This window comes from Candidatus Omnitrophota bacterium (assembly GCA_016929445.1).
GTDB lineage: Bacteria > Omnitrophota > Gorgyraeia > JAFGIU01 > JAFGIU01 > JAFGIU01.
Genome location: JAFGIU010000011.1, coordinates 1 through 57,671 on the forward strand (window position 1 = coordinate 1; position 57,671 = coordinate 57,671).

45 protein-coding genes, 1 tRNA gene, 1 other RNA gene and 2 pseudogenes (1 of these 49 running past the window's edge) are annotated in these 57,671 nt (G+C 52.6%); 43 read left to right on the plus strand and 6 right to left on the minus strand.

All coding sequences use genetic code 11. From position 1 onward, the window contains the following. The coding region (locus tag JW937_01110; GenBank protein MBN1586012.1) for an RNB domain-containing ribonuclease at nt 1-1,223 on the plus strand (1,223 nt) is incomplete at its 5' end. 201 nt (nt 1,224-1,424) lie between these two features. On the opposite strand, the gene JW937_01115 is transcribed toward JW937_01110, so the two are convergent. Beyond that, nucleotides 1,425-1,511: transfer RNA gene (locus JW937_01115), tRNA-Leu, on the minus strand. Between the two features lie 209 nt (nt 1,512-1,720). On the opposite strand from JW937_01115, the gene JW937_01120 reads away from it, so the two are divergent. The 4 genes from JW937_01120 (at nt 1,721) to smpB (ending at nt 6,176) form a co-directional block, all read left to right on the plus strand. Then, nucleotides 1,721-2,512, plus strand: coding sequence for a hypothetical protein (locus JW937_01120; GenBank protein MBN1586013.1), 792 nt, complete (start codon nt 1,721-1,723; stop codon nt 2,510-2,512). Nucleotides 2,513-2,547: 35 nt separating this feature from the next. Continuing rightward, on the plus strand, nt 2,548-4,554 hold the full coding sequence (locus JW937_01125; GenBank protein ID MBN1586014.1) for a hypothetical protein: 2,007 nt from the start codon (nt 2,548-2,550) through the stop codon (nt 4,552-4,554). Between the two features lie 170 nt (nt 4,555-4,724). Further along, complete coding sequence (locus JW937_01130; protein ID MBN1586015.1) at nt 4,725-5,726, plus strand: AEC family transporter; 1,002 nt, start codon at nt 4,725-4,727, stop codon at nt 5,724-5,726. Nucleotides 5,727-5,729: 3 nt separating this feature from the next. After that, entirely contained in the window at nt 5,730-6,176 is a 447-nt protein-coding gene (gene smpB / locus JW937_01135) for an SsrA-binding protein SmpB (protein MBN1586016.1), read from the plus strand. On the opposite strand, the gene JW937_01140 is transcribed toward smpB, so the two are convergent. Further along, entirely contained in the window at nt 6,173-6,355 is a 183-nt protein-coding gene (locus JW937_01140) for a hypothetical protein (GenBank protein ID MBN1586017.1), read from the minus strand. The genes smpB and JW937_01140 overlap by 4 nt on opposite strands. 128 nt (nt 6,356-6,483) lie before the next feature. Between JW937_01140 and ssrA the strand changes: the two genes are divergently transcribed. The 17 genes from ssrA (at nt 6,484) to JW937_01225 (ending at nt 24,452) form a co-directional block, all read left to right on the plus strand. Beyond that, nucleotides 6,484-6,900: a transfer-messenger RNA gene (gene ssrA, locus JW937_01145) on the plus strand. Nucleotides 6,901-7,087: 187 nt separating this feature from the next. After that, nucleotides 7,088-8,275: a tyrosine-type recombinase/integrase gene (locus JW937_01150; GenBank protein MBN1586018.1), complete on the plus strand. Its 1,188-nt coding sequence runs from the start codon at nt 7,088-7,090 to the stop codon at nt 8,273-8,275. Between the two features lie 42 nt (nt 8,276-8,317). Next, nucleotides 8,318-8,686 (plus strand): type II toxin-antitoxin system RelE/ParE family toxin, encoded by a 369-nt coding sequence (locus tag JW937_01155; GenBank protein ID MBN1586019.1) that lies wholly within the window; start codon nt 8,318-8,320, stop codon nt 8,684-8,686. A gap of 12 nt (nt 8,687-8,698) precedes the next feature. Further along, the gene (locus JW937_01160) at nt 8,699-9,031 is read left to right on the plus strand and encodes an XRE family transcriptional regulator (GenBank protein ID MBN1586020.1); all 333 of its coding nucleotides are present in this window, start codon (nt 8,699-8,701) and stop codon (nt 9,029-9,031) included. A gap of 176 nt (nt 9,032-9,207) precedes the next feature. Further along, nucleotides 9,208-10,809, plus strand: a complete 1,602-nt coding sequence (locus tag JW937_01165; GenBank protein MBN1586021.1) for an SAM-dependent DNA methyltransferase — start codon at nt 9,208-9,210, stop codon at nt 10,807-10,809. Then, nucleotides 10,799-11,941: a restriction endonuclease subunit S gene (locus tag JW937_01170; protein ID MBN1586022.1), complete on the plus strand. Its 1,143-nt coding sequence runs from the start codon at nt 10,799-10,801 to the stop codon at nt 11,939-11,941. The genes JW937_01165 and JW937_01170 overlap by 11 nt, the downstream gene beginning before the upstream one ends. Before the next feature lie 122 nt (nt 11,942-12,063). Continuing rightward, nucleotides 12,064-12,510, plus strand: coding sequence for a hypothetical protein (locus tag JW937_01175; protein ID MBN1586023.1), 447 nt, complete (start codon nt 12,064-12,066; stop codon nt 12,508-12,510). Further along, complete coding sequence (locus tag JW937_01180; GenBank protein ID MBN1586024.1) at nt 12,510-13,277, plus strand: DUF1829 domain-containing protein; 768 nt, start codon at nt 12,510-12,512, stop codon at nt 13,275-13,277. Before JW937_01175 ends, JW937_01180 begins: the two co-directional genes overlap by 1 nt. Nucleotides 13,278-13,301: 24 nt before the next feature. Continuing rightward, on the plus strand, nt 13,302-15,068 hold the full coding sequence (locus JW937_01185) for a DUF262 domain-containing protein (protein ID MBN1586025.1): 1,767 nt from the start codon (nt 13,302-13,304) through the stop codon (nt 15,066-15,068). Nucleotides 15,069-15,071: 3 nt separating this feature from the next. Next, complete coding sequence (locus JW937_01190) at nt 15,072-18,227, plus strand: type I restriction endonuclease subunit R (GenBank protein MBN1586026.1); 3,156 nt, start codon at nt 15,072-15,074, stop codon at nt 18,225-18,227. A 15-nt stretch (nt 18,228-18,242) separates the two neighbouring features. After that, nucleotides 18,243-19,124: a hypothetical protein gene (locus tag JW937_01195; protein ID MBN1586027.1), complete on the plus strand. Its 882-nt coding sequence runs from the start codon at nt 18,243-18,245 to the stop codon at nt 19,122-19,124. 101 nt (nt 19,125-19,225) lie between these two features. Then, nucleotides 19,226-19,438 carry an AlpA family transcriptional regulator gene (locus tag JW937_01200; protein MBN1586028.1) on the plus strand — a complete coding sequence of 71 codons (213 nt, stop codon included), beginning with the start codon at nt 19,226-19,228 and terminating at the stop codon, nt 19,436-19,438. Nucleotides 19,439-19,569: 131 nt separating this feature from the next. Then, entirely contained in the window at nt 19,570-19,938 is a 369-nt protein-coding gene (locus JW937_01205) for a hypothetical protein (GenBank protein MBN1586029.1), read from the plus strand. Nucleotides 19,939-20,067: 129 nt separating this feature from the next. Beyond that, nucleotides 20,068-21,306 (plus strand): hypothetical protein, encoded by a 1,239-nt coding sequence (locus JW937_01210; protein ID MBN1586030.1) that lies wholly within the window; start codon nt 20,068-20,070, stop codon nt 21,304-21,306. 302 nt (nt 21,307-21,608) lie between these two features. After that, a complete protein-coding gene (locus JW937_01215) occupies nt 21,609-22,844 on the plus strand; it encodes a tyrosine-type recombinase/integrase (protein MBN1586031.1) in 1,236 nt (411 codons plus the stop codon). Nucleotides 22,845-22,935: 91 nt separating this feature from the next. After that, nucleotides 22,936-23,538 (plus strand): transcriptional regulator, encoded by a 603-nt coding sequence (locus JW937_01220; GenBank protein ID MBN1586032.1) that lies wholly within the window; start codon nt 22,936-22,938, stop codon nt 23,536-23,538. Continuing rightward, nucleotides 23,535-24,452 (plus strand): nucleotidyl transferase AbiEii/AbiGii toxin family protein, encoded by a 918-nt coding sequence (locus tag JW937_01225; protein ID MBN1586033.1) that lies wholly within the window; start codon nt 23,535-23,537, stop codon nt 24,450-24,452. The genes JW937_01220 and JW937_01225 overlap by 4 nt, the downstream gene beginning before the upstream one ends. A 212-nt stretch (nt 24,453-24,664) precedes the next feature. Here JW937_01225 and JW937_01230 read toward each other — a convergent pair. Next, nucleotides 24,665-24,808 (minus strand): annotated as a pseudogene (locus JW937_01230) (IS481 family transposase). A 125-nt stretch (nt 24,809-24,933) separates the two neighbouring features. Here JW937_01230 and JW937_01235 point away from each other — a divergent pair. The 5 genes and pseudogenes from JW937_01235 (at nt 24,934) to JW937_01255 (ending at nt 29,214) form a co-directional block, all read left to right on the plus strand. Continuing rightward, the gene (locus JW937_01235) at nt 24,934-25,506 is read left to right on the plus strand and encodes a nicotinamide mononucleotide transporter (GenBank protein MBN1586034.1); all 573 of its coding nucleotides are present in this window, start codon (nt 24,934-24,936) and stop codon (nt 25,504-25,506) included. 4 nt (nt 25,507-25,510) lie between these two features. Further along, on the plus strand, nt 25,511-26,518 hold the full coding sequence (locus JW937_01240; protein MBN1586035.1) for an AAA family ATPase: 1,008 nt from the start codon (nt 25,511-25,513) through the stop codon (nt 26,516-26,518). Between the two features lie 431 nt (nt 26,519-26,949). Further along, nucleotides 26,950-27,699 (plus strand): PD-(D/E)XK nuclease family protein, encoded by a 750-nt coding sequence (locus JW937_01245; protein ID MBN1586036.1) that lies wholly within the window; start codon nt 26,950-26,952, stop codon nt 27,697-27,699. 101 nt (nt 27,700-27,800) lie between these two features. Then, nucleotides 27,801-28,796, plus strand: a pseudogene (locus tag JW937_01250) (hypothetical protein). 43 nt (nt 28,797-28,839) lie between these two features. Continuing rightward, a complete protein-coding gene (locus tag JW937_01255; GenBank protein ID MBN1586037.1) occupies nt 28,840-29,214 on the plus strand; it encodes a hypothetical protein in 375 nt (124 codons plus the stop codon). 57 nt (nt 29,215-29,271) lie between these two features. Here the strand turns inward: JW937_01255 and JW937_01260 are convergent, their stop codons facing one another. Beyond that, nucleotides 29,272-31,134 carry a hypothetical protein gene (locus tag JW937_01260; GenBank protein ID MBN1586038.1) on the minus strand — a complete coding sequence of 621 codons (1,863 nt, stop codon included), beginning with the start codon at nt 31,132-31,134 and terminating at the stop codon, nt 29,272-29,274. 659 nt (nt 31,135-31,793) lie between these two features. Between JW937_01260 and JW937_01265 the strand changes: the two genes are divergently transcribed. The 7 genes from JW937_01265 to JW937_01295 all read left to right on the plus strand — a co-directional run bounded on the left by JW937_01265 (nt 31,794) and on the right by JW937_01295 (nt 48,369). Beyond that, a complete protein-coding gene (locus JW937_01265; GenBank protein ID MBN1586039.1) occupies nt 31,794-32,207 on the plus strand; it encodes a transcriptional repressor in 414 nt (137 codons plus the stop codon). Nucleotides 32,208-32,244: 37 nt separating this feature from the next. Then, nucleotides 32,245-34,422 carry a catalase/peroxidase HPI gene (gene katG / locus JW937_01270; GenBank protein MBN1586040.1) on the plus strand — a complete coding sequence of 726 codons (2,178 nt, stop codon included), beginning with the start codon at nt 32,245-32,247 and terminating at the stop codon, nt 34,420-34,422. A 49-nt stretch (nt 34,423-34,471) separates the two neighbouring features. Next, the gene (locus JW937_01275; protein ID MBN1586041.1) at nt 34,472-35,164 is read left to right on the plus strand and encodes a peroxiredoxin; all 693 of its coding nucleotides are present in this window, start codon (nt 34,472-34,474) and stop codon (nt 35,162-35,164) included. A gap of 319 nt (nt 35,165-35,483) precedes the next feature. Further along, entirely contained in the window at nt 35,484-37,970 is a 2,487-nt protein-coding gene (locus JW937_01280) for a glycosyltransferase (protein ID MBN1586042.1), read from the plus strand. Nucleotides 37,971-38,269: 299 nt separating this feature from the next. After that, on the plus strand, nt 38,270-40,657 hold the full coding sequence (locus JW937_01285) for a hypothetical protein (GenBank protein MBN1586043.1): 2,388 nt from the start codon (nt 38,270-38,272) through the stop codon (nt 40,655-40,657). Between the two features lie 204 nt (nt 40,658-40,861). Further along, nucleotides 40,862-42,064 (plus strand): OFA family MFS transporter, encoded by a 1,203-nt coding sequence (locus JW937_01290; protein MBN1586044.1) that lies wholly within the window; start codon nt 40,862-40,864, stop codon nt 42,062-42,064. 251 nt (nt 42,065-42,315) lie between these two features. Then, nucleotides 42,316-48,369 carry a S8 family serine peptidase gene (locus JW937_01295; GenBank protein MBN1586045.1) on the plus strand — a complete coding sequence of 2,018 codons (6,054 nt, stop codon included), beginning with the start codon at nt 42,316-42,318 and terminating at the stop codon, nt 48,367-48,369. A gap of 62 nt (nt 48,370-48,431) precedes the next feature. Here the strand turns inward: JW937_01295 and JW937_01300 are convergent, their stop codons facing one another. Both JW937_01300 and JW937_01305 read right to left on the minus strand, forming a co-directional pair. After that, nucleotides 48,432-48,788, minus strand: coding sequence for a DsrE family protein (locus JW937_01300; GenBank protein MBN1586046.1), 357 nt, complete (start codon nt 48,786-48,788; stop codon nt 48,432-48,434). A gap of 50 nt (nt 48,789-48,838) precedes the next feature. Further along, complete coding sequence (locus tag JW937_01305) at nt 48,839-49,213, minus strand: response regulator (protein ID MBN1586047.1); 375 nt, start codon at nt 49,211-49,213, stop codon at nt 48,839-48,841. Between the two features lie 217 nt (nt 49,214-49,430). On the opposite strand from JW937_01305, the gene JW937_01310 reads away from it, so the two are divergent. The 9 genes from JW937_01310 to JW937_01350 all read left to right on the plus strand — a co-directional run. Next, nucleotides 49,431-50,732, plus strand: a complete 1,302-nt coding sequence (locus JW937_01310) for a hypothetical protein (protein ID MBN1586048.1) — start codon at nt 49,431-49,433, stop codon at nt 50,730-50,732. Nucleotides 50,733-50,871: 139 nt separating this feature from the next. Then, nucleotides 50,872-51,951, plus strand: a complete 1,080-nt coding sequence (gene fbaA, locus JW937_01315) for a class II fructose-bisphosphate aldolase (GenBank protein ID MBN1586049.1) — start codon at nt 50,872-50,874, stop codon at nt 51,949-51,951. A gap of 128 nt (nt 51,952-52,079) precedes the next feature. Next, nucleotides 52,080-52,913 carry a M48 family metallopeptidase gene (locus JW937_01320; protein ID MBN1586050.1) on the plus strand — a complete coding sequence of 278 codons (834 nt, stop codon included), beginning with the start codon at nt 52,080-52,082 and terminating at the stop codon, nt 52,911-52,913. A 237-nt stretch (nt 52,914-53,150) separates the two neighbouring features. Continuing rightward, the gene (locus JW937_01325) at nt 53,151-54,419 is read left to right on the plus strand and encodes a M48 family metalloprotease (protein ID MBN1586051.1); all 1,269 of its coding nucleotides are present in this window, start codon (nt 53,151-53,153) and stop codon (nt 54,417-54,419) included. Then, the gene (locus JW937_01330) at nt 54,412-55,239 is read left to right on the plus strand and encodes a hypothetical protein (protein ID MBN1586052.1); all 828 of its coding nucleotides are present in this window, start codon (nt 54,412-54,414) and stop codon (nt 55,237-55,239) included. Before JW937_01325 ends, JW937_01330 begins: the two co-directional genes overlap by 8 nt. Nucleotides 55,240-55,267: 28 nt before the next feature. Beyond that, on the plus strand, nt 55,268-56,662 hold the full coding sequence (locus JW937_01335) for an MBL fold metallo-hydrolase (protein ID MBN1586053.1): 1,395 nt from the start codon (nt 55,268-55,270) through the stop codon (nt 56,660-56,662). 72 nt (nt 56,663-56,734) lie between these two features. Then, complete coding sequence (locus JW937_01340; protein MBN1586054.1) at nt 56,735-57,061, plus strand: winged helix-turn-helix transcriptional regulator; 327 nt, start codon at nt 56,735-56,737, stop codon at nt 57,059-57,061. 52 nt (nt 57,062-57,113) lie between these two features. Further along, on the plus strand, nt 57,114-57,491 hold the full coding sequence (locus JW937_01345) for a hypothetical protein (GenBank protein MBN1586055.1): 378 nt from the start codon (nt 57,114-57,116) through the stop codon (nt 57,489-57,491). 3 nt (nt 57,492-57,494) lie between these two features. After that, nucleotides 57,495-57,671, plus strand: partial view of an ATP-grasp domain-containing protein gene (locus tag JW937_01350; GenBank protein ID MBN1586056.1) — the 5' portion only. Its footprint extends 1,140 nt past the window's final position; the window shows 177 of its 1,317 coding nt (coding positions 1-177); its start codon is at nt 57,495-57,497; its stop codon lies off the right edge, out of view.

The following is a 57,671-nucleotide window of genomic DNA, read 5'->3' on the forward strand; positions in this document are numbered from 1 at the left end:
ATGTGGCCCACTATGTTAAAGCGGGTTCGGCCCTGGACAAGGAGGCCCTGGCCCGGAGCTGCAGTGTGTACTTTCCCGGACGTGTTTTGCCGATGCTTCCCGAAAAGATTTCCAACGAGCTCTGCAGTCTGCGTCCACAGGAAGAACATCCCACAATGACGGTGCAGCTGGACTTTGACCGCTTAGGCCGGGTCAAGCGCGAAGAGTTTTATGAAAGCGTGATCTGTTCGCGGGCGCGGCTGACCTACACCGGGGTTCAGGCGGTCATGGACGGCAAGGACGGCGGCCCTGCCAACGCGCACAAGCCCATGCTCCTGCATATGCAGAAGCTCATGGAAAAACTCAAACGCCAACGCAGGCAAAGGGGAGGGATAGATTTTGATCTGCCTGAACCGGAGGTTGTGCTGGACAGCACGACGCGGGAACCGGATGCCATTCTGCGTGCCGAGCGCACGGAGGCCCACTGTATGATCGAGGAATTCATGATTGCGGCCAACGAAGCAGTGGCGCGTTTTCTCATAGAACACCGCCGTCCGGGAATCTACCGCGTGCATCCGGGGCCCGACCCCGAAGACCTGCATGATCTGCTCCTTTTTGTGCGGCACTTCGGAGTCGAACTGAAGCATGCGCCCAAAACATCCAAAGATATTTGCAAACTCATCGAAGACGTGCAGGGCAATGCCGGAGAGCTTGCGGTCAAACGCATGCTCTTGCGCTCCATGGGACGCGCAACCTACGCGGCCAGCCCGGCACTGCATTTCGGTTTGGGCACCCGCACTTACCTGCACTTTACCTCGCCCATCCGGCGTTATCCGGATCTGGTGGTTCACCGGTCCGTCAAAGAACTGCTTCATGATTCCAAAGCCGCCGGCTCGGATAAACAGTTGAGCGCTGTCTGTGAGACCTCAAACCGGGGGGAATACCGGGCTGTGCGCGCGGAATGGGATGTGATGGACATGCTGCGGGCCCGGTTTATGCAGGACAAAATGGGCCAGACCTTTAGCGGCTGTGTGACCGGTTCGGGCAAGAAGGGCGTGTATGTGGAGCTGGACGAGTATTTTGTGGAAGGCCTGGTGCCGGACTCCTCAAGCCGGCATTACCGCATCCCGGGCAAGAAGGACCAGGGTTTGGAAGGCCCCTTGGCCCTGGGCACCAAAGTCAAAGTGCGCATTGAATCGGTGAATGTGCCGGAAGGTGAAATTCTGTTTGCCCTGGCCCGTTAAAGAAGGCAGCCAGAGTCAAAAGGGCAGTGGGGTGCTTGCCAAGAAGAAGAAGACCCCGGCCAGCGCCAGCAACCCGCCTATCAGCACGATGCTGAGCACAAAATCCAATGTCAGGTCCCACCAGCTGTTCATGGTCGTGTCTCCGGGCTGTCTGTGATTTTCCGGTTAATTTGAAGCATACGGGATGCCAAGAGGAATAACTGGTGGCGAAGGGGAGAGTCGAACTCCCACGAGGTTACCCTCACTACGCCCTGAACGTAGCGCGTCTGCCAATTCCGCCACTTCGCCATAAAGTCGCATGAATCGGCACATTATAGCAGAGTGTTGTGCAGTGTCAATCCGGGGGTTGGAGGACCTTTTATTAAGTTCACTCCCAAAGTGCTAAAAAGTACACGAGACTAACATTTACATTGCACAGGAGCTTGATCTGCGGGCCGGAAAATGATATGCTTTTTCTAGGTTTATCTAATTAGTTGTATAACGCGGGGGATTGGCCGATGCACAGACATCTGCGATTCGGGATCTTTGGGATTGGGATTGCCTTGATTCTGGTGGTACCCGGGGCTTTTGCGCAAAGCGGGGCAGCAGCCGGCCCCCAAGACCGGGGCATCCAGAGTTTGCCGCCGCTTCAGAATGCGGGCGAGTTGAGGCCCATTGAAGAGACCCCGTCCCAGGTTCAAACCCAGGCTGAGCAGCATAAGCGATTTTCCCCTCGCAAGAGTTCACCCAAAAGTTTATTGCACCGGGATTATGATTTGCCTCCCGAGGAAGTTGGGGCGGAGCCCGCTGTTGTTCTGCCGGAGCCGGCAGTCACTGAAACAGTAGCCGTTGAAGTTGCCGAACCCGAGCCTCTGGTGCTTGAGACCGTGGATCAGGCAGCAGTTGAAACAGTTGTTGCGGAACCGGCGGAAGAACCGGTCGAAAATGCGGTCGGGGAAGCGGCTGAGGCTCCGGTGAATTCCGAGCCTGTCGAAGAAAAGCCGGCGGAAGTCCAGGCCAAGGTGCAGGCCCGGCTTCAGGCTGCAGAGCGTTTTCAGCGGACGATGAGCCGGGATGAGCGTCCGCTGGCCAAGGCCATGAACGTCATGTATCAGGCCGTTGAAGCGCGCCACGGGGCGCAGCTGGAACAGCTCGGCAAGATGATCGAGAAAGAATTGGATTTAGAAAAGGACGATGATTTTCCCACACCCGGCAAGACCTTAGCCACTGCGCAGCAAATGAGGAAGAGTATCCTCAGAGGCATGATGGAAATGTTCCATCTGCTTCCCGAAGGTGTGCAGCCGGAATAGGGCGGGGGCGGAGGCGCCGGCCCACGAGGTGAATCATGGAACGCTGGTTTTCGCGCTGTCTTTGCAATTTCCTGACAGTTGCGCTTGTCCTCGGCAGTGTTCCCGCAAGTACCGGAGCCCAGGAGGCCCAGCCGGAGAAAGACCGGCAGTTCTCCCAGGTTCAGAAAAGCAATCCCTACACTCCCGCTGATTTTACTTCCATTCAGAATGTAGTTGAGCCCTTGCCCATTCCCGGGACCGTGCCGCGCAGTTCTTCTTATGCCCCGGTAAACACCACGCCCGTGACCCAGAGCCGGAATACCCACAATTTCTTTAACCAGCGCAGTGTGGCCTCTTCTGAAGACAAGTCTGTAAAACCGGAGAAACCGGCGGAATCCGCGGAAGACGCCAAGCAGCAGGAGCCCGCGGAATTGAGTTTGAGCGATCGCCTTGCCGTGCCTGAGGAAAAGACAGAGCCGCGATCCGGAGCAAATGAGCCGGCCCCAATCACGTCGGTCGAAAACCCGAACGCGGTTCCGGCGCAGAAGGTGGACACCATTCAGCTCAAGACCGAAGAGTCCAGCGCCTATCAGGAACAGCCGCAGCAATCCGTGGTCACCGGGGAAGAGCGCGCGGATCTGCAAATCCGGCAGGAACAGAATGCTCCGCTTTCTGAGGAAAAAAGTACGGACGAAGAAGCCCGGGTTGCGGACGGGCAGCAGGCAGTGGACGAGTCCCGCTCGGAGGAGCGCGCTGAACAAGAGCGACAGGACCAGGAGCGCGAGTCTTCGCAGCCGGTGGAAGTGGAGGAAAATCCGGCGCCCGTGAGCTCCGTTGAGCCGGCGGAAAATCTGGAAACGCGCAAAGAGGAAAGCACGCCCGTTGCGGAGCAAACTCAGCCGGAGCCTGCGCCCGGCCAGGGCACACTGGCCGAAGCGCTTCAGTCCGTGCAGCAGAGCCTGGCCGGTGTCGAAGCCCAGGTGGAAGAACTCTTGTTGGATAGCCCGCTCGCGGAACAGGAGCTGGAGCAAGAACCGGAATTACAGGCAGGGGAATACCTCAATATCGTGGATCAGGTGCGCGTTGTGGGCCAACCCACGCAGTTTGGCGCGGAGCTCAGCAATCCCGGGGACCAGGATGTGGAAGTGACTTTGCTCCTGGCCGGAGAAGATCCGAATGCCCCGCGCCGCCAGGTCAAAATCACCCTGGCCGCAGGCGAGACGCGCAAGATTTCTTTGGAGACCGTATTCCGCAAGACAGAGGTGGGCACCTTTAAGATGCGGCTGCTCATTCTCAAGGAAGAGGCCCAAGGCAGGAAGCAGACCGTGGCTATGAGCGAGAGCTTTGTGCTGGAAATCCGCGACAAGGAAAAGCCCGATCAGGTCAAGATCGTGCTCCAGGAATGGGCCTTTAACAACGCGGCCGCTTCCGCATGGACGCCGGAACGCGATATCCGGAATCTGGAGATCTATAACGGGGCTCTGGAAGGCGAAATCACCGGCCCGCGTCCGGCCTTGGTGAGCCCGAAGTTCGAGTTGCCCGCTGCGCAGGTGCAAGTTATTGAAATGCGCATCCGCTACACCCCGCCTGCGGATGTGCGCCTGGACCCGGGCAAAGAAGTGCTGCGTCTGAGCTGGCGCACGCTCGACATGCCTGTGGGCGAGTTCAGCGCGCCGGTGGAAATCCCCTTCAGCCAGTTGAAGAAGGACGGGGACGGCTACTACACCGTGAGCATTGACACGCGCAGCTTGGTACAGCCCCAAGCCGTGCCCGACAGGACGGCTGCGCCGGCGCATGTGCGGGATAATACGCGACAGCCCTTACCCGCGGCCTTGCCCGGGCCTATTGGCAAGCTCGTGTGGCGCGGCGTGATCACCCACATTAAGGTGGAACCCCTTTCCCCGGGCAAAGCCGGCGTGCGCTTCAGCATTGATTCGGTCTCCTTCAAGAGCCGGCACGAACTCCCGCAGGCGCCTGTGCCTGATCTCAACGGCCCGCAATTCAATGCGCCCGTGACCCTGCCCGGCCTCGGCACCCCGCTCTTCATGATCGGTGTTGTGTAGCAGGTGCCAGGCACCGGTGTCAGGCACCAGTGCCGCAATCGTTATTCCGTGCGCAGCGAAGGGATCTGTGTCCCGCAAAGATTGCTTTCCCTTCGACAGGCTCAGGGTCGCAATGACGGACTCTGACACCAGGACTCGCACTCATCCCCCAGCTCATGTAAACTAACCCCATGACCACAATCGCCGTGACCCTGAAGGCCCTTTTGGGCCTGTTTCTTTTGTGCCTCCTGGGCTATCTGGGCCGCCGCCGCGAAATCATCGGCAAAGAAGGCGTTTCTGTCCTGACCAAGCTCGTGATCGGCCTGACGCTCCCGGCCATGATCTTTCACGGCTTTGGGCTGCACTTCAGCGGCGAGATGATGCGCGGCTGGTGGCTGCTGCCTCTGGTGGGCGCGGCCATCTTTGCGTTCAACGCGCTCTTTGGCTGGCTCATTCTGCTGACCGACCGCTCCATGGCGCCCTGGCAGCGCAGGCAATTCATGGCCATGAGCATCTTCCACAACGCCGGGTACATGCCCATTCCCATTGTGGCGGCCGTGCTGCCCGCCGGACAACGCGAGGAGATCTTCCTCTTTATATTCCTGGTCATGCTTGCGTTCGGTCCGCTCATCTGGACCCTGGGTGTGTGGCTCATGAAAGGTCCGGGCCCGGTGGCAGGGGATCGCGCGTCCGGTCAGGGGACCCCGCACCACAGGACCCTGAGCATGATCCTCAACCCGCCCTTTGTCACCACGGTGGCGGCCTTGGCCCTGGCCCTTTTGGGGTGGATCCGCTGGGTGCCTGCCTTTGTGTGGGAGCCGCTCCGGTGGCTGGGGGATTGCACCATCCCGCTGGTGCTGCTGACCCTGGGCGCCATGCTGGCGGACCTGCGCGGCTCCTGGACCCTGAGCCCGGGCAGCCTGCTGCGCCTGGTGGCCGCGCGCCTGATCCTGCCCGGCGCGGTCATGGCGCTGGCGCTGCCCTGGGTGCCGCTGGCCCCGGCAATCAAGTTTCTGCTCCTGATCCAGGTCTGCATGCCCTCGGCCATGACCCTGGCCATCATTGCCCGGGAGTACAGCGAGTCGTATGATTATGTGGCGCAGTCGCTCATGGCCAGCTACCTGATTGCCCTGGCCACGCTGCCCGTGTTCTTGACACTGGCACAGAACATGCTAACCTTTACCAGGAGTTAGACTTTGGGCGTTAAGACCGTCGCCACAAACAGGAAGGCCTTCCGGGACTACCAGATCCTTGAGACCGTGGAGGCCGGCATTATGCTGACCGGCCCGGAGGTCAAAAGCCTGCGCGCCGGGCGTTCGAGTTTGAAGGAGGCCTTTGCCAGGATCATCCAAGGCGAGGTTATTCTCTTCAACTACCACATCAGTCCGTATGTGTTTGCCCGGAACCAGTTGCAGGAGCCCACGCGCGAGCGCAAGCTCCTGCTGCACAGGAAGCAAATTGAAAAGCTGCGCCTGGCCACGCAGGCCAAAGGCCGGGCACTGGTGCCCTTGAAGGTGTATTTCACGCGCGGCATCGCCAAAGTCGAGCTTGGTTTGGGCCAAGGCAAACTCATGCACGACAAGCGCCAGGATATCAAGAAACGCGAAAGCGACCGCGATATCGACAGGGCGCTGAAGCGCTAGCTGGGCAAGGTGTCAGGCACCACAGCCGTTTGATTGTCATCCCCGCGCAGGCGGGGATCTAGTTGCATAACTGACAGTACCGTTCTCTGAAACAAAAGTCCCATTGGGGTGTCGCGCGCCAGACTCAGCAAGGTGAGCAAGGTGTCAGGCACCCGGTTCCGGGCAGAAAGATGCTTCACAGCGGGTGCCTGATACCCGAGTGATAGCAGCCTGCCCCTCCGGATTCTGTAGCACAGAAATGTGGGCACAAATGCAAGGCGTCCTAGCGAAGGAGAACGCAGCAGATGTGCCCAGATTTCTGTGCTATGGGGGCGAATGGACTCGACTATAGCATGTACTGCTAGAGTGGCATGCCGAGGTTGTCGGGAGGCCTCGTTAAACACCTGACAAAAAATCAAACGCCGAAGATACAAACATCGGTGTGGGCGCAAGCCGTCTCGACATCAACATGTTGATGCCGATGCCGGCCTTCGCGCTCAACTAAAAGCACTGCCCCTGTAAAGGGGCAGCCCGTCTACCGGGTCAGCCCGCGGGCTGGGTAGACGAACTCAGCGGGATCGCCGGGAATCCCGTCCTCGGAAACCCGGTTAAACTCCAGGGGACTGGCCGGTCTGCACCGTGTCTGTGCGGGGCAGTGAGGCGAGACTCAAATCGCAGACTAAGCATGTAGAGGCTTTAGTGGGTCATCTGTAGGACGCGGGTTCGATTCCCGCCGCCTCCACCAATTCAACATCCGAGAATGTCCAAGACAATCCAAAGATGTAGCATAACCCCATAGAAATATGGGGTTTTTGCTTTGTATACGTCTAGCCTCGTCCCGAAAAATTCCTTGACAGCCACCCCTAAGTGGGGGTACCAATGGGGGTACAATATGATTTTAGGTCATTTGAATTTGAGGAGGTACCCCCAGAATGAAACTTACCGATACCACCCTTCGCAATGTCAAACCAAACGGGAAGCGATTGAAGCTTAGTGACGGAGGGGGGCTCTATCTTCTTGTGAAGCCGAATGGAAGCAAGCTTTGGCGCTTAAAGTATAGGTTTGGGGGAAAGGAAACCTCAATATCGCTGGGAAGCTACTCTGAAGTTTCGTTGCGAGAGGCCAGAGAGCGGAGAGAGGAAGCCAAGCGGATGCTAGCTCAAGGGCTGAATCCCAGCCAGGAAAGAAGAGTGTCAAAGGAAGCCGCGTTGGAGAGGGCCGAAAATAATTTTGAGTCTGTGGCATCGGAGTGGTATTCAAAAAAGGCTCCCGGATGGACTGAAAGTCACGGCAAGCGGGTCTTTAAAAGCCTGCAGAACGATGTTTTTCCTTGGCTTGGAGCCCGTCCAATTGCAGAGATAACGGCACCCGAGTTGCTGACCGTATTACGACGGATTGAGCAAAGGCAGGCCATTGAAACAGCCCACCGAGTGCTCCAGCGATGCGGTCAAGTGTTTCGGTATGCAGTGGTAACCGGCCGCATTGCAAGTGATCCCACAAGAGACCTGAAGGGAGCGCTCCCACCCTCGAAGGAAAAACACCACCCGACCATCCTAGACCCTGAGGGCATTGGGGGCCTTCTGCGGGCGATGGATACTTACAAGGGTTCCCCGGTTACTCGTGCTGCCCTGAACCTTGCCCCGTTGGTTTTTGTTCGCCCCGGCGAGCTTCGCAAAGCTGAATGGTCAGAGATAGATTTGGAACGGGCCGAATGGCGAATCCCGGCTCAAAAGATGAAGATGAGAGAATTGCACATCGTCCCACTTTCTAGGCAGGCCGTGGCGATCTTACGTGATTTAAAACCATTGACTGGAGGAGGGCGTTACCTTTTTCCAGGAGCCAGGTCTAATGGCCGCCCCATGTCTGAGAATACGGTAAATGGTGCACTGAGGCGTTTGGGATATGACTCAAAGGAAATGACCGGACATGGGTTTCGTTCCATGGCATGTAGTCTTCTGAACGAGCAAGGTTGGCCCGCCGATGCGATCGAGCGACAGCTTGCCCATTCTGAACGGGATACTGTGAGGGCCGCTTATAATCGAGGGCAGTATCTGGAGGAACGTAGAAGGATGATGCAAGCCTGGGCGGATTATCTGGATGGGCTCAAGGACGAAAAATAGAGGGGAAAAGGGATTGACTGATTATACCAAATATGGTATATTATGAATGACTCACACGCTTTGAAACCATTGGATTTTGTTGGATCCTCCTTAAAGGACCTAAGAGCGTTTCCTGAAGAAGTGAAGCAAGACGTAGGTTATGCGCTCTTTTTGGCCCAAAAAGGGGAAAGGGCACAGACGGTTAAGCCGTTAAAGGGTTTCGGCGGTGCGGGTGTTTTGGAGATTATTGAACGCCATGACGGAGACACTTACCGGGCGGTTTACACCGTGAAATTTCGGGAAGTTGTGTATGTGTTGCATTGCTTCCAGAAGAAATCTAAAAGCGGTATCAAAACGCCACAACAGGATATTGATTTGATTAGGCAACGACTCCGTGTGGCGGAAGAAGATTATCGGGCGACATACAAGTAAGGAACACAGTCCATGAGTACAAAGCAAAAAATCCACAGAGGAAGTGGCAATGTTTTTGAAGACCTTAAGGTCTCTCACCCCGAACGCGTTCAGACGCGCGCGCAAGTCATGGCTCGGATCGCGGACATTATCAAAAAGCGGGGTTTGACCCAACTGCAAGCCGCTGAAATACTCGGGATTCCCCAATCCAAGGTGTCTTGCCTGATGAACGGCAAGCTGAGCATGTTTTCTCTAGAACACCTCTTTGAGCTTCTGAACGCCTTGGATAGGGACGTGGAAATCGTCATTAAACCCAAACCCAGAAGAGCCAAGAGCGCCAAAACTCAGGTGTTGGCTTCTCATTAAATCTTCTGCTCTTTAGCATTTTCACCCACAACCTTATCAAACCTTAGCAATACCAACAAATGCTAACAAACCTTAACATTTCTTAGGAGGGGCTTCCTGACAGAATCTTTGACCCCCGGACATCCCTGGACTAAAATGTTGACAACTTTAGACATCACTGGAGGTTATGGGAGATTATGGGCAAACGCAGGACAACAGAGGGATCATCTAGGAAGTCAGGATCAAAAAACAATGGCGCAAATTTAGGGTTTGAAGCCCAACTCTGGGCCTCAGCAGATGCTCTCAGAAATAATATGGATGCGGCCGAGTACAAGCATGTGGTGCTCGGCCTTATTTTTTTGAAGTACATCTCGGACGCTTTTGAAGAACAGCACGCCCGACTGGAAGCTGAAAAGGGACAGGGGGCTGACCCAGAGGATCAAGACGAATATCGGGCGATCAATATTTTTTGGGTTCCTAAGCCCGCTCGCTGGTCAAACCTGAAGGCCAATGCCAAGCAGCCCACCATCGGCAAGATTGTAGATGACGCCATGATTGCGATTGAGAAGGATAATCCCACCCTCAAAGGCGTGTTGCCCAAAGAATATGCCCGCCCCGGTTTGGATAAGCAGCGGTTGGGGCAGCTCATAGACCTGGTCAGCAACATCGGCCTTGGGGATGAGGACAGCCGCTCTAAAGACATTTTGGGCCGGGTCTATGAGTATTTCCTCTCTCAGTTTGCCAGTGCCGAGGGGAAAAAGGGCGGTCAATTTTATACGCCGCGCTCCGTGGTGCAAGTGCTGGTGGAGATGTTGGCGCCCTATAAGGGCCGTGTGTTTGATCCTTGTTGCGGTTCTGGGGGAATGTTCGTGCAATCCGCGAATTTTATCGAACACCATTCCAACGGCAATGGAAACGGAGGCCGGGCCAAGAGCCAAATCAGCGTCTTTGGGCAAGAGTCCAATTACACGACATGGCGGCTGGCCAAAATGAACCTTGCCATCCGGGGGATAGACAGCAACATCACTCATGGAGATAGCTTCCACAATGACCAGCATCCGGATTTGAAGACGGATTATATCTTGGCCAATCCTCCCTTTAACAGCAGTGATTGGCGCGGGGAATTGCTCAAGGAAGATCAGCGATGGAAGTTCGGAGTTCCTCCGACAGGCAACGCCAACTACGCCTGGGTCCAGCATTTTATTTACCATCTTGCGCCAAACGGGATTGCAGGCTTTGTGCTTGCCAACGGCTCCATGTCTTCCAATCAATCTGGGGAAGGAGAAATTCGCAAAGCGATTATTGAGGCGGATCTGGTGGACTGCATGGTGGCTTTACCTGGCCAGTTGTTTTACTCAACCCCGATTCCCGTGTGTCTCTGGTTTATTGCCCGCGACAAGAAAAACGGACGTTTCCGAAATCGCCGAGGGGAGATTTTGTTTATTGATGCACGGAAACTCGGCACTTTGGTTGACCGTACCCATCGGGAGCTTAACGCAGAGGACATGGCCCGTATTACAGACACTTACCATGCCTGGCGCGGCGATAAAGACAGCAAGCAAAAGTACGAAGATGTGCCCGGTTTTTGTAAGGCTGTGGATTTGGAAGCAATCCGTAAGCATGGACATGTTCTTACCCCAGGGCGCTATGTGGGCGCCGAAGCAGTTGAAGATGACGGTGAGCCTTTTGAAGACAAGATGAAGCGGTTGACTGCGCAGTTGAAGGAGCAAATGGAACAAGGGCGAAAACTCGATGATGCGATTGAAGCGAATTTGAGGGAGCTTGGGTATGGAGGATGATTGGAGCTCAACCACACTTGGAAAGGTTTTATCATTTTCAAATGGTAAGACAAGCCCCGATCGTGCTGAGAACTTGCCCCACCCTGTGTATGGTTCTAATGGCGTAATTGGATTTGCTAGCGATACAAATTCTGATTCAGAAACCATTGTAATTGGGCGAGTAGGCACTTATTGTGGCTCACTTTATTTTAGTAAGCAGAAATGCTGGGTGACAGATAATGCAATTCGGGCGAATGCTATTGATGAAAATGGCGCTAGATTCCTTTACTACGTACTCAAAACCATTGATCTAAACCATTGGAGAGCCGGATCAGGACAACCACTGCTCAATCAAACGATTCTTTGTTCCATACCTATAGTAGTACCAAAGCCTGAAGTTCAACGCGCCATTGCCCATATCCTCGGCACCCTGGACGACAAAATCGAACTCAACCGCCGAATGAGCGAAACATTAGAAGCCATTGCGAGGGCTATTTTCAAATCCTGGTTTGTAGATTCTGTTCAAGAAATGGTGCCGCAAAGCTGGAGGGTTGGAAATTTTGATGAACTTGCAGCAATCAGTCGGGAAAGTGTTATTCCGAGACAGTACCCAGAGGAAAGTTTCGACCATTACAGTATTCCCGCCTACGATAATGCACGGATGCCGAAAGCAGAGCTTGGACAACAAATTCAGAGCAATAAATTCCTGGTTCCTCCAAAGACCATCATGCTTTCTAAGCTCAACCCCCGCATTTCGCGTGTTTGGTTTCCTAAGATTAATTTTGCTAAGCGTTCTGTGGCTTCGACAGAGTTTATCGTTTTGTGCCCCCGCAGTGGTTTTAACCAAGAATATCTGTACGGACTTCTCCAATCGGAAGGCTTTCAGCAAACCTTTAAAGGCATGGTCACAGGCACCTCAAGTAGTCATCAGAGGGTGAAACCAGAAGATCTTTTAGCGATGGAGGTGCTAATACCACCAAGTGATTTGGTGGAGCAGTTTAGCAGTATTTCAAAACCACTCTATGATCGTATGGCACGAAATCTTGAAGAATCCAAAATTCTAGGTGAACTGCGTGACACGCTGCTGCCTAAGCTCGTTTCAGGTAAGTTGCGAGTGGTAAATTCAAGAAAGCAACCTGAGGCAGTTGTATGAGGGAGAAACCTGACTTTCTTTTCCGCAAGAACGAGCTGCGGGCCGAGATGCACAATCGAATGGCTTACATGGAGCGTGAGGTGGTGAAAAAGGAAACTGACAAATGATAAAGGGTGTTTTCGGTGGCTGAAATTGATTTGACACAATCAGAAGCAGATGCCCTTATTGCTTTGGAAAAGCATAGGATTTCCGATGACTCCTATGAGTTTCCTTTTGGAGGGGGAGCATTGGCCATACCTCTTCAATCTTCCGATCGGCGTGAAAAATTTTTGCTCGATATTCGCCGTGCGAGGATTGACCTTGCAAAATCTACTTATCAGAATAGAGGCCGACAAGTGGTTGTGTTAGTACGATTGGATTTGGCAGGCGCACCTCATAGAAATCCGGACGATGAGGAAATTCCTTGCCCTCACTTGCATATATACCGGGAGGGATATGGGGACAAATGGGCGATACCAGTTCCTGAAGAAAGGTTTACGAATACCAGTGACCTATGGCAGACGCTGCAGGACTTTATGCGCTATTGTAATATCAGCCAGCCTCCAAATATTGAAAGAGGTCTTTTCTGATGATTGAGGAAATCAGACAGCTTATTCACGATTACATCAATTGGCTCAAAGACAAAACATTGCTTCGAGAGGTAGGCAGTTCTTGGGTAGAAATTACAACGCCATGCCTTGATCGCCATAATGACTATATCCAGATATACGTCAAAAAGGAGGGTCACGGCTATTTGCTTACGGACGATAGATATACCATAACTGATTTAGAACAGTCTGGATGCAATCTCGACTCGCCAAAACGCAAGGATCTCTTGAAAGTAACTCTTAACGGATTTGGTGTTGCCAACAAAGAAGGTGAGTTGCTTGTCCATGCTTCGGCTGATAATTTTGCCTTGAGAAAGCATAATCTTATTCAGGCCATTATGGCTGTTAATGATCTCTTTTATTTGGCTGCCCCCACCATTGCGAGTGTTTTCTATGAAGACGTTCAGGGATGGCTTGATCTAAATGAGGTGCGGTATACCTCTAAGGTCAAGTTTACTGGTAAATCAAGCTTTGATCACTTGTTTGATTTTGTTATCCCTTCTTCTCGAAAACAACCTGAACGGTTGTTGCGTGCTGTTAATCGCCCAAACAAAGAGACTGTCCAATTACTTACCTTTTCGTGGATTGATATTAAGGAAGTGCGCCCGCAAGGCTCTAGAATTTACGCCTTTCTTAATGATCGGGAGCGTGAAATTTCTGAGGGTGTCGTCGATGCTTTGAGAAATTACGATATAAACCCAGTGCTGTGGAGCCAGCGTGAAGATTATCGAGAGCAGCTTGCGGCCTGATTGATATTTTATGAGTGAACAAACTTGAGTGAACTAAAAACCTGCTTCAAACGTGTAGATTACGATCTATCGGCGCTGCTTCACTACATTGACATTGGTGATATTGGCCTGCCGGATATTCAGCGTCCTTTTGTGTGGTCAAACGCTAAGGTGAGGGATTTGTTTGACTCGATGTATCGGGGTTTTCCGGTCGGTTATCTATTGTTTTGGGAAAACGCCCAGACAAATGGGGTCAAGCAGATCGGTTTGGAGAACAAGCGGCACTCCATTCCTTCTCGGCTGATTGTGGACGGCCAGCAGCGTTTGACATCTTTGTACGCGGTGTTTCGAGGCCGAAAGGTTTTGGATCAAGATTACCGGGAACGTGAAATCGAGATCGCCTTTCACCCTCAGGATGGCAAATTTGAAGTCGCAGATGCGGCTATTCGCCGAGATCCTGAATGGATTCCCAATATCTCAGAGCTTTGGGCATCGGGAAAATCCAGCTATCAAATGGTCAAGGGTTTTCTCCAAAAGATTGGGGAAAAGTCCGAATTAAGCGGCGAGGAAGAAGAAATTATCAGCCACAACTTGGATCGCCTTTTCGATCTGCAAAAGTACCCTTTCACAGCCCTTGAAATAGCATCGACAGTTGATGAAGAGCAGGTGGCTGATATTTTCGTTCGTATCAACAGCGAAGGCGTGAAGCTCAACCAGGCTGATTTTATTTTGACACTGCTTTCGGTTTTTTGGGACAAAGGCCGTCATGCTTTGGAGGAATTTTGCCGCAATTCAAGGAAACCGTCCACATCGAATAAGGGCGCCTCGCCGTTTAATCACTTTATTCAGCCAGACCCAGACCAGCTCTTGCGTGTCTCGATTGCTTTTGGATTCAGTCGAGGGCGTCTGAAAAGTGTTTACCAGGTACTCCGGGGGAAGGACTTAGAATCCGGCGAGTTTTCGTCCGAAAGGCGAGAGGCTCAGTTCCAAGTCTTGCAAGAAGCCCAGGCTAAAGTGCTGGATTTAAAAAATTGGCATCAGTTTTTTAGCGCTCTGGTAGGAGCAGGATTTCGCAGTGGAGCCATGGTTTCTTCCAAAAACGCGCTTCTTTATGCCTATGCTTTTTACCTAATCGGCCGGATAAGGTTCTCCGTACCTGAGCATGTCCTCCAGAAGGTGATTGGCCGCTGGTTCTTTTTTACAACTCTGACGGGCCGGTATACAAGCTCGCCGGAAACCATTATGGACGGGGATTTAAACAGGCTTAAAAACATCAAGACAGACACTCAGTTTGTGGAATTACTTCACAATATGATGGCTTCTGATTTGACCAACGATTTCTGGACGATCAACCTTCCGGCAAAGCTTGACTCATCCTCAGCACGCAACCCTGAACTGTTCGCTTATGTTGCAGCGCAAAATCGGTTGGGTGCGCCTGTATTATTTTCACATAAACGGGTGAACGAGTTGATTGATCCCACTGTGCAAACTACGAGAAAAGCTTTAGAGCGCCATCATCTTTTCCCGAGAGCTTGGCTGGAGAGACAGGGGATTGATGATCTCAAGGTGATCAATCAAATGGCAAATTTCGCACTCCTTGAATGGCCGGACAATCTGGCGATTAGCGATATGCCCCCTGCTGAATACGTGCCAGAAATCCAGAGGCGGTTTGCATCTGCAGATTGGCTAGAAATGCAAAGATTCCACGCTCTTCCGGAGGGATGGGAGAATCTAGATTACGCGACTTTCTTGGTTGAACGTCGCAATTTGATGGCAGACATTATCCGCCAAGGATATGAAACACTTGGATAGAGTATGGCGAGGTTTACCGAATCAGAAGTCGAGGAAGCAGCCCTTGAATGGTTTCAGGGGCTAGGGTACGAGTTCAAACATGGTCCTGAGATTGCTTTTGGGGAACCTGAAGCCGAACGAGAGCATCCCAACTATGGAGATGTCGTTCTTGCTGCTCGCCTTCGCCAAGCTCTGACGAATCTGAACCCCAATCTACCCACCGAGGCTCTTGAAGAAGCCTACCGAAAGCTGACTATTCCAGAAAAGTCTTCGCTTTTGGAGAACAACCGAGAATTTCATCGGATGCTTGCCAGAGGTGTAACGGTTGAATACAAGCGGCCAGACGGGACGATCGCTGGCGACCAAGCAAACATTTTTGACTTTGATGATCCTGACAACAATGATTGGCTGGTGGTCAACCAATTCACCGTGTGCGAGAACAAGCATACTCGGCGGCCCGATGTGGTGGTTTTCGTGAATGGGTTGCCGCTGGCTGTGATAGAGCTAAAAAATGCTGCTGATGAAAACACGGATATTTGGTCAGCCTACAAACAGCTCCAAACCTACAAGCAAGAAATCCCATCGTTATTTACCTTCAACGAAACTCTAGTGATCTCCGATGGACTTGAGGCACGACTCGGGACATTAACAGCGGGACGCGAATGGTTCATGCCGTGGAAGACCATTGGGGGCAAGGGATTAGCAGACTCTATGTTGGTGCAGCTTCAGGTGTTGATCCAAGGCGTCTTTGAAAAGCGTCGGTTTTTGGATTTGATCAGGCATTTCATTGTTTTGGAAGACATGGGCGGTGGAAAGCTGGTCAAAAAGATGGCCGGTTACCACCAATATCATGCCGTGAACGTGGCAGTCGAACAGACCCTACGAGCCTCCAATCAACTGGGAGGGGCATCGCTATCTGGAGAGGGTGGTACGTACTACGCAGGTGCGCCGCAAGATTCCAAGCCGGGAGACAAGAAGATTGGAGTTGTGTGGCACACGCAAGGAGCGGGTAAAAGTTTGACTATGGCGTTCTATGCTGGGCGTGTCGTCCTCCACCCAGGCATGGAGAATCCTACCTTAGTAGTGATCACGGATAGAAATGATTTAGATGACCAGTTGTTTGGTACGTTTTCCCGCTGCCAGGATTTACTCCGGCAGCTTCCTGAACAGGCTGAAAGCCGCGAGGACTTACGTGATAGACTGCGGAGAGCTTCCGGTGGGGTGATCTTTACTACGGTACATAAGTTCTTTCCTGATCTGAAGGGTGGGAAGCATCCTCTGCTCTCCGAACGGAGAAACATTGTAGTGCTTGCTGATGAAGCCCACCGGAGCCAATACGATTTTATTGATGGTTTTGCGCGCCACATGCGCGAGGCGCTACCCAATGCGTCGTTTATAGGTTTTACAGGTACGCCGCTTGAAAATGCAGATAAAGATACCCGCAGAGTTTTTGGCGATCACATCAGCATCTATGACATTCAACAAGCGGTTGAAGATGGGGCCACGGTTCCAATCTATTACGAAAGCCGATTAGCGAAATTGGAGTTGGACGAGTCGGAACGTCCGCACATTGACCCTGAGTTTGAAGAAGCCACTGAAGAAGAGGAGGTTGAAGACAAGGAAAAACTCAAGACCAAGTGGGCGCAGTTGGAAGCCCTTGTGGGGGCTGAAAAGCGGGTTGGCCTGATAGCTGAGGATTTAGTGAAGCACTTTGAGAAAAGGTTAGAGGTGATGGATGGCAAGGCCATGATTGTGTGCATGAGCCGACGTATTTGCATGGACCTGTACGATGCCATCGTCAAGCTGCGTCCAGATTGGCACGATGAGGCGGACGAAAAGGGCTTGGTCAAGGTGGTGATGACTGGCAATGCCTCAGAGGGGCCGAGGGTTGCCTTCCATGCGCGCACCAAGGGAAGAAGGGAAGAACTGGCGAATCGGTTCAAAGAAGCGCAGGACCCTTTCAAGATAGTGATTGTGCGCGATATGTGGCTGACGGGTTTTGATGCGCCTTGCCTGCATACGATGTACGTGGATAAGCCGATGAAGGGCCACGGACTCATGCAAGCAATAGCGCGAGTGAACCGGGTGTTTAAGGATAAGCCAGGTGGGCTGGTTGTGGACTATTTGGGTCTGGCACATGATTTGAAGAAAGCTCTGGCCAATTACACAGAGAGCGGAGGAACGGGTAAGACAGCCATTGATCAAGACGAGGCCGTGGCACTGATGCAGGAGAAATATGAAATTTGCTGTGGTCTTTTTCACGGCTTTGATTGGTCTGCTTGGATTACCGGTTCGTCCCAGGTTCGCCTTGGCCTCCTTCCATCTGCCCAGGAGCACATTTTGCAGCAGCAAGATGGAAAGGAGAGGCTCATACAAGCTGTCACAGAACTTTCCCAGGCTTTTGCATTGGCGATTCCCAGAGAAGAGGCACTGGAAATTCAGGATGATGTTGGGTTTTTCCAGGCAGTCCGGGCTGTTTTGCGCAAGCGCGTTACCAACGGTAAGAAGTCCAAAGACGAGCTAGACCATGCCATACGTCAGATTGTCTCCAAAGCTGTAGCTTCCGAAGGAGTGTTGGATATTTTTTCTGCGGCGGGACTAAAGAAGCCGGACATCTCCATATTGTCAGATGAGTTTCTTGCGGAGGTGAGGGATATGCCTCAGCGGAATCTGGCTGTGGAGATGCTACAGAAACTGCTGGATGGAGAGATTAAGGCCCGGAGCCGAAGAAATGTGGTGCAAGCCCGGTCTTTTGCGGAGATGTTGGAGCAATCCATTCGGAAATATCAGATCAGGGCTATTGAGACTGCCCAAGTGATTGAGGAACTGATTGGCTTGGCCAAGGAAATGCGCGAAGCAGGACGCCGGGGTGAGGCGCTTGGGTTAGACGCGGACGAAGTGGCCTTTTATGATGCCTTAGAGACGAATGATAGTGCGGTCAAGGTTCTAGGTGATGAGAACTTACGCCTGATTGCGCGAGAGTTGGTTGAGGCTGTGAAAAACAATATCTCAATTGACTGGACTCTCCGGGAAAACGTGCGCGCGCATCTTCGCGTTCTTGTGAAAAGAATCCTCCGAAAATATGGGTATCCTCCCGACAAACAGGAAAAAGCCACTCAAACAGTTCTGGAGCAAGCTGAGGTGCTGTGTTCAGAGTGGGATGAGGAAGCCAATGCCTAGAATGGTCGGTCCGAAGTGAGTCGTGAAAAATCAGAGAGAGAACATCTGGTCCTTGCAGACCTGTCTTCTTGGGGGCAAAGGGGTCTGCGTGATTATGAGGTGTTGTCAAAAGTGCCTCAGCTTGGTATATGGCATCTGCCCCTGAGAGATGCTGCTCGATTGATTGCTGTGGACAAGTGGATGCAAGGGGAGATCGAAGCCGAAATCCCAGAAGAGGAACTCTATAATCCCAAAGACCCGAAGTTGGTGAGTGCCGTAATTGGGTATAGCGAGAAGTTTGAAAAGGCTCTGGTTGATGCTATTCAGGGGGGCAACCTAAAGCCGGCTTTTTGTAGAAGGAGCCTTGATGGAGCTATTGATGCTGAAAATACCTTTGTCGGCTATGAAGCATTGCGAGAGTGGGTAGGGCAGTTTGGGCATAATCCTGGGCAAGCCTTCGATAAGTATGAGGAGGACGAGGCTGGGATTGTGGCGAGCCTTATAGATGAAGTCCGTTATCTGAGAGAAGTTGGTTATACCGGTTTGGGGCGTGTAATTCTGACTGAGGCCTCAAGGCGAAGCCCACTTTCTGATGATCTCGATAAGCTAAGAGCTGTGGTGAAGGAGCTGTTGGCTGAAAATGCTCACTTGAGGACGACCCTTCAACAAATGAGTGCTGGTCCAAAAGATAAGCTAGATCAACCGCTTGGAAGTCGGCACCGGCGAACGTTGTTGGGAATTATGGCTGCATTTTGCATGAAGGCGGGTGTAGACCCAAGACAAAGGGCATTGGCCCAGCGTGTGCGGAAGTGGACGGAGACTGTGGGTGCAAACGTAAGTTATCAGGCGATCCTTCCAGTTCTCAAAGATGTCGCTGAAGTTATGGAAGCCTACCTCGAAGATAAGCCCCTCGATTGACATTCAATTTTCCAATTAGAATTTTTCTTTTCCAATTAGAAATTCGGCCCTACGCCCCGCGTAATCTGAACCCGTCCACAAACCAACAAGGGGGTTCAGACATGTCGGATACAATTCTTAGGCTTCCTAAGGTTAAAGAGCGTACTGGATTATCCAGGTCAGGCATCTACGAAAGAATCAAGACTGGTGGGTTCCCAAGGCCAGTCCGACTGGGCTTGAGGGCGGTTGGCTGGATCGAAGAGGAGGTGGATGCCTGGGTACAAGGCCGTATCAAGGAGAGTCGAACAAGAACACGGAAGGCAGGGCAGAAATAAATGATGCCTTGTCTCACAAAATATGAGTATTTAATTGTCGGTCAAAAAAATGGACGGACAAGCTCATGGCCAGAATAAGAACCATAAAACCTGAGTTCTGGACAAGCGAACAGATTACGGAGCTTGATCCCATGGCACGACTCTTGTTTATCGGGCTTTGGAATTTTTGTGATGATGCCGGACGGCACAAGGCGCATATTAAACGCCTGAAGATGGAAGTGTTCCCCGGCGACGATTTTGAATCAAAGGACATTCAGAAATGGATCGACCAATTGATCAAAGAAGGCCTGATCGTTCGATACGAAGTTGGAAATGAGCAGTACTGGGAAGTCACGGGCTGGAAGAAACATCAGCGGATTGACCAGCCGACCTACCGACACCCGGACCGCAAGGGGGTTGTGCCGGATTCGCCGAACAAACGCCGAATGCGCACCGCACATTCGCCTTTGGAAGGGAATGGAAGGGAAAGTAAAGAAATGGATTTGGACAAGGACGAGTAAGGGAGGGGAAGAGTCTTAGAGAAGGGGAACCTATTGCAAAACCCAGGTTTAAGCGAAAGTCTTTCCTATGAGAGAGGGCTGGAGTTTGAGGCTGGGCAGAAGATTCACAAGCCTGTAAAATAGTTTGACATGGACGTGGAGGTCTTTGAGGAAGAGAGAATGGAAGAGAAGCAAGCAAGCATAGAATTAACTGTTGAGGTTGGCCCTGAAAATGGGCAAATTGTATTTCATTCCCTGAAGGAAATAGAGGAGTGGCTCCAAAAGGAACGGGAGTTATGGGAGTGGATTCGGCAGCCTCTCAGGAATGTACACAATGGATCTCGGATTATCCAGAAACAACTGGGTGGCCTGGACTCGATTCAAAGCCGCCTTGAACACGCTAAGAAACAGCCCCAGGGTGACCAGCTCCAAAGGTCCCTCAATGAACTTGCTCAAGAGTTTCAAAGAATCTACGTCAACGAGAAAACCGTCTTGGGAAGCTCACCCAAGTGTGAATTGCTAAAACAAATATGTGATTCAACAGAGAGCGAGAGGTACGCCATTGCAGGTACCATGTTAGCGACCTTTTTAGAAGACAACGGAAGCGTCAATTTCAATTCCATTGTTGGCCAAAGGGGAATGTTTAGAGCATTTCTTTACGAAAGCGCCATTAAGGGAAATGCTAAGAGCGAAAATGCGGCTCTTAAGAAAGTCAAGGATGCTTGGCAGGAGTATTTCAACGACACCAAGAAAAATCTCAATTCCTTAAAGGAATCATTTGAAAATTTTTGTGGTTCTGAAGAAACCAAATCTACTGAGAGAGTGAGTCAATTTACTCAGTTTATGGAGCAATCCGGGAAAGAATCTGAGGAACGAGGCAAGGCGATTGATAAGAAGTTTGAGGAATTAGAAAACGTTTACCAAGAGAAGCTTGGACTACACTCAGCGGTCACCTATTGGGGGACGAAAGCAGTAAGACACAAAAATCTCGCAATTGGTTTTGCGGTTGCAACAATAGTTGCGTTCTGTATAGTTGGGCTTTTCCTGTACTTAACAATCACAAAGCTGAAGATCGAGGGGACTATAGCCAACTTGACCTTCACAGAGGTAGGTTTGGTCGCCTTAGTGGCAACGATTGGCGTTTGGATCATAAGAATATTAGTGCGTATTTTGTTGAGCAATATGCATCTTTTCAGTGACGCCAAGGAGCGAGAAACTATGATGCAGACTTACCTTGCCCTTATTAACGAGGGTAAAATGCCCGAGGATGAAGACCGCAGGCTAATTCTTCAAGCACTTTTTCGTCCAAGCTCTACCGGCATTGTAAAAGACGATGCCAGTCCACCTTTCATGGCAGAGTGGGTCAAGAGGATAACTGGTTCAGATTAGATGGGGTATCAAGATAGACGTTTAGAGAGTGCAGCAGAAAAATTTGGGGGTATCTTTGGGGGTACCTACTAAACTAAGAATCAAAGATATGCAGTAACCACGCGGCTTGGTGCGTGATTTTCGATTCCCGCCGCCTCCACCATTCATTAAATCCAGCATCATCCAAGGCAGTTCAAAGAAGTGCTTAAACCCCTGAGAAATCAGGGGTTTTTGCTTTCTACCTATCCAGCGCCTTCCCAAGAAATCCATTGACAGCCAACAATGGTGAGGGTAACTTTTCAACCTGAAGGTAACAGCTCAAAATGCCGCTCACCGACACTGCCATCAGAAACTCCAAATCCAACGGGAAACTCCAGAAACTTACAGACGGGGGTGGCCTCTATCTTCAGGTCAACCCTAACGGGTCCAGGTGGTGGCGGTTCAGGTACCGCTACCAGGGCAAGGAGCAACTACTTTCCTTGGGTATCTATGCGGATGTGTCCCTCAAATTGGCCAGGGAAAAGCGGGATCATGCCCGCCGGCAGCTGGCCGAGGGTGTCAACCCTAGCGCTGCACGAAAGAATCAGCGGGCAGAAGCTCAGAAAGAGGCTACCAGCAGCTTTGAGGCTGTGGCCCGCGAGTGGTTCGGCAAGCACGCGCCCAACTGGGCGCCCACACATGCCAGCCGGATTATTATGAGGCTACAAAACGACGTGTTTCCAATTCTGGGCAAAGTGCCAATAGGCGAGATCATTGCCCCACAATTTCTGGAAGTTCTCCGAAGGATAGAAGCAAGAGGAAAGATCGAAACCGCGCATAGGGTTCGCCAATCCTGCGGGCAGGTTTTTCGGTATGCCATCGCCACGGGCCGTGCAGCGAGGGATGTTTCCGCTGACCTTAAAGGCGCCTTGCCGCCGGTTAAGGAACGCCATCACCCTTCCATCACCGACCCTAAAGAAATCGGTGCCCTTTTGCGTGCTATTGACGGTTATACAGGCTGGGTAGTCGCTAAGGCTGCTTTGAAGCTTGCCCCCTTGGTTTTCGTGAGGCCGGGGGCATTAAGGCGCGTTGAGTGGTCTGAAATCGACTTCAAGGCCCAGGAATGGCGCATCCCCGCTGAAAAGATGAAATTGCGCCGCCTCCATATCGTGCCGCTTTCCCGGCAGTCCCTGAAGATTCTGAGAGAACTTCAGCCGCATACGGGACAGGAGAAATACCTCTTCCCCGGCATCCGCATGAATGGACGCCCCATGAGCGTGAATACGGTCAATGCCGTCCTGAGGCAGATGGGCTATGAACAGGATGAAATGACAGGCCACGGCTTCCGAAGCATGGCAGCCACCCGCCTGAACGAAAAGGGCTACAACCGCGACTGGATCGAGCGCCAGATGGCCCATGCGGAGAAGAACAGCGTCCGGGCTGCCTATAATTTTGCGGAATATTTGAAGGAACGCCGGATAATGATGCAGGAATGGGCGGATCATCTGGATGGGCTTAAAGGGGAATCCATCAAAGCAGTGCCATCCGACACCCTTGAACTACCGAGCAGAGCGTATTGATTCTAATTCTCCGTGACCGGTAAGCCCCTTGACTTAATATCCCTAATACGATACACTTGTTGATAAGTGTAAAGGAATAGGGGATAGCTCTATGAACTCCAGAACTGAGAGCCTTTCAGACTTTTTCAGGAAGAAGAATGGGATCGTCAGCTATGCGGAAGTTCTTGAAGCCGGTTTCAACAAAACCAATCTGAAAGACCTGCTGGACTCCGGTGTTGTACAAAAGGTGGACCGTGCCCTTTATAGGCTGGCCGAGGGCAAGGCTCTTTCCAATCCGGATCTGGTGACGGTCACGATCAAATGCCCTAAGGCGGTCGTCTGCCTCATCTCCGCGCTTTCCTTCCATGAAGCAACGGATGAAATACCCCATGCCGTGGATCTTGCAATCAGACGCGGCGACTATGCCAACAAGATCGGCTACCCGCCTGTCAGGTACTATTTCTTTTCTGCAAAAACCTGGGAAGCGGGGATTGAGGAGCACATCCTGGAGGGCCGCAAGGTAAGAATTTACAGCCTGGCCAAGACCCTTGCCGACTGTTTTAAATTTCGCAACAAGATTGGGGCGGATGTCGCAAGGCAAGCTCTGAAAATCGGGCTGAAAGAAAAACGGGTGTCTCCCAACGAAATCATGCGCTACGCGAAAATCTGCCGGGTCGGGAACGTGATCAAACCTGTGCTGGAATCCCTCCTGTGAAAAACGAAGTCAAGAATGTCGGAGCCTCCGTGCTGGCCAAGCTTCAGAATAAAGCTGAAGGAAGCAAGCAGCCTTTTGCCGAGATTCTTCAATATTACGGCATGGAGCGCTTTCTTTACCGTCTCAGCCAGTCTGAATATGCGGAGCAGTTCATCCTCAAAGGCGCTTTGATGTTTACTGCCTGGGATGTCCCTGAGAGAAGGACGACGCGGGATATTGATTTTCTGGCGCGGCTCGGTAATGAGCTTGCGGTGATCGAGAACGTGGTCAAGGGGATTTGTCAAGTTCAGGTCGTGCCGGACGGAATCACTTTTGACCCAGATACTACCAGGGCAGAGAAGATAAAGGAGGACGCGGATTACGAAGGCATTCGTGTCAAGTTTCGGGGATTTGTCGATCGAGCGCTGATTCCCATGCAGATTGATTTCGGATTCGGAGACATCGTCTACCCGCGACCCCGGGCGATTGATTACCCGGCGATATTGGATTTTCCAAAGCCGCATCTCAAGGGATATACGGCCGAGAGCGTTGTCAGCGAGAAATTTGAATCCATGATTTACCTCGGCTCTGCGAACAGCCGGATGAAAGACTTCTACGACCTTTGGCTTTTGGCAAGGCGCTTTGATTTCAAGGGAGCCGATCTGGCCGGAGCAATCAAAAAGACATTTGATCGCCGGAAAACGCCATTGCCGCAGGGTGCGCCTCTTTTCACAGAAGAGATTTATGACGAACAATCCGACCGGCAGGGGTTGTGGAAGGCATTCTTATCGAAGAGGCAAATCAATCATGCTCCTGAACAGTTGAGTATGGCGGCAAAATCGATAGAAGATTTCTTGGTTAAGCCTCTGGAGGTAATCAGCAAGGATCAAGTCTTTAAGGAAGTCTGGAAAGCCTCAGGGCCTTGGCACCCATAAGTGGAAACCGTCTGATCTCCACAGCTGAAACGAATGAGCTTAAAAGCCAAGAAAGTGAAGAGCGCCAAGACTCAGGTATTGACTTCAAGGTCGGCACTCTAGGGGATTGTGGAGGAATTGAGGTATAACTGGGCGTAAGCTGCTTTAATTTTGACGTGTAGTAGTTCAAACGCGATCTGACAGTTACCGATATTGAGGAAGCGACTGTCAGGTTAGTTTTGGTTTACAAACTTATCCTTCCAGATTTGTTTTCCATCCTCCAGAGTCACTCTGGGAGTTCTGCCGCAGCACATTTTGCCCTGATGGGTGCGGTCATTATTGTAAGAATCAAGCCAGATGTCCAGGTCCGTTTGCAGGGATTTGACCTTGCCCCCAAAAAACTGAACTATTTCAAAGGAGAGGCTTCCGGGGCTAGTATAACTGGATTGACCTTATGTCACGAATTGCGAAAGGCGTTTGGTGATTGGAATGCTGACTAGTGATGTTTTGGATTGAAGCAACCGCGGTCATTTTCGGCTTTATATGTGTCTGGCTCACAATCAGGCAAAACATTTGGTGTTGGCCAACAGGCTTAGTACAAGTCTTCCTCTACATCTTCATCTTTTATCACGTTAAATTATATTCTGACCTAATCCTGCATGTGGTCTATGTGGTTCTTCAAATTTATGGCTGGCATTATTGGCTTCATGGTGGGCATGACCGTGCTGCGGTTCCTGTGGCGCTTCTTTCCAAGATTGCCCGCACAATCTGGTGCCTGACGGTGGTTGCCGGTACTTGCGGTTGGGGCTATGGCATGGCGACTTGGACTGACGCCGCGGTGCCGTATGGCGATGCATTTACAACAGTGGCAAGCCTGGCGGCGCAGTGGCTACTGGCAAGGAAAAAGTTGGAGTCTTGGATCCTTTGGGTTTGTGTGGATGTGGTTGCCATTGGAATTTACCTATATAAAGGCCTGTATCTGACATCAGGCCTATATTGCGCGTTTTTGATACTGGCGGTGCAAGGTTTCTTTGCCTGGAGAAAGGCCTGCCATAACGCGCTGGGGATTGCGTGATCTTATGAAAGTCGGTTTGACATTAGGTAAGTTTGCTCCCTTCCATAAAGGGCATCAACTTTTGGTCGAAAGAGCTCTATCAGAAACAGATCAAGTTCTTGTGATGGTCTATGATGCGCCGAACGTGACAATATGCCCATTGCCGGTACGGGCTGGATGGATACGGCAGCTCTACCCCCAGGTTGAGGTGATCGAAGCTTGGGATGGGCCTTCGGAGATTACCCGTGAGCCTGAAGGCATGAGGCGCCACGAGGAGTATATTTTGTCCAAACTTGGGAGCAGGCAGGTCACACATTTCTATAGCAGCGAATTCTACGGAGATCATGTCAGTAAAGCGCTGGGTGCACAGAATTGCCAGGTCGATCCGGAGCGAAATACGGTACCGGTTTCTGGGACGGCGATCCGTTCTGATCCCTTTACTCATCGTGGATACCTTGACCCGGCCGTCTACCGGGACCTGGTTACTAAGGTCGTGTTTCTGGGTGCTCCGTCAACGGGAAAGACGACTTTGGCACAATCCTTGGCGACGAAGTTCAATACGGTGTGGATGCCTGAGTATGGAAGGCAATATTGGGAGCAGCACCAAGAGGAGCGGCGTTTGACGCCTGAGCAATTAATTGAGATTGCCGAGGGGCACATTAAAAGGGAGGATTCCCTGATGCTGGGAGCCAACCGGTACCTTTTTGTGGATACAGACGCCACGACGACAGCCATGTTTTCACTCTATTACCATGGACAGGTTCATCCGCGCCTGGTTGCCTTGGCGGAAAAAACGCGTGAACGGTACGACCTGTTTGTACTGTGCGAAGATGACATTCCCTACGACAATACGTGGGACCGCAGCGGAGAGATGAACAGGGCGGTATTTCAGGAGCAGATTCGTGCGGATCTTTTCATGCGCCGGATTCCCTATATTCGTGCCACGGGGAGTTTGGATAAGCGAATTGCGCAAGTTGAGAGAATTTTGCACGGATTCGACAAGTTTGTGGGGATAGGGGGATGTGTGTCATGAACACACTAAAGTCGAATTTAGGGTTTCGAGGGGATCAATCAGTCTCGCCTCGAATAATAGATCAATAGCAATTTCCAAACTCTCATTCAGAGCCAAATTTGAAGGCCAGGGCCGCAGCGGCCATTTAGCAGTGTAATTTTCAGGGTAACTCCAAAACGCCGAATCGCGCAGACTCAGTCCTACCGCGCTATCCAGCGCAGTGTTCGATTCCTATAACCTCCACCAATTCAGGCCGCCCAAACGGGCGGCCTTTTTGTTATCCTGTTATTTGCTAGCACTGGGTCCAAACGGGGAGCAGTATACGGGGAGCAGTGTAAAGTCAGCGATATTGAGAAATATAGAGCAAAAGACGGATCTGAGACCGACTATTCGGAAAGTCCGAATAGTGCAACCTGACAGCGATGAAAAGCGATACGAAAGTTGGAAATTAGATGGCGTTACCTCTAAGGCGCAGAATTCGAAACCTTTTTGACCCCGAGTCAAACAAGCCCTACAAGCTCAGTCGCTCCCGCCTTGAGCGATTCTTAAAATGCCCACGCTGCTTTTACCTGGATCGCCGACTTGGAATTGACCAACCCCGGGGCCCTGCATTCACCCTCAACTCTGCTGTGGATCATCTGCTCAAGAAAGAATTCGACCAATACCGTGAGCAGGGGAAGCCACATCCAATCATGCAAAAATATGGCGTGGATGCCATTCCTTACCAGGATCGCAAAATGGATCAATGGCGGGAGAACTTTGTGGGGGCCCAGTACCATCACGAACAGACTAATTTGATTATTACCGGAGCCATTGACGATATCTGGGTAAAGCCGGATGGGGAATTCTTGATTGTGGACTACAAGTCCACCAGCAAAGACGGAGAAGTGACGCTTGAAGATGAGTGGAGAGAGGCCTACAAACGGCAAATGGAAATGTATCAATGGATTTTCCGCGGCTTAGGCTATCAGGTGAACAGTACGGGCTATTTCGTGTATGCGAATGCCGTCAAAGAAGAATCAGCGTTCCAAGACAAGCTGGTATTTAAAACGATCATTTTGCCTTACGATGCCGATGACAGCTGGGTGGAGAAAGCAGTAATTGAAGCCAAGGAATGCCTTATGCAAGATAGCTTGCCGCAATCCTCAGAGGACTGCGATTTCTGCGCCTATCGCAAGCTGGCAGGGGAACACAATGCGTAGTGTTAACACTGCCGCCAAAACTGTCCCTAACCCGGAGAGGCTTTCGGGGCTAGTATAACTGGATAGACCGCATGTTTTTTAAGCTATAGAGGGTGAAAGTTGTGAAAAAGGAAGTCCGTGACCGTTTAATCGAAAAAGGCGTGGAAGAGTTGGCCGATGCTTTGCTGGAAATGGCGGCTTGCGATGACCGCGCGGAGGGGCTTGTGCGCCGGCTGACTGCCAGTTCCGAGGAGAAAGTCAAAAATTTCAAAGCCAAAGTGGCGGGGCTGAAGCGCATGAGGCGTTTTGTGCGCTCCGGAAAAACTTATTCGCGGATGGATCCAGCGATTGTGGAGCATGGCCGATAAGGAGGAGGGAGAGTACCGGAAGCGGCACTGGCTGTTAGCCATTGGAATCCTGGCCCGTCAACTCAAAGACGCGGCTTTGTTTGAACAGGCGCGGTTGGTTTCATGGCCGGAACTGTCTGCGTCGGCTTGCGAGGATATCGGTCGAGTTTATCCGGAATCCGGAGATCCGAAGACCGCGCTTTCCTGGCTTGAGCGCCTTCCAAACCGAGAGTTCTTCCGCGCCAATGAGCGGGATCAATTGCTTTTGGCTCTTTACCGCGAATTGAAGGTTCAGGAAAAGCTTGTTGAAGCCGCATGGCGCGTTTTCACCAGACACCGCTCCGATGAGAATCTGGCCATGTTGTCGGACATTGTGGGCGAAAAACAGCGGGACAAAATCCTTGAAGGAGAAGTCCGGAAGATTTTTGAGGAAAAACGGCTGTCCTATTCGGATGCGAAGAATATCTCCTGTCACGGTCGGATCAACTTAATGGCGACCTGTATACGCACTTGCTTTCTTTGGCCGACGCCATGGAAAAAGTGGGCCGCCATCTCGCAAGGGTCGCGCTGCACCGGGCGCTTTTGGAATCCATCCTCAAACGCGCCCAGTCCAAGTACTATTCGCACGCGGTTCGCTGTTTGAAGAAGCTCGACGCGCTGGAAAATTCCATTCAAGACTGGAAGAGCGTTTTACCCCATAAGGAATATGCAGCCGGAATCCGGAAACAACACGGCAGAAAAACCAGTTTTTGGTCGAGGTATGAGAAATGAAAATGGGAGCAGGATAAACACAAAGGATAATAGATTGAGTCGAGTGACACTTGTTTATGGAGTGGTGTTGATTGTATTGGGATTGGGGGCCTATTTTCTAAGCGGGCAAGCGAGTTTTACGGCTTTAATTCCCGCGTTCTTTGGATTGCCCATTGCGATTATGGGAATATTGGCTGGATCAAAACCCAATCTCCGCAAGCATCTCATCCACGCCAGTTTAGTTTTGGCCGTTCTGGGTTTAGCGGGTTCTGCCAGAGGAGTCTTTCAACTGCCGGCTCTTTTGTCGCAAGCTGAAGTGGACCGGCCCATGGCGGTTGTGACGCAGTCGATCATGGCAGGTGTTTCGCTGGTTTATGTGATCTTAGGGGTTAGGAGCTTTGTTCAGGCCCGTAAATCCCAAGCCCGAAATCCGAGTTAAATCTGGGGTCAGTATACTCGAAATCATCTTCCTGTTAACGGGGAGCAGGATAGCGGCTTACAAAGATCTTTCCAGCAGCCTGGTGCTGGTGAGTGTCGTTTCAATTTTCACTGGCAAAGCATCCTCTGCAAACGGGATCCCTGGGGTTTGTTGAACAAAAAGTCTTAAGTCTGCTGCAAGAAGAGCGGTTTGTTCCTGAGTGACACCAGGAAGCCCCTGTGCTTCCAGAAACGCTCTCAGAGCGTTTCCGATGTTTGCGGGGTCCAGGACATTTGAAGAATTAAACCCTTTTGGCGGGCGATCGTAGAGCAGGGAGGCCAAGGTGATGAGCTGGCTCTGGTACTCCGTTGCTCCTCCGAGGCGCGCGGCAAGCTCATGGGCAAGGGTATGCCGCCAGCCGGACTCCGGATTTAGCTGAACCTCCGGGCTGTTTATTCCAAGACGTTCCAGAACTTGATCATGAGGGGTCTGTTGGCCGGGGGCATCCATGACAAACAGGCTTTGCCCACCGTTGTGGCCGAGCACTCCCAGCCTCTGCAGTTGAGTCGCTGTCGGAGTCTTTGGCTGCACCCAAAATACCGCGCTGTCAGCTGCGTTTATCCTGCCTTGCAGAAGCATGTCAAATCTCTCTAAGAAAGCCGGCGCGTGTTCGCCCAACAGCTGTGTCCAGAAACGGTGCTGGAATGATTTTCCGTTATCATTGCAATCGTTTTTCCAAGCGGGGGTTTCCGCTAAGGGGACAACATGACCCGACGCAATGCCCTCAGCCAGAAGAGTATCCAGGCCACCAGGTGTATTGTGAAAAAGGGCCACTGCTTCCCGCGTTCCTTCCGGAGACTTTCCGGGTAACACGGCGACTTGTGTGAGGTCCTCAGGCCTTGTATAGGCCCGAAAAAAGTTGAGGTTGATCGCTTCATCAAGCTTAGACCATAGCGCCACCATCGCGGGCGTGCCACTGTCGTATAGGTACCAGTGACGCTTTTTAAACTCATCGAGTAAATAATCAACTTGCCGAACAAGCCATTCCTTGGCTTGCGGGAGGGGAACCCCTAACTCTTCGAGCCTGGTTAATGCCGTGTAGGCAAAACTATACTTTCTTTCTTCCTGCATCGCATAGTCCAAATCTTTCTTAAATTGCCTTACCGCATCCCGCATTGCGAGAGCGCGTTGTGAGTTTTTTGCAGAGACCCAATCCCGCAGGGGGGTTGGCGCCATATAGCATAGAGTAGGAGGCTGTGGCGGGGCGGATATAAAGTCTCCCGGGGTATTTGGGTTTGCCGGTGGCGCTAGATACAAGCGTCGAACCGCATTTTCATAGTCCCGGGTGGCAATTACCCATTCAAAATAGTCACCGAAGACATGCGCCAGTCTTCCGCCCCTTTGCATGATCTTAAGCTCCCCGCTGTTGATGGCCGCTCTGCAGTAGATCAATTGCAGTAACATTTCTGATTGCGCAGCTCCAGGGTTCCCCAGGACATCTGTCCAGTATCGGACTATGTGGGCGTGGGCTGGGTCGGCAACAACCGCCGAGTCACTCGGATACTTTGTCTCTAAATATTGCTCAATCTGCGATGGGTTGAAGAATGGTCCCCCGTGTTCCGGAAGCACCGGCGGTCCTTCATAATATCTTCGGGATTGTGCAGAGGAGGGATATCTCCGTCCCTGCAGAAATTTCAATAGCTGCCAATGAGCGCGAAGGACAAGGGGAGTGATTGCAACAAAGAACAGCACAACCAACGGGTGAGTTTGCAGAGCCTCCAACCCGCCGCCGCTCTCGGTGTAAAACCTAAAATAATAGTCCCAATCTGTTACGGCTGTGGGAATGGTCCCGGCCACCCACTCCAAGAGCTGAGTAGTATTGAGGATCAATGTCGGAGCAACAATGGTAAACCACAGGAATCCCAACGCGACAGAGAGCATTGCCAGGGGGATGGACCTTCCGGCTTGAAGGGCTGCGGGACTCAGCGCCGGATAAGGGGCTGGCTTTACAGAGCTTGGGGCAGCGGCCTTTTGTGCAGGGTTTGCCAAGGCTGCCAGTGTGGCCATTAGAGAGCTATCCGGCTCGGCCAAAGCATTGGGCGAGAGCAGCCGAGGCGCCAGCCCGAATGCTGCCGGAGTAATTGGCAACAAATGGCGGAAATGCCGGTCACGGCAGGATCGGGCGCTTTCGGCGAAAGAAGCCCCACTGCCCGGACAGGAGTGCGAATTCCGGGCTGAGGAATGATGATTGGGTTCAACAGCGGCAGACGTCCAATCCACACTGGTAAACAGAAGTACCTGGATGATCAGGAGGGCGATGAAGCGCGTCCAGAGGGGGCGTAAAGCATCCCTTTGGCGGAAACGGGTTTTTGGCGCAATGGTTGGCATGCCTGTAAGATTATCTCCAATAATAGGTTAGATGAAAACGGATAGTGTGCTTAGTGGTTGTGCATGAATAGATCATAGCACATGTACAGATGATTGACAAAGGAAAGTAAAAGGCCGTGTAAACCCCAAATGGGGGGAGCCTGTTTTTTCAAGATTGCTAAATAGGAATAGTTCCTATATACTCATTGCGCGGAATTAGGGGGGGGGCACGCATGGACCAGGAATCTTTCGAAACGAAGTGCAGGGAAAACGGGCTTAAGCTAACACCTCAGCGTTTAGCTATTTTTCAGGAGCTGGCCGGGTCCAGGGATCATCCCTCAACGGACAGGGTTTTTCAAAAAATCCGGAAGAAGTTCCCCCGTATTTCCTTCGACACAGTCAACAGGACGCTTTTGACTTTCTCGGACATGGGGCTTATCCGTGTGGTCGAAGGTTGTGCGGGGGGCCGGTGCTTTGACACCAACACAAGCCCCCACCATCATCTCCGCTGCATCAAATGCCACGCCATCATTGATTTTTACAACAAAACCTACGATGAAATGCAAATTCCCGAAGAGCTTCCTGCCAAGTTTAAGGTTCTGGGTAAGAAGGTTGTGTTGGAAGGTTTGTGCGAAAAATGCGGATGATATCCCATTCGTGAATCCGAGAGGAAAGGGAAAGAAGATGAACCAAATGAATTCGGGAACTCAAGGCAAATGTCCGGTAATGCACGGCGGAGCGACAGAGAGCAGCATGTCAAACATGGACTGGTGGCCCAAGGCCCTCAATCTGGATATTCTGCACCAGCACGATACGAAGACCAATCCCATGGACGCGGATTTTAACTACCGGGAAGAGGTCAAGAAGCTTGACTTCGAAGCGCTCAAAAAGGACCTGCACGCTCTAATGACTAATAACCAGGATTGGTGGCCGGCGGATTGGGGCCACTATGGCGGTCTGATGATCCGCATGTCCTGGCATGCGGCGGGCACCTATCGCATTGCGGACGGCCGCGGCGGCGCCGGTACGGGCAATCAGAGATTTGCGCCCATCAACTCATGGCCGGATAACGTCAACCTGGACAAGGCGCGCCGTTTGCTTTGGCCCATCAAAAGAAAATACGGCAACAAGCTGAGTTGGGCTGATTTGATCGCCTACGCGGGCACCGTCGCTTATGAATCCATGGGCCTGAAAACTTACGGTTTTGCTTTTGGGCGCGAGGATATCTGGCATCCGGAAAAGGACATTTACTGGGGTTCGGAGAAGGAGTGGCTGGCGCCCAGCGGCAGCCAGGGAAGCCGCTACTCCGGAGAGCGCGATCTCGAAAATCCGCTGGCTGCCGTGATGATGGGGTTAATCTACGTCAACCCCGAAGGCGTGGACGGCAAGCCGGACCCGATCAAGACGGCGCATGATGTCCGGGTAACCTTTGAGCGTATGGCCATGAACGACGAAGAGACTGTCGCCCTCACCGCCGGCGGGCATACCGTGGGCAAATGCCACGGCAACGGAGACGCAACACTGCTGGGTCCGGACCCGGAAGGCGCCGGACTTGAAGAGCAGGGTCTGGGTTGGATCAACAAAACCAAGCGCGGCATTGGGCGGGACACGGTGACCAGCGGCATTGAGGGCGCGTGGACGACCCATCCGACCAAGTGGGACAACGGTTATTTTCAGTTGCTTCTCAATTACGACTGGGAACTCAAAAAGAGCCCCGCCGGTGCGTGGCAATGGGAGCCCGTTAACATCAAAGAAGAAGACAGGCCCGTCGATGTCGAGGATCCCTCGATCCGGCATAATCCGATCATGACGGATGCCGACATGGCGATGAAAATGGATCCTGAGTACCGCAAGATCTCCGAGCGCTTCTACAAAGACCCCGAGTACTTCTCCGAGGTTTTTGCACGCGCCTGGTTCAAGCTGACCCACCGCGACATGGGACCAAGATCGCGCTATATCGGTCCAGACGCCCCTCAAGAAGACCTGATCTGGCAAGACCCGGTTCCCGCGGGGAATACGGACTACGATGTTAAAGCGGTGAAGGCCAGGATCGCGAAGAGCGGATTGAGTGTGAGTGAGATGGTTGCCACAGCCTGGGACAGCGCACGCACCTTCCGGGGATCCGATATGCGCGGGGGTGCCAACGGGGCGCGTCTGGCCCTGGCTCCGCAAAAGAACTGGGAAGGCAACGAACCTGCGCGTTTGGCCAAGGTGCTGGGGGTACTCAAACCCATTGCTGCCAAGAGCGGCGCAAGCTTGGCCGATGTGATTGTACTGGCAGGCAACGTGGGCATCGAGCAGGCTGCCAAGGCTGCCGATCTTGACATAACGGTTCCATTTTCTCCGGGCCGTGGAGATGCGGCTGAAAACATGACCGATGCCGCTTCCTTCGAAGCACTGGAGCCTATCCACGATGGCTACCGCAACTGGCTTAAAAAGAACTACGTTGTCAGTGCGGAGGAACTGATGCTTGACCGCACGCAACTGATGGGGCTGACCGCTCGGGAGATGACGGTTCTTGCCGGCGGGATGCGGGTGCTGGGCACGAACCACGGCGGCGCCAAGCACGGGGAGTTCACAGACCGCGTGGGTGCGCTCACCAACGACTTCTTTGTGAATCTGACGGATATGAGTTATGTGTGGAGACCCGCGGGTGACAATCTGTACGAAATCCGTGATCGCAAAACAGATCGAGTTAAATGGACGGCCACAAGGGTTGACCTTGTCTTCGGCTCCAACTCGGTCCTTCGGGCCTATGCCGAAGTCTATGCCCAGGATGACAACAAGCAGAAGTTTGCGCGCGATTTTGTCGCGGCATGGACGAAGGTGATGAACGCTGACCGCTTTGACATAGCCTCATGACCCGTTGATATCCAGAAGACGCAGAAGAAACAACTGAAGGAAATACACAATGCCATGCGACACCCTGAAAGTGATCGAGGACGTAGAGTCCGCCGCAACAGAAAACCAACCTAAACAGGAGAAGAAAATGAGCACAACTTTGGTCATGCGGCGGATGCCGGAATTCGAGATGGAGGCCTATGATGCCGCGAGCGGCCACTACACAAAGGTGTCCAGCGAGCAGCTCAAGGGTAAATGGGCGGTGGTGTGTTTCTACCCGGCGGACTTTACCTTTGTGTGTCCCACGGAAATCGCCGCGATGAACGCCAACCTCGACAAGCTGAATAAGCTGGGCGTGGTCGTGGTGCCCGTTTCGGGCGACACCAAGTTCAGCCATAAGCGTTTTGTTGAGACGGAGCCTTTGCTCAAGGGCCTGAAGCTTACGATGGGTGCGGATACGACCGGTGATATTGCGCGCAAGTTCGGGGTTTGGGTCGAGCAGGAAGGCGTAGCCCTTCGTGGCCGTTTCATCATCAACCCCGACGGCATTGTGGTGGCTGAGGAGACAGTTGCCGACAGCGTCGGCCGCAGTGTTGTCGAACTGATCCGCCAGCTTGAAGCCTGGCAGCACGCCTACAAGACCGGTGAAGTTTGCCCGGCCGGTTGGCGCAAAGGCAAGAAGACCCTTCCCGTGAACACGGACGTGGAGGAAATGACCGGCCACGTCGGCGATTACATCACGTTGGAAGAGATTCTGTCGTAACTGCAGCAAGTCAAAAGAACACCATTCCGGACAATTGGTTTGAGAGTGACGAGGTGTGGCACGCCAGTGTGCCACACCTCGCGCCTTCTTGTTTTGCTCCCTCGTGTATTCCGCGCGTAAGTTGCCTATCTGAAGAATGTAAGTTTCTTGGAGTATTCCCGTCTATTAACTGCTTGGCACCAAAAGTGTTTACGGAATATTTGAAAGCGGGGCTTCAGTTAGTGCTTTAGATAGTGCAAAGGCACAACACAAAATATCCCAAAAATTACACCACGCTCAATCAAACTATAATCCATCGTGGTACCAATGAGATGAGCCAATGAAGATTGATCTGCATTGCCACACAAAGTATTCGGGAAAGTGCTCTGAATGGGCTTTGAAGAAGCTGGGGATGCCCGAAAGCTTCACCGAGCCCAAGCAGCTTTATCGTGCGCTCAAGAAGAAGGGGATGACCCATGTCACGGTGACGGATCACAACAGCATTGACGGAGCGATCCAGATTGCGCATCTGGACGATGTTTTTGTGAGTGAGGAGGTCACGACCTATTTCCCGGAAGATCGCTGCGCGCTGCATACCCTCGTGTTCGATATCTCAGAGTCCCAGCATAGGGAGATTGCGCGGCTTCGAGACAATGTCTACGATCTGGTGCACTACCTCAATCAGGAGCAGATCCCTTATTCATTGGCCCACCCGCTGTTTTCCATTAATGACAGGCTGACACTCGACCACTTCGAGCGTTTGCTGTTGCTCTATCCGAACTTTGAGCTTAACGGCTCCAGAAATGAATCTCTGAACGATGCCCTTCGTGTCATCAATAGATTGCTTAGCGAGGATGATGTGGAGAGGTTGATCGATAAGCATGGAATCAAGCCTGCCTTTGAGTTGGGGCCTCGGGGTCTCAAAAAGAATTTTACAGGAGGCTCAGATGATCATTCCGGGCTCACCCTGGGCTGCCGCTTTACGGAAGTGAAAGGAGCCCATTCACCGGAGGCGTTCTTCGAGGGGTTGGCCCACAACCAAGCCCAGGTCATCGGGGTGGAGGCTACCCCTGAGACTTTTGTGCGCAATCTATACTCCATCGCCTATCAGTTCTACAAAGAAAAAACTTTGGGCAAGGCCAGGGGCCTGGCAAGTGTTCTGAGCTCTCTGGACGGATATTTGCTGGACAAAGCCGGGAAGACTGGTTATGCGTTGATCCCCGCCCTGATCAAGGACAAATTGGCCAAAGGCAAAAAGAATAGTCTGGCAAATCCAGCCGCCGCGACGATGATGGAGATTATCAGCGAAGAGATGGCCGGAATGCGCAAATCCAATTCGAAGTCGCTGGCCAGACTGAAAAAGAAGAGCCGGCTTGATCCCAACCAGGTGTGGTTTCATCTGGTGAATGAGCTGTCCGGCCGGATCCTGTCACGATTCGGCAAAGAGCACATCAAGAGCTTGTTCCAAGGCAACTTTCTGAACCTTTTTCAGTCCCTGGGCTCCGCAGGAGTTGTCTGGATGTCTCTGGCTCCGTTTTGCCTCGGGTACTCTCTTTTTCGAAAAGATGTTGCCTTTAGCGGAAGCGTGGTGAATGGTTTCTGCAAATCGGATAAAGAGCTGCTGCCGGAAATTGAATGCAGTGTGGGCCATTTCACAGACACACTTTTTGAAGTCAATGGAGTTTCGCGGACTCTCCGGAAGCAAGTGGAGTTATCCCGGATCCTGGGCAAGAAATACAAAGTGATTACCTGCCATCACAAAAAGGAACAGAAGGAGCCGGGAGTCAAGATATTTAAGGCTCTTGCGAAGGTTCGCCTGGATTTCTATCCGGATCAGCGGTTGTTCTATCCGCCTGTCCTGGAAATGATGAAGTACTGTTATGAGAAAGGATTCGACCGCATTCATTTGGCCACCCCGGGCCCGGTCGGACTGGCGGGTCTCTTTATTGCGCGGAATCTGGGACTGCCGGTGATGGCAACCCATCATACCGATTTTGCACGGTACATGGCCCAGTTGACCGATGACCATCGCATGGAAAAGGCTGCGTGGAAGTACCTTGGTTGGTTCTACAAGCAAATGGATGTGGTGTTTGTGCCCTCCAAATATTCAAAACAAGATTTGATTCAATTGGGAGTGGATTCCAAAAAGCTGCGGGTCTATCCTCGCGGCGTGGATGTCAACAGGTTTAGACCCGTCTGCGAGAAGTCCGGCTTTGAGGGTCTGGATCCGGATGCGTTTAAGTTGCTCTATGTGGGCCGGGTTTCAAAAGAAAAGAACCTGGAGTTTCTTACCAAAATCTTCAAAGCGCTCAACAGACGGCACAAAAATTTGCAGTTGGTTGCCGTTGGGGAAGGTCCGTATCTGGAAGAGATGAAGAACAGCCTGAAGGGTTTGCCTTGTTTGTTTACCGGAAAGTTGGCCGGATCCGCCCTGGCTGAAATGTACTCATGCTGCGATCTGTTCCTGTTTCCGAGCATGACGGACACCTTTGGCAACGTTGTGCTTGAAGCTCAAGCGTGCGGTCTTCCGGTTGTTGTTACCAATCAGGGCGGACCTCAGGAGAACATGATCAACGAAAAGACCGGCTTGATTGCCAGCGGAAAGAGTGAGGCGAGTTTCTTGTCGGCCATAGAGACCTTGATGTCCGATCCCCGGCGATTGGAAAAGATGAAGAAGATTTGCCGGCTTTACGCGGAAACCCGGTCCATCGAGCCTGCGTTTGAAAGAGCCTATGAAATGTGGAAAATGGTGGGGGACAGTCCCGAGACAGCAATTAAGTTCCCCGGAGACTCCGAGTTTTATCTGGAAAGACTTTTGGAAATTTAGAGTCCGTCCCGCGCAGAGTCAGCTTCCTCCGCAATTCACTCCTGAGTTTGCATTCTTTGCTCGCTGAGCAGACAGTTTCTGTACATAGGCAGGCTGGCATTTATGAAAAAAAGTCTATTTTATCCAAAAGCCATCCCTCGGTTTCCGAACTCAAGGATCCATTTTACGCGATGAAAAGTCTCAGGATATGCCGCAGATATTTCCTGGCCCAGCTTCTTAGAATCCTGCTCGCTGTTGCTTGCATTTCGGGCACGACAACGACGGGCGCCGTTGCACAAATTCCTGTTCAGAGCCTGGCCGTGGCAGCTAAGCACAACCAAGCTCTGCGTCAGGCGGCGGCCCAGGGGCTCTTGGAAGCGGATTCCCTTACGGCGCTTTCCTGCCTTATCGCCTTTGCAAACGGAGAATACTCCCCGGAGGAGGAGGCTTTTGTGCGCCGCTACATCGAATCCCGTCCCGGGCTCCGCCCCGGGCTTGCGCAAAGCATCCATACGCAGGGTTTATTGGAAGCTTCGGGAGTTCCGATGCCTGTTGTGGCCCGGCTGAGAAGCATGTTTTCAGACCCACAAGTCACTTCCCTGCGCAGCCGCCGGGTGGATCCAAACCGGGCAGCCGGGGAGATACGTGTGGCACTCGGTCGCGATGGCCTTGTGCCGGACTCGGAGCGATTGGCCGGAGTTCTTGCAGCCGGGGCCGAGTCTTCATCGCCGGAGGACCGGGCCGCCAATCTTCAAGGCAAATTTTCCCTGATTAATCGAGTTCTTTTGGAACTGTCACAGAAAAACGGTATTGTCTTGAAACACCTGATCTTTACAGAAAACGCACCGCTCCATGCGAGCATCGAGCCCGGCGATCAGAAAAATGCGCCAGGGATCAAACTGGACAGGGACCTGTTGCTCGAGTCAGACCTTGTGCTTGAATTGGAACTGATGGAAGAGCGCCAGCACTTGTTGGAACTGTGGCAATGGCCCCACTACCTGGCCCGGCCCCCTGCCTGGGTCAGTGAGACCCATAAAGCGGAAGTGGCCATGGAATGGTTCCGGGGACTCAGCAGCCGGGAACAAGCGGAATATCTGGTTTCAGTCGTTCGCGTTGATACTAACCTCGATGACAGGCGCTTCTGGAGGCTGTTGGTGCGCGGGCTGGATGGGTCCGCATTTGCCGGCCTTGTTCAGCAGGTTGAAGATTCCCAAATCCGTGAAGATTTGAATCGGGAATACCGCCTGGGGCACATTGAGGAGCTGGATGCAGTGCCGGCGATACTCGCCTTTCTTGCCGGGGAGGAAGTCCTTCTCGAAAGAGGAATCGAAGCGCCGCCTCCTGCCGGGGCGGAGGAGATCTTTGCCGCTTTCCGGCCCTACCTGGTTCTGTTCACGGCCTGCTGTGGAAACGGGATTGATATGAGGGATGTGAGCGAGGCGGATGTATTGCCCGTGGTCCATGCTCTTCGGAACGGGGAACGCATCGAAGAGATTCCGCTTGCCGCACTGAAGCAATTCTCCGCTCCAGGATCCGATGCAGGGCCGGAGAGGGATCTGCCGGAGAATCCCTCCAGCCTTCAACCAGAGCATCTTTCTCCGCAACTTCTCCAGCTCATGGCCTTTTATCACGAGGATTTTGCCGATACCGGACAGGCAACTCAATTCTTCCAGGAATTGTTGCTCCGGCTTCAGAACAGACAGCGGCCGCTGCGATCGGCTCTCGGATACATCCGCGCAAAAAGCCCCGTCTATGACAGCCACCGTCCGGGAGGAGTGGAACTTCTCTTGGGAAACCCCTCTATAGAAGGACAGATGGAGCGTTTTGAAGCCAACCTGATTTCCGGCTTGCGGGTGTGGGGATCCGCGACAAGGCCCACCGAATTATGCCTTCGCCGGTTAGAGGATGCCTTTGCCGGTTATCTTGCAGCAATCCATGAGGCTGGGGGAGGAATTGTGTATGAGGTCCAGGAAGCGCGTTATGCGCAGGTTCCCGCGCAAGAGATTTGGGCTCAATTCCGCCCGGACCTGAACCTGTACAGGAGGGAGCCCATGCCACGGATCGAAGAATTTGCCTGGCAGGGAACGGCCCAAGAAGAGGAAGGCTTGGGGATGGGGACGCAGCGACCAAGAGAGACCAGGCCCAGCAGCAGGCCGTCCCGGCCGGCCCGGAAAGTCAAGGGGCCGGAAGTCTCAGAACCTTGGGCAATGAGTGCCCCGCCCTTGGACACATTGGAGGAGGCAGAGGAGCCTTCCGAGGCCGATCTTGCCGAGGCCGCTGAATTTCTTAGGGAGACTGTTCTCGAAGTGGATGAGGAGCTTCTCGCCTTGTTGGGCTCTGATAAAGGTAAAAGACCGGATCGGGCTTTGGCCGAGGAACTTCGCCAAAAGGCCCAAGAATGGGTTTCCAGTCCCGGCGGACGACTCAAAGCTCCGACCATGGGTTGGTCCGCGGATATGGAAGTGGTTTGGTACGCAATCCTTGTTCTGGATTTGGATGCGGAATCCATTTGCTCCATTATGAGGTGGGATAGGACCTATCTTACGCAGATTCTCAATGCACTGAAATCAGGACTGCAGCTTCCGACCCATACGGATCTGTTCGAGTTTGCCCGAGAGCTCCGATCCGGCGCACTGCACGCCATACAGCCTCCGGCTGATGCCGGGATGGAGGCATCCAAGCATCTGATTCTTGAAATTGCTCTTTAGTCCTGCCGGTTGGCCTTCCCAAAATAATTGAACAGGTGGAAATTAAAAATTCCGGGTGGTAAAAAGGGATAAGAAGGTCAAGTGGACTATGTCCCGGAAACGGCACACCGAAGAAAAGATGCCCCGCATCTCATTTTTCAAACGGGGAGCAGTATAAACGGTTGAGGATTACATGATATTCAATATCAATGGAACTGTAATTTAATGAAGAATTTAACAATTTATCGCTGGAGTGTGGTTGTGGGCGGAGTGTCAATCCTGATGTGTTTGGGAGTGGCATACGCATGGGGTGTATTTTTGATTCCCATTGACCAAGAGATGGGATGGGGCCGGGCCAAAATATCTTTTGCGGTATCGGTGCTCTTGCTGGTTTTTTCTGTCTTTATGGTAATTGGCGGGCTCTTAGAGAAGAAGATCGGGCCACGTAAAACAGCGGGTACCGGGGGAATACTCGTCGGTTTAGGATGGGTACTGGCCTCTTTATCACATACGCCAATCGCACTGTATTTGTCTTACGGAGTTATTGCCGGCATAGGGACAGGATTAAGCTATATGCCTTCAATTGCCAGCGGTATTAAGTGGTTCCCCGAAAAAAAAGGTTTGGTAACCGGTATCATCGTGTTCGGTTTTGGTTTTGGGACCGCGTTTTTGTCACCGCTTATCACAAAGCTGATTAACACATATGGATGGCGGACAACAATGGCGGTCTGCGGAATTGCTTTCGGACTGATCATTACCTCGGCGGCTCAGCTGTTAAAAAGCCCGCCTGTACCGGACAGCGTGAAGGGTGGAGGCGCGATCAATGACGCGGCATTTTCACCGATGGAAATGCTCAAGACCGGTTCTTTCTGGATAATGTTTGTGACCTATTTCATATCCATGGTCGCCGGAATGATGACAATAGGCCATCTGATAGCCTTTATCGCCGACAAAGGCTTTGACGCGATGCAAGGTGCCTTGGCTTTGACTATTTTGTCAATTTTTAATGGTGCCGGCAGGGTTGTCTTCGGCTATGCATCCGATATTTGGGGCGGTAAAAAGATACTTATTTTCTTATGCGCTTCAATTGGTTTGGCGATGTTTGCCTTGTACCCTGCGGGCGTTTTGCCTGTTATTTATGCGCTATCTATGGCAATCGGCCTGTGCTTCGGCGGTTTTTTAGCCGTTTATCCGGCGCTGACAGCGGAATATTTTGGGCAGCGGGATTTCGCAGTTAATTACGGGCTCATTTTTATTGGGTACGGAATCGGGTGTTTCTTTGGGCCGGTGATGGGGGGGTGGGTGCATGATATGACGAAGAGTTATTTAGTGGCTTTCTATTTTGCAGGAGGAATAGCCCTAATCGGGAGCCTGTTAATATGTTTATTCCTTAACAAACCGGGTATTAAGGCATGCAATGCGTGCTGACCCCCCATTTATAAAGCAGGAAGCGGTATGTCCATCTGCTCCTTCCCCGCAGCAATACAGACACAGAAGTTATAAGCATTTTAATAAATTAGCCTTCCACATTCTCCAGGTCGTTGAGAGCGACTTATTGGATAAAATTAATAATTAGTTATAAAAGAGCTTGCAAAAGGTTAATGTCTGTGCTATCTTTGAAGAATTGCAGGCGGTTTTCCAACGTCCTTTTACAGATAACTTATATAAAGGAGCCGTTTATGGCTGTATTTCCGTCACGATTCAGGGCATTTATAAAGCCACATTCCTTTGCCAGTATAATCGTTACACTGTCGGTAGTTGTTCTGTCCGTTGCCGTATGTGGGGTTTGCGGTCAAGAGGAGGGAGATCCGGGCAAGGCGTATGTATGGGAATTCGACGAAGACGGGAATGCCGAAGGCTGGAGTGCGCGGAATCTGGATGGGGCGGCGGTAAGCGCTGGATCGTATGTGGGTACCGCGGTGGCAGCGAACCCGAATTTTCTGAGCCGGAAGCAACTGCGGTTGGTGGCGGAAGAATATTGTGAGTTAGTCGTGAGGTGTGAAGTGACTTCGCCGCAAACGGCGGCAAAGGGGAAATTGCGCTGGATTACTTCGGAAGAGACGCAATGGGACGCGGCCAAGCAGATCAAGTTTGATGTGGTAACGGGGGCGCTGCAGGATATTCGCATCAATCTGTCGGATCACGCCGAATGGCATGGAGTCATTGAACAAATCCGGTATTTTCCGGTGCTCAAGGCGCAAGAGGGGAGAGAGAGGGTTTCCATCGACCGGATTGAATTTCTTTCCGCGGAAATTCCGGCCAATCAGGAAATGCCCGGTGGGATCGAAGCGATGGGAGAGAGTGCCGCAGGAGGAACTTTTGGAGACGGCCTGGTTCAGGACGGTGATTCGAGCACATGGCCATGGAGAGGAGATTACGGGAATTCCGTGCACCAATGGCGGGAGTCCGGGAATGATGGGGCGGAAACGGGAGCGGGAAGGTACGCGCCCCATCGGATACTTATCAAACTCAGAGGAGATTTTCCGTCTGCGTTGGAGTATCAGGCATCGCAGCCGGTTCCTCTTTGTAACTTAGCTCCGGGCAGCCGTCTGGCCGAATTGTATCAAAAGTTTGGAGTAGAAAAGACGGAACCCCTTTTCCGTCCCTCGATGAAAGATGTCTCTGCTTCGATGGCCCCTCAGTATGCGGAAGAATACCTCACACGGCAGGTGATGCTGAAGTTCCCTAAACGTGCAGAGCGGGTTCCGGAAGGGGTCGCCGCTCTTTCCACATACCACGTGTATTGCTTGGAATTGCGGGAGGATGTGAAAGTAATGGAAGCTGTGAAGGCTTTTGCCTCGGATCCTCTGGTGGAATACGCCCAGCCGGACTACCAGGTGGAACTGGAATGGCTGCCAAAGGATGAGTATTTTTACACCAGTAACTCCTGGGGTCAAGACTATCCGGATTTGTGGGGATTAAAGGCAAACCAGATGAACATGGAAGATGCTTGGGATATTACCCTGGGCAAGGGCACGGTCGTGGCGGTTGTGGACACGGGATTGGATTATACTCACCCGGATATTGCTGAAAGCCTTTGGATAAATGAAGACGAGGTGCCCGCCAACGGAATAGACGACGATGGTAACGGATTTGTCGATGATATTCGTGGGTGGGATTTTGCAGGACGCACGTATGATGCTCCTCCGGACAACGATGTTATGGATTTCAATGGACATGGCACACACGTTTCGGGGACTATTGCGGCGCAAGCCAATGATGAAGGTGTTATCGGGGTGGCTCCCGAAGCCAAAATTATGCCGCTTAAGGGGTTTTGTGATAATGGCTCAGGGTACATTTCCATGTTGGCGGAGGCCATGGCGTATGCGGCGGATAACGGAGCCGATGTCATGAATTGCAGCTGGAGTGGTCCTTCCTATAATATTCATGATTTTGTTGCGGAAAGTGCAGTGAATTATGCGATGACAAGGGGTTGTGTGGTGGTTTTTGCCGCTGCCAATGACTATGGTGCGGATGCGGGATTCATCAGCCCTCAAAATATGAGCTATCCGGACGCAAAACCCATTGTTGTATCAGCGAGTACTCCTTTCGACACACCGGCTGTTTTTACCAACGGAGGTTACGTAGTGGATGTCTGTGCTCCGGGTGGGGGAGAGCCCGACCTCCCCGGTGTCCACACATCTGTGTATAACATTTTGAGTTTGAAGGCTCGATACTTCAACCACTACTATGCAGAGTGGGTGGTGAATGAGAACCTGATACGGCTGGCAGGCACCTCCATGGCCGCACCGCATGTCAGCGGTTTGGCGGCGCTTGTTCTTGCGAAGAATCCGGATTTGAATGTGGATCAGGTTCGGCAGACGATTCGAGCCGGCGCACGGGACATCTTTCAGGAGGGTCAGGATTTTCTAACGGGTGTGGGGTGTGTTAATGCCCCGGCCACGCTCGATTGCCCTTTGCCTCCGGAGTGTTGCATCCATAGTCCATTTGCCGACGGTTCGGTGACACCCGTTGGAGAGTTGAGGATTACCGGAACGGCTTCAGGACCAGGATTTGAGGTTTACCTACTGAGGGTGGCTTCCTTGGACTCTGCAACACATGATTGGACCTATTTGGCTGAGAGTGTTTTGCCTGTGCAAAACGGTTTGTTGGGTGTGTGGAATGTTGGAGGGTTGCCTATTGGCTCGTATGGATTGGAACTCACTGTGAAGGGGGCTAAAGATAAGTCATACACGGAATTCAAACGAGTTATTGTGGAGCCTTCTTTTGAAGTGATTCCCTTTCCGGCAGCTATGTACTCTGTTTTTGGCAACTCCATGGCTGTTGTGCATGGAGCTCCGGTGGGCCATTACAGCGGATACAACGGTTTTGAGATCAGTCTTGTGGATCTGAGCACGAAACAGAAGCAGGTTCTGCAAAGGACGACCAACTATATAAACGGACTTGCGTATGCGGGTAACGCATTATTCTATTTAGAAGAAAGCCGGGGGCTTGTGAAGCGAGATATGGAGGATGGCCGGGAAGAGCTGTTAATGCGATGCCATAGTCTAGCCCGAGACCTGGTCTATTCGGATGGACGATTAGCGTTCGTTGACGTAGAAAATTCTCAAAACCCAGGCGAGGTTTTTGTTTATTACGTGACACTTTTGGATCTTGCCACAGGCGCAATGACCCGTTTGCAGCCCAATCCCACTATGGAATACGCGCGGCTGGCGATCTCAGACAAGTATCTTGTCTGGAATGCATTTGATTTTGACGCGCGAAGACATCGGCTGTGGCTGTATTCTCTGGAGACTCAGCAGGGGCGGTGGCTCCTTGAAAATGAGGAGCACCAAGCCTATGCCGCGATGGATGGAGACAAAATAGCTTTCAAAGGGTATGTGAAAAACGTCAACGAGGGTTCATCTCATGCCCATCAATTTCTTGCAGGTGAGTCACGCATCTGTTTGCTGGATATCGAATCAGGGAATATTGAGGATTTGACGGATGAGAAGTCCGAAACACACCCTCCGGCCATTGGCGATGGTTGGGTTGTATGGGAGGTGGTCTGCAGCGGGATGAATTCGGATCTCTATGGTTTCAATATGAAATCAGGCAAGACAGAAAGGCTGACTGCTTATCCTCTGCCGCAGTTTTGGGCGAATATCAATGGTGGCAGGTTATTTTACTCGGATATTCGTGCAGGTTTGTTTTGTGACACAGGGTATTACGTGCATTACCAGATATTATCCGGGATGGATCTGTCTATCGGGACCCTTGCTCTGCTCGATCCCCGGACAAATGAGTCTCTTGAAGCGGGAGACATTTGGGAGGGGGATGCGGCCAGGGCAGAAGCAACCGTGACCTGGATTGGCGAGAATGATTCAGGCCCTTTTCAGTGCCGTTGGGATTGGAATGATGAGGGAGATACTCCCGGACCGGCGTTTTCGAGAGTCGTAAATGTTGACAATATGGCACCCGGAGACGAACAAACCTTTGAGTTTTTAAGGGACTGCCTCGGCGCGGGAGAACATACCGTGAGTTTTGAGGTAGACATTGCTCAGGTGGTCTCGGATCCAGATCAAACCAACAATAAGAGGGAACGAAGGTTTGTGGTTCGGAAGAAGCTTTCGGATTTGGTTCCGGAAAAAATTGAATTTTATGCACAGGAATCAGGGTTACAGGTTTTGCCCATGCCCGGGCAACCCCTTTTCTTGCGCGTGCCTGTCCTCAATAAAGGGGCAGGTAATAGTGGGGAATTCAAAATGGAATGGGCCCTTACGGGTCAGTCCTCCAGCTGGGCGAAGATAACGGCATATCCCAACTTGGCGAGTGGAGAAATCTCCACCGGAGAGCAGGCTCAGGTGAGCTGGATTCCTCAAGCGGGAGTGTACAAACTCAGCGTTCAAGCAGACAGCCAGAGGACGGTAGAAGAATCGGATGAAACAAACAATGAAAGACTGCTCTTTCTTGATATTTCGGACACGCCGCTAGTGGACTTGGCTGTAGAGGGGCTGCAGTACCTGGCCCCGCCAGGGGTAAGTCCGGGAGGACCCAAGCCTGGGGAAAGAGAGAGTTTTTTGGTGACGGTGCGCAATGCGGGAGCGCAGTTGGTGAAGTCAGTATCCCTCTCATGGTTTTTTGATGACCGGCTTGTTGGTGTGGCTGAAGCACAGTTGCTGTTTCCGGGTGGCGTGACCCAGCTTGTTGTTGAGGTCCGGATGCCCCTTGAAGGCGGTTTGCATCAACTGAAAGCACATCTGGATCCGGAGAACAGAGTGATCGAGGGTTACGAGAGCAACAACGTTGCTGTGTTGAACATGGATTTGCCGGTGCCGAACCAGCGGCCTCATGCGGTAGCGTTGTTGACGCCGCTCAGAGGCGATGCGCCTCTGAGTGTGCGCTTTGATGCCTCGCAGAGTACGGATCCGGAAGGTGAAAAACTGCGTTATTGGTGGAGCTTCGGGGATGAAGCCGATAGCCCTTACAGCGAGTCGATTTCTGGACTCCACACCTTTATGGAGGAAGGATTTCATGCGGTGACCTTGATGGTGACGGATCCCGGTGGGTTGAGTTCCAAACAAACGCAGACAATTAAGGTGAGTCCTCCGGCCGCGCCGTTTTTGTGGAGATTCGATCAGGATGGCGACATGGAAGGGTGGAGCACGTATCGAATGCTGGACGTTCGGGTTCAAGAGGGATCATTGCAGGGTGCATCCAGACACACGTGGGCTCACACCTACAGCCTGTCGAATCTGGGACTTCCGGCAGCCGAGTACGGCAACTTGTTTCTGAGATATGAGGTGGGGTCCACGCGCAGCAAGGCGACCCTGAAATTGCGCTGGATCACGGAATCCGACACCGTGTGGAACGATGCGAAGCAGGTATATTTTGAATACACTCCCGGAACCTGGCAGGACGTGCGGATTGATCTCTCAAATCACGCGGAGTGGAAAGGGACAATCCGGCAGTTCCGAATCTACCCCATTATCCAGGTGGAGCCAGGAGAACAGATTAGCTTTTCCATCGACAAGATCCAATTTATGCGCACGGGCGAGGAAGATTTGGTTGAGGAGGGAGTTTTTGTGGCGGGGCCTTTGCAGGGTACCGGCAAGATTCTGCAGTTTGAAGTGGGAGACACTCATACGTGGGGCGCAGATTTCCTCAACAAAACTGCTCATTATCAGCGGGTGGCCGTAAGCCTTTTTGTGAAAGACGGAGGGGCGGCCTTGATCGACTACAGAATCCACACCAGCAACTGGGTTTCGGTGGGGCCCTGGAAGACAGTGCGTGCTGAAATCCAGCACACCTTCCTCGGGAAAGCCGGGTACTCAGATGTGATTCTGATTGCTCAAGTGCAGCACTTCAGTAGCCCCGGAGGCTGCGACATCATTGCTGAGAGTCTGCCGATGCAGATCGAGGTCACAGACCCGTATGGAGCGGGTACTGTGACCGCAGAAGGTTTTGAGGGTGGTTGGAATTGGAATTTGAAGGTGGGCGAAAGCGCCCGGTGGGCAGCGAAGTTCAAAAATACCACCAGTGGCGTCAAGTATGTGGCGGCGAGCCTGTTTTATCCTAACGGCCAGGCGGTGGTGATGGACTCTAAGATGCACACGAGCTACTGGGTGGAGATCCGGCCGCAGCAGACGGTGACGGCGGAGTTTCGTCACACATTCGCGAGCCCGGGTGTTTATGAGAATGTGATTCTCAAAGCCCAGATCCAAGATTCCAGTGTGGACTCCGGATGGAGAACAATTGGCGAGACGGCGCCGTTCAGAATCGAGGTCGAATGAGGGCTGTGCCATTCGCGAAACCGGAGGAATTCTTCCTTGCCTTATTCCAGGCGAGAGCCGGCTCAAAAAGTAATAACCTTGTCGCTGTCAATAACCCACTCCGCCAATTCAGGCATTGTAGATTTTACCGCCCCATCAAAATACGGATGGTTCTTGTAGATGCCGCATCTTGCCATGCAAGTTCCACAGACCTTGACAGCAACACCCTTGGCAATAAGGTCTTTAAGCATTTGGGACAAGTCTTGGTCGTAGCCTTCAGGCGGCTTGCAAACATCGCGGGCCATATCAACCGAGTCGTTCATCAGAAACAATCTGACCTCATGTCCTGATTCGGTCAACTTGGCGGCCAAACGCAGACCGTTCCAGGTCACATCGGTGTTGTCGTAGGGCTCACGGTTAAAGATTACCAGCACTTTCATTCGTTTGTCTCCTTTCCTGGGCGGCTTGAGGCTAATCCTTGCTTTTAAGTCTATTTCAACGCTTCTTCCACGGCGCGGAGAACACCCGGAACGCCGGCTGATTTCGGGATTGCCGGACTTGTTCCCACAAGATCCCCCAGGCCGGTTTCTTCTCCCTCTTGTGCCATATCGGTGACAAAGATAATACGAACGTCCCTCAAATCCTCTTCGGCTCTCAGATGTCTGGCAATGCTGCCGCCGTCTTCATAGGGCATCAAATAGTCAATCAAAATGAGATCCGGTTTGAAAGCAAGCGCAGCAGGCAAGGCTTGTGTCGCTTCATTCACCGCCTGTACTGCATACTTGCCTGTGGCTTCCAGGGCAGCGCCGACAGCCTCTGTGATCCCGGGGGAGTCATCGACCAACAGAATTTTCTTTTTGTCCAAGCCTCAAGCTCCTGGCGTTCAAAAACCCAACGGAGTCCTATCCCGTTTATTCGCAGTATTCTAGCACGGTCTTTAACCACTTGCCGGGGATACTGGATTCTCTTCGAAAACCTGCGATATGATCTATGTCAGGTTGCTAAGTCCGCAATGGGCGTGTAATAGGGGCTCGCTGAATTGCTGATGTGATATGCAGGATCTGGCAGGAGGAGAGTTAATTATGCATACATCTTCGAGGTTTCTGGTAATGCTGATTGCTTTTTGCTCGCTCAGTTTAAGTGCGAGTGTGGAGTCTGCCATGGGCTATGAATGGGTTAAGGAGAGTGGAATCAGAGTGATACATGACCTGTCCAAGTATCAGCAGGCATCTCCTTCAGTAGTCCGGTTGGGCAATGGGTCGTACAGGATGTACTACTCTGAAGCTCCCCTGCGAGGACTCATGTATGTGGTGAGTGCGGTGTCCAGCGACGGGTTGCACTGGACAAAAGAACCCGGCATAAGGGTGGGGGGAGAGACTGCCGTTGCAACATATCCGGATGTGGTGACATTAGCCGATGGGTCTTACCGGATGTACTTTCACAGAAACAGAGTTGGAGGCGGACACCAAATCTACAGTGCGGTTTCTGATGAGGGCTTGTACTGGACTGAGGAGGGTATTTTGCTTGTGGACTATGGGGCCATTCCGGACGTAGTCCAACTGCCGGATGGAAACTACAGAATGTATTTTTACTCCCAGTCACAAGAAGCTCTTCTGAGTGCAATATCCCCCAATGGGCTGGACTGGACCGTGGAGGCCGGTACCCGGTTAACGGTTTTGGACGGTGCCTACACATGCGATGTACACATTGAGGCGGACGGACGTTTTCGTATGTACCTCGGATCCAGGGGCGGCACAGATACGATTGGCTTTATCAGTAGTGCCGTATCCCAAGACGGGCTGAACTGGGAGTTGGAGCGGGATTTGAAAATCGACAATGGCGCAATGCCTGAGGTCCTGAGAATGCCCGATGGTCTCTTACGCATGTACTACATTCGCAATAACTGGGACATTGCCAGCGCGGTTGCTTTGGGCACCGGAGGCCCCCAACCCGCAGGAGTCGCGTGGGAGTTTAATACCGAGGGAGATGCGGAAGGATGGGCTCCCATTCGCGGACTTGGTTCGGTGCAGGTCAGCGGAGGTTTTTTGCGGGCTGTTGTCACGGACACCAACCCGCATTTGCGCACCGGGGCCGGGAGCCAGCTTGACGCAAGCGAGTATCAGACTTTGCGCCTGGGTTACACGTTGACGAGTTCCGATTCACAGGCTCAATTTATGTGGGGTCCGGAGGGAGTGATGCCCGGAAGCGGCGGACGATGGATCAGTTTTGATGTGATTGCAGACGGGGTTTCACGGGAGGCGGTGGTCGATCTGAGCCGGAATCCTGCCTGGACCGGAATTGCCGACCGTTTTCGCCTGGATCCTCTGCACCGGCCTGAAATCGGGGATTCCGTCGCGATTGACTATATCCGGATCGAAGAATAACGGCCCCAGCCGTACATTAACAAGGGAGGCTTGATCCCTGGGTCTGGTGTCTCTATACTAGAGGGCTTTAGCGGAATTCTTCCGTCGGACAAACTTTCTCGAGTAAAGAACAGGAATACTTAAGCCAAAGGAGTTTCTGATGTCGAATAAGGTGAGTGGCGTAGCCCCGGCCGGGGTTGTGACAGGAAAAGCGGTGCAGGAGATCTTTGCTGTGGCAAAGGCTAACAATTTTGCCCTGCCTGCCGTGAACGTGGTGGGGTCCAACTCCGCTAATGCTGTGATGGAGGCGGCCAAGGCGGTCAATTCTCCGGTAATCATCCAGTACTCCAGTGGCGGGGCCGGCTTTAACGCGGGGAAAGGTCTGAAGATGGAGAACCTGCAGGCCGAAGTCCTGGGCGCGGTTGCCGGCGCCGAGCACATCCACCGCCTGGCCGGAGCTTACGGGGTTTCGGTGATTCTGCACACAGACCATGCGGCCAAGAAGCTGCTGCCCTGGATCGACGGGCTGCTGGAAGCCGGAGAAACGCGTTTTGCCGAGACGGGTAAGCCGCTGTTTAGCTCTCACATGCTGGATTTGTCCGAGGAAAGCCTGGAAGAAAATATTTCAATCTGCGAAAAGTATCTGGCCCGCATGAGCAAAATCGATATGACCCTGGAGATTGAACTGGGTTGCACCGGCGGTGAAGAGGATGGGGTGGACAACACGGGCATGGACAATTCTCTGCTCTATACCCAACCCGAAGACGTGGCATTTGCTTACGAGCGCTTGAACAAGATCAGCGAGCGGTTCACGGTCGCGGCTTCCTTCGGCAATGTTCACGGCGTGTACAAGCCGGGCAATGTGAAGCTGACCCCGAAGATTCTGCTGAATTCCCAGAAGTATATTCAGGAGAAGTTCGGGACCGGCCCGAATCCCGTGAACTTTGTGTTCCACGGTGGATCCGGCTCCAGCCGGGAAGAGATCCGTGAGGCGATCTCCTACGGGGTCATCAAGATGAATATCGATACGGACACGCAGTGGGCCACGTGGGAAGGTGTGATGAACTACTACAAGGCCAATGAAGCTTATTTGCAGGGCCAGATCGGCAACCCCGACGGGGAAGACAAGCCCAACAAGAAATACTATGATCCGCGCAAGTGGCTGCGTGAGGGCGAGGTTTCGATGATCAAGCGTCTGAAAGTCGCCTTTGAAGACCTCAACGCCTTGGACCGCAACTAGTCCATTTCCAGGACGGTTTTGAGACGGGGTGGCAGTCGCCTTGAGCGATTGCTGCCCCGTTTTCTTACGGGACGGTATTAAGGTGCACAGGTTGATTTAGAGCACAAGACAAAGGGACAGGAAAATCAATGCGAACAACGACACCACGATACATTATTGTTCTCGTGTGCTTTCTGTGCGCATCTTGCGCTACGGTGCCCTTAACGGGCAGAAGGCAACTGGCTTTGATTTCGAATCAAAGCCTGCTTTCCATGAGTTACCGGCAATACGATGAATTTCTGAAGGCCAATAAGCTCAGCGGGGATCAGACTCAAACACAGCGGGTCAAGTCCGTGGGACAGAGGATACAACAGGCTGTTGAAAGATATATGGCGGCCAACAATTTGGCGGATGAATTGAGAGACTACGAATGGGAATTTAATCTGGTGGAGAATGAGGAAGCCAATGCATGGTGCATGCCGGGCGGGAAGGTGATGGTCTATACGGGGATCTTGCCGGTTACCAAAGATGAGGACGGATTGGCTGTGGTGATGGCCCATGAGATCGCCCATGCGATTGCCCGTCACGGAGACGAGAGAATGAGCCAGGGATTGCTGACGGAACTCGGAGGGGTGGCTCTCTCTTCCGCTTTAGAGAAGCAGACGGAAAAGACCAAAAAGATTTGGATGACAGCCTTTGGAGTGGGGACGCAGTTCGGGGTTCTATTGCCGTATAGCCGGCTCCAGGAAAACGAAGCGGACCGGTTGGGATTGATCTTCATGGCAATGGCCGGGTTTGATCCGCATGCGGCAGTGGCCTTCTGGGAAAGAATGTTGCAGAAAAAGGACGGACAGCCGGATATTGAGTTCCTGAGCACCCACCCCTCCGGCCAAACACGCATTCAAAATATCAAGGCCGCAATTCCCGAAGCAATGCAATATCGAACTCAGGCTCCACCTATGGGTGGTTTTAGCGCTCAGTGAGGCGTAGAATGCCCGTGTGTCGGAAAAGAGGTTTCGCGGGGGAGTCTTAAAAAGGGAGGCAATCCGATGGGCGACAAAGGCCAGAAGGACAAGGACAAGAAAAACAAGCAGTCCGGTGCAAAAAGGAAAAAGCAGGAAGACAAAAAGAAGAACAAATAGGGAAGCGCTCAGACAACAGGGCAGCTTCCAGCCATCAAGAAAATGATGAAAAGCTTCCGGATATTCCTAGCCGGCCTTATGGCCGTCAGTCTTACTGCTTGTGCTTCCTCCAGTGCCAATCGCGTCCGGATCAGCGAAGGCCATGTGCCCACGCAATTTGCCGACGATGACGCGCGCTACCGCGAAGAATCCCTGCGCATGGTCCAGGAGCTCCAAACCCAAGGCGCGGTGTGGGACGACCCATGGTTCCAAGACGAGGGCGTTTCTTTGATCCGGCAGATAGTGCCTGAGGACTTGCAAGGCAAGCACCAGGGGATCCAGTTCCGATTGGTGAAAGCTCCCTCCGTGAACGCCTTTACTGTGTATTCGGGTGATATCTTTTTTCACACCGGACTGATTTCGCGCCTGACCCACCCGGATCAATTGGCTTTTGTGGCTGCGCATGAGATATCCCACTGGGAGAACCGGGATGTCTTGTATTTCATGAGGAGTTACAGGAGCAAGACCGTGGCGGCGCAGATCCTGGATTTGGCTTTGGTGCCTGTGGATGCGCTGGTGACCGGCGGTTTGAGCAATTTGACCCTGAACCTGGTTTATGGGGCTTCGGTCACGGGCTACGGCCGCGAGCAGGAATCCCGCTCCGACCAGGAGGCGCTGCTGGCGTTGGAAGACGCCGGCTATGATTTGTCGCGTTCCACAGAGACTTTCCACATTTTCATGCAAGAGCATGAAAAATACGACCAGGGCCGCCAGTCGGCGAGCTTTTTGTTAAGCCATCCTTCCAACGAGAGGCGCGTCCAGGACATCACCGCGCAGCTCGCAGAGCAGGGGATAGAGCCATCGGAGGCAATTTCCTTTGATGAGAGCTTTGTGCGGGACACGCGGCATATCCGTTTGGAAAACGCGGCTCTCAATATTGGACAGGGCCGCTCCTTTCACGCCTTGGACGATCTGCAGGTCCTCTTCCGCATCAATCCCAAAGATCCCCAGGCGCTGTATCAGCGCGGTGAGGCTTATCGCGTGGCGGCCAACAACTTTAAACGGGCCAAGGGGGAGCTGTCCAAGAAGCATTGGAAGGAGTTGTTCGAGGGCCGCGCGGAAGAAGAAATTGTGAACGAATGGCGCCGGTCGGCAAGGGCCGCCTTTGAGGAGTCCATTGACGGAGCACCTTTTTATGCAGAGCCGCACAAAGGTCTGGGCCTGCTCCTGGCGGACCAGGCATCGGGCGAACCCGAGGCACGGCTGGCCAAAGAAGAGCTTCAGAAATATTTGGACATGATGCCTGATGCGCGGGACCGCCGCTTTGTGGCCAGCAGGATCAGAACCCTGGAGGAGACGGATGAATAAAATAAGAAATCACGCTTTGGCGCTGGTGGGTTTGATTGCTTTGGGAACAATGCTTTCGGGATGCGGTATGAAATGGGTTCACCCTGACTTTGAAGCCCGAAGCGCGCAAATCAGCCGTGTGGCCGTGGTGCCAATGGAGATTGATGTCTACAAATTGACCTTTGGCGGCGAGCATGAACCCATGCCCGAAGAGATCGCGCAGCTCACCGAAAACAGCATCGAGACCCTGGAACAGACCTTTTCCGATAAAGGCTATGAGATCAAGAAGCTGGACTTGAGCGATGCGGCGCTGCTCGCGGATCCGGAACTCCGGGATGCCTACCACAAACTCAAGGGCCAGTATTCGCAGGCTTTGAAGGACATCTCCAAGAGAACAAAGAAGAAGTTCGAGTACAAGGTCGGGCCGGAGATCAATATCCTGGCCGATGAGGCGGACACGGACGCCCTGGTGTTTGTGGCCATTGATGCCTTCAAAAAGACGGGCGGCCAGATCGCCAAAGATATGGCCAAGACTGTGCTGATTGGTGTTCTGACCGGTTCGGTCATGATTCACAATACTTCTGCAGCCAACATGCTGGTTGGTATGATCGACGGCAATAACGGCGATATCTTGTGGCTGAACAACAATGCCACGGAGCAAGCCGTTAATGTGTCCAACCAAGAGAAGTCCAGTAAGGTCCTGAGTCGCGTGGTCAAGAAGTATCCCAGGAGGCAGACGGGTATCTCCCCGGAAGACATCGGCACAGCCGTGGCCGGCGCAGTGGACCCTGCGGCGGAATCCGCTGCTGTGGCGAGCGCAGGACCGGTGCTTGCTCCCTGATGAACGGCCCGGCGGAGACAAGGTGCGAATGAGCGGGAAAAAAGCCGCGCTGAGGTTTTGCGGGGGAGCGGGCACAGTCACCGGGTCCAAGTACCACATCCAGTATGACGGGGTGCAGGTATTGTTGGATGCGGGCATGTTTCAAGGGTTGAAGGAACTGCGTTTGCGCAATTGGAGCGAGCCTCCTTTTGACCCCGCACAAATCCACGCCGTGATTTTGAGTCACGCGCACATTGACCATTCAGGCTATCTCCCGGTACTCGTGAGAAAGGGTTTCCGCGGGCCCATCTATTGCACGGCCGGAACCCAGGCCCTTCTGGAGGTCCTTCTTCCGGACGCGGCCTATCTGCAGCAGGAAGAAGCAAATTACGCCAACAAAGCCGGCTTTTCGCAGCACAAGCCCGCCCTGCCTCTTTTTAGTGCCGAGGACGCGGACAAGACGCTCCGGCAGCTCAGGGTCTTTCCCTATGGCGAGGAATTTGAAGCGGCCGGCACCTTGAAGGCCAGGTTCCGGCGTGCAGGGCATATTTTGGGATCCGCCCTGGTTGAGGCGGCCTTAGGCAAGGACGATCCTGTTTGCCTTGTGTTTTCGGGCGATTTGGGCCGCTGGAACCAGCCGGTGATCCGGGACCCGGAGTTGATTGCCGGGGCCGATGTCTTGCTTCTCGAGTCAACCTATGGGGACCGGGTGCACCCGCCCGATCCATTGCCTGATCTGGCCAGAGTCATCCGTGAGACAGCAGAAAGACGCGGTGTGCTGATTATCCCCGCGTTTGCGGTGGGGAGAACGCAAGAGCTGATCTGGATGATCCGGGACCTCGAGCAGCAGAACAAAATCCCCGTGCTTCCTATATATGCCGATAGCCCGATGGCAATCAATGTGACGGACATCTATTGCCGCATCCATGAGGATCACGACCTGAAAATGGAGGAGCTCTCAAAGACGGAGTCCTGTCCGCTGCACACGCAGAAATTCAGTTACGTGAGGGATGTGGAGGAAGTCAAGAAGCTTCATGGAAAAGACGGGCCCATGGTGATTATTTCCGCCAGCGGCATGGCCACGGGCGGCAGGGTCTTGCATCATTTAAAGAACCGGCTGCCTGATCCCATGAACACGGTGCTTTTTACCGGGTACCAGGCCGAGGGCACGCGCGGCCGGTCCTTGCAGGAGGGAGCGGGGACGGTCAAGATTCACGGGCAGCAGGTGCCGGTCCGCGCAAGAATCGAGACTGTGGACGGGCTTTCGGCGCACGCGGACCAGAAAGAGATTTTGAGGTGGCTCAGCGGCTTTAAGGCGCCGCCCCGGGAAACCTACCTGGTCCACGGTGAAAAACGAGCCTCGGAACGTCTGGCGCAGGTCATCAGGCATGAACTGGGGTGGAAGGTACAGGCTGCCCGGGACGGAGAGACGGTGCTTCTGTGACGCGCCGCAATATTTTTGTAGACAAGCATATGCCTATATGATTATATCTCTCCAGTGAGGGAGATTTTTTTCATGAAGATCCAAGAAGTCAGAGACGTGATCAAGGCCCTGGGAGACGACAGCCGCCTGCGGATTCTGGCCTCTCTCTCCTGCGAGGAAATGCCGGTGAATTCCCTGGCGAGTATGTTGCGGCTTTCTCAGCCGAACGTGTCCAGGCATCTGGCCCGTATGCGTTTGCTGGGTTTGGTGGAGGACCGCCGGGAGGGCCAGGTTGTTTACTACCGGATCAGCCAGGCCCAGCCGGGGTGGGTCCAATCACTTTTGACTAAGGTGTGTGAGCTTTTGGAGGCCACTGACGAAGTGGCGCTGGATACGTGCAAATTACGGCCTCTTGTTTAGGAAAGCAAACGCTTTGCCAGAACGGGAGCCGTTATCCGGAGGCATGACCGGGATGAGCCAGACAAAGTGGGTTACAGCGGGATTTATATTATTGTCTTTTTGTTTGTTGATGGCCTGTCCCGGATTTGCGGACGGGGAATGGGACTACGCTTACGGCGTTGTGAAGAGTATTAACGGCAACCAAATTACCCTGAGCGAATACGATACGATCACCCAGGAGGAAAGCGAGACGGTCTACGAGTTGAGTACAGCTCTTGTGGTGGAAGGGGACATTCCCCTGGATCAGCTGCAACCGGGGGATGAGGTGGACCTCGAGTTCGAAAATACCGAGGGTGTCTATATTGCGAAGTCCCTCTCCGCCTGGCGTGTTCCGGTCGAAGAGAATTATGAAATCGAAGACGAGACCGCAATCTCGTCAGGCATGGACTGAAGCATGAAAGATGCACATGTCCTCGTAATTCATTCGGGCTCTTCAAAAAAACGCTTTATCCTGGAAACTGCCCAGATGCGGGGCATTCGAGTCACGCTTCTGAACCCCCAACAGAATTGGGCTTCTGAAATCGTTCACAAACTCCATGTTTGCCGTCCGCGAACGGTTCGGGGTTTGGAG

What these genes read in the sequence shown, in the direction of transcription:
- JW937_01120 (MBN1586013.1), top strand. Translation starts at nt 1,721, where the DNA reads ATGCACAGACATCTGCGATTCGGGATCTTTGGGATTGGGATTGCCTTG.
- JW937_01125 (MBN1586014.1), top strand. Translation starts at nt 2,548, where the DNA reads ATGGAACGCTGGTTTTCGCGCTGTCTTTGCAATTTCCTGACAGTTGCG.
- JW937_01130 (MBN1586015.1), top strand. Translation starts at nt 4,725, where the DNA reads ATGACCACAATCGCCGTGACCCTGAAGGCCCTTTTGGGCCTGTTTCTT.
- JW937_01150 (MBN1586018.1), top strand. Translation starts at nt 7,088, where the DNA reads ATGAAACTTACCGATACCACCCTTCGCAATGTCAAACCAAACGGGAAG.
- JW937_01155 (MBN1586019.1), top strand. Translation starts at nt 8,318, where the DNA reads ATGAATGACTCACACGCTTTGAAACCATTGGATTTTGTTGGATCCTCC.
- JW937_01160 (MBN1586020.1), top strand. Translation starts at nt 8,699, where the DNA reads ATGAGTACAAAGCAAAAAATCCACAGAGGAAGTGGCAATGTTTTTGAA.
- JW937_01165 (MBN1586021.1), top strand. Translation starts at nt 9,208, where the DNA reads ATGGGCAAACGCAGGACAACAGAGGGATCATCTAGGAAGTCAGGATCA.
- JW937_01170 (MBN1586022.1), top strand. Translation starts at nt 10,799, where the DNA reads ATGGAGGATGATTGGAGCTCAACCACACTTGGAAAGGTTTTATCATTT.
- JW937_01180 (MBN1586024.1), top strand. Translation starts at nt 12,510, where the DNA reads ATGATTGAGGAAATCAGACAGCTTATTCACGATTACATCAATTGGCTC.
- JW937_01190 (MBN1586026.1), top strand. Translation starts at nt 15,072, where the DNA reads ATGGCGAGGTTTACCGAATCAGAAGTCGAGGAAGCAGCCCTTGAATGG.
- JW937_01200 (MBN1586028.1), top strand. Translation starts at nt 19,226, where the DNA reads ATGTCGGATACAATTCTTAGGCTTCCTAAGGTTAAAGAGCGTACTGGA.
- JW937_01205 (MBN1586029.1), top strand. Translation starts at nt 19,570, where the DNA reads ATGGCACGACTCTTGTTTATCGGGCTTTGGAATTTTTGTGATGATGCC.
- JW937_01210 (MBN1586030.1), top strand. Translation starts at nt 20,068, where the DNA reads ATGGACGTGGAGGTCTTTGAGGAAGAGAGAATGGAAGAGAAGCAAGCA.
- JW937_01215 (MBN1586031.1), top strand. Translation starts at nt 21,609, where the DNA reads ATGCCGCTCACCGACACTGCCATCAGAAACTCCAAATCCAACGGGAAA.
- JW937_01220 (MBN1586032.1), top strand. Translation starts at nt 22,936, where the DNA reads ATGAACTCCAGAACTGAGAGCCTTTCAGACTTTTTCAGGAAGAAGAAT.
- JW937_01235 (MBN1586034.1), top strand. Translation starts at nt 24,934, where the DNA reads ATGTTTTGGATTGAAGCAACCGCGGTCATTTTCGGCTTTATATGTGTC.
- JW937_01240 (MBN1586035.1), top strand. Translation starts at nt 25,511, where the DNA reads ATGAAAGTCGGTTTGACATTAGGTAAGTTTGCTCCCTTCCATAAAGGG.
- JW937_01245 (MBN1586036.1), top strand. Translation starts at nt 26,950, where the DNA reads ATGGCGTTACCTCTAAGGCGCAGAATTCGAAACCTTTTTGACCCCGAG.
- JW937_01260 (MBN1586038.1), bottom strand. Translation starts at nt 31,134, where the DNA reads ATGCTCTCTGTCGCGTTGGGATTCCTGTGGTTTACCATTGTTGCTCCG.
- JW937_01265 (MBN1586039.1), top strand. Translation starts at nt 31,794, where the DNA reads ATGGACCAGGAATCTTTCGAAACGAAGTGCAGGGAAAACGGGCTTAAG.
- katG (MBN1586040.1), top strand. Translation starts at nt 32,245, where the DNA reads ATGAACCAAATGAATTCGGGAACTCAAGGCAAATGTCCGGTAATGCAC.
- JW937_01275 (MBN1586041.1), top strand. Translation starts at nt 34,472, where the DNA reads ATGCCATGCGACACCCTGAAAGTGATCGAGGACGTAGAGTCCGCCGCA.
- JW937_01280 (MBN1586042.1), top strand. Translation starts at nt 35,484, where the DNA reads ATGAAGATTGATCTGCATTGCCACACAAAGTATTCGGGAAAGTGCTCT.
- JW937_01290 (MBN1586044.1), top strand. Translation starts at nt 40,862, where the DNA reads ATGAAGAATTTAACAATTTATCGCTGGAGTGTGGTTGTGGGCGGAGTG.
- JW937_01295 (MBN1586045.1), top strand. Translation starts at nt 42,316, where the DNA reads ATGGCTGTATTTCCGTCACGATTCAGGGCATTTATAAAGCCACATTCC.
- JW937_01300 (MBN1586046.1), bottom strand. Translation starts at nt 48,788, where the DNA reads ATGAAAGTGCTGGTAATCTTTAACCGTGAGCCCTACGACAACACCGAT.
- JW937_01310 (MBN1586048.1), top strand. Translation starts at nt 49,431, where the DNA reads ATGCATACATCTTCGAGGTTTCTGGTAATGCTGATTGCTTTTTGCTCG.
- fbaA (MBN1586049.1), top strand. Translation starts at nt 50,872, where the DNA reads ATGTCGAATAAGGTGAGTGGCGTAGCCCCGGCCGGGGTTGTGACAGGA.
- JW937_01320 (MBN1586050.1), top strand. Translation starts at nt 52,080, where the DNA reads ATGCGAACAACGACACCACGATACATTATTGTTCTCGTGTGCTTTCTG.
- JW937_01325 (MBN1586051.1), top strand. Translation starts at nt 53,151, where the DNA reads ATGGCCGTCAGTCTTACTGCTTGTGCTTCCTCCAGTGCCAATCGCGTC.
- JW937_01330 (MBN1586052.1), top strand. Translation starts at nt 54,412, where the DNA reads ATGAATAAAATAAGAAATCACGCTTTGGCGCTGGTGGGTTTGATTGCT.
- JW937_01335 (MBN1586053.1), top strand. Translation starts at nt 55,268, where the DNA reads ATGAGCGGGAAAAAAGCCGCGCTGAGGTTTTGCGGGGGAGCGGGCACA.
- JW937_01340 (MBN1586054.1), top strand. Translation starts at nt 56,735, where the DNA reads ATGAAGATCCAAGAAGTCAGAGACGTGATCAAGGCCCTGGGAGACGAC.
- JW937_01345 (MBN1586055.1), top strand. Translation starts at nt 57,114, where the DNA reads ATGAGCCAGACAAAGTGGGTTACAGCGGGATTTATATTATTGTCTTTT.